71 protein-coding genes and 2 tRNA genes (1 of these 73 running past the window's edge) are annotated in these 55,589 nt (G+C 30.6%); 36 read left to right on the top strand and 37 right to left on the bottom strand.

Annotated features, from left to right (window positions below):
* The 5 genes from ACTF45_RS06885 to ACTF45_RS06865 all read left to right on the top strand — a co-directional run.
* Positions 1–515, top strand: partial view of an ATP-dependent Clp protease proteolytic subunit gene (locus ACTF45_RS06885; RefSeq protein WP_288347642.1) — the 3' portion only. 148 nt of this gene lie to the left of the window's left edge; 515 of the gene's 663 nt are visible here — the last part of the coding sequence; its start codon lies beyond the left edge, outside the window; its stop codon occupies positions 513–515.
* Between the two features lie 33 nt (positions 516–548).
* Positions 549–1,154 carry an ATP-dependent Clp protease proteolytic subunit gene (locus tag ACTF45_RS06880; RefSeq protein WP_011132948.1) on the top strand — a complete coding sequence of 202 codons (606 nt, stop codon included), beginning with the start codon at positions 549–551 and terminating at the stop codon, positions 1,152–1,154.
* Positions 1,155–1,270: 116 nt separating this feature from the next.
* The gene (gene ilvC / locus ACTF45_RS06875; protein WP_288347644.1) at positions 1,271–2,260 is read left to right on the top strand and encodes a ketol-acid reductoisomerase; all 990 of its coding nucleotides are present in this window, start codon (positions 1,271–1,273) and stop codon (positions 2,258–2,260) included.
* Entirely contained in the window at positions 2,248–3,261 is a 1,014-nt protein-coding gene (gene cbiB / locus ACTF45_RS06870; RefSeq protein WP_288347645.1) for an adenosylcobinamide-phosphate synthase CbiB, read from the top strand. Before ilvC ends, cbiB begins: the two co-directional genes overlap by 13 nt.
* A 57-nt stretch (positions 3,262–3,318) precedes the next feature.
* Positions 3,319–3,585, top strand: coding sequence for a chlorophyll a/b-binding protein (locus ACTF45_RS06865; protein ID WP_438949629.1), 267 nt, complete (start codon positions 3,319–3,321; stop codon positions 3,583–3,585).
* A 209-nt stretch (positions 3,586–3,794) separates the two neighbouring features.
* Here ACTF45_RS06865 and ACTF45_RS06860 read toward each other — a convergent pair whose 3' ends face one another.
* From ACTF45_RS06860 to ACTF45_RS06845, 4 genes are all read right to left on the bottom strand, one after another.
* Positions 3,795–4,052, bottom strand: a complete 258-nt coding sequence (locus ACTF45_RS06860; RefSeq protein WP_288347267.1) for a hypothetical protein — start codon at positions 4,050–4,052, stop codon at positions 3,795–3,797.
* A gap of 59 nt (positions 4,053–4,111) precedes the next feature.
* Complete coding sequence (locus ACTF45_RS06855; RefSeq protein WP_288347266.1) at positions 4,112–4,357, bottom strand: hypothetical protein; 246 nt, start codon at positions 4,355–4,357, stop codon at positions 4,112–4,114.
* 54 nt (positions 4,358–4,411) lie between these two features.
* Positions 4,412–4,741: a hypothetical protein gene (locus ACTF45_RS06850; protein WP_288347264.1), complete on the bottom strand. Its 330-nt coding sequence runs from the start codon at positions 4,739–4,741 to the stop codon at positions 4,412–4,414.
* Positions 4,742–4,870: 129 nt separating this feature from the next.
* On the bottom strand, positions 4,871–5,146 hold the full coding sequence (locus ACTF45_RS06845; protein WP_011132955.1) for an HU family DNA-binding protein: 276 nt from the start codon (positions 5,144–5,146) through the stop codon (positions 4,871–4,873).
* A gap of 632 nt (positions 5,147–5,778) precedes the next feature.
* Here ACTF45_RS06845 and ACTF45_RS06840 point away from each other — a divergent pair.
* Positions 5,779–7,812 carry a glycogen debranching protein gene (locus tag ACTF45_RS06840; RefSeq protein WP_288347262.1) on the top strand — a complete coding sequence of 678 codons (2,034 nt, stop codon included), beginning with the start codon at positions 5,779–5,781 and terminating at the stop codon, positions 7,810–7,812.
* Position 7,813: 1 nt separating this feature from the next.
* Here ACTF45_RS06840 and ACTF45_RS06835 read toward each other — a convergent pair.
* Positions 7,814–7,884 (bottom strand) — tRNA-Gly (locus ACTF45_RS06835).
* A 109-nt stretch (positions 7,885–7,993) separates the two neighbouring features.
* Here ACTF45_RS06835 and ACTF45_RS06830 point away from each other — a divergent pair.
* The 5 genes from ACTF45_RS06830 to plsY are packed head-to-tail and all read left to right on the top strand — an operon-like array spanning position 7,994 to position 12,164.
* A complete protein-coding gene (locus ACTF45_RS06830) occupies positions 7,994–9,343 on the top strand; it encodes an MFS transporter (RefSeq protein ID WP_288347270.1) in 1,350 nt (449 codons plus the stop codon).
* Between the two features lie 9 nt (positions 9,344–9,352).
* Positions 9,353–10,108 carry an MlaE family ABC transporter permease gene (locus tag ACTF45_RS06825; protein WP_288347261.1) on the top strand — a complete coding sequence of 252 codons (756 nt, stop codon included), beginning with the start codon at positions 9,353–9,355 and terminating at the stop codon, positions 10,106–10,108.
* 4 nt (positions 10,109–10,112) lie between these two features.
* A complete protein-coding gene (locus ACTF45_RS06820; RefSeq protein ID WP_288347259.1) occupies positions 10,113–10,517 on the top strand; it encodes a DUF3119 family protein in 405 nt (134 codons plus the stop codon).
* Between the two features lie 34 nt (positions 10,518–10,551).
* Positions 10,552–11,562, top strand: coding sequence for a DUF3086 domain-containing protein (locus tag ACTF45_RS06815; RefSeq protein WP_438949628.1), 1,011 nt, complete (start codon positions 10,552–10,554; stop codon positions 11,560–11,562).
* A gap of 5 nt (positions 11,563–11,567) precedes the next feature.
* Complete coding sequence (plsY, locus tag ACTF45_RS06810; protein ID WP_288347255.1) at positions 11,568–12,164, top strand: glycerol-3-phosphate 1-O-acyltransferase PlsY; 597 nt, start codon at positions 11,568–11,570, stop codon at positions 12,162–12,164.
* On the opposite strand, the gene pyrF is transcribed toward plsY, so the two are convergent.
* Genes pyrF through ACTF45_RS06795 form a run of 3 tightly spaced genes read right to left on the bottom strand, consistent with a single transcriptional unit; the run spans position 12,145 to position 14,463 of the window.
* Entirely contained in the window at positions 12,145–12,873 is a 729-nt protein-coding gene (gene pyrF / locus ACTF45_RS06805; protein ID WP_438949627.1) for an orotidine-5'-phosphate decarboxylase, read from the bottom strand. The genes plsY and pyrF overlap by 20 nt on opposite strands.
* Positions 12,874–12,879: 6 nt before the next feature.
* Complete coding sequence (gene tyrS / locus ACTF45_RS06800; protein ID WP_438949626.1) at positions 12,880–14,118, bottom strand: tyrosine--tRNA ligase; 1,239 nt, start codon at positions 14,116–14,118, stop codon at positions 12,880–12,882.
* Between the two features lie 21 nt (positions 14,119–14,139).
* On the bottom strand, positions 14,140–14,463 hold the full coding sequence (locus tag ACTF45_RS06795) for a DUF1825 family protein (protein WP_288347252.1): 324 nt from the start codon (positions 14,461–14,463) through the stop codon (positions 14,140–14,142).
* Between the two features lie 153 nt (positions 14,464–14,616).
* On the opposite strand from ACTF45_RS06795, the gene ACTF45_RS06790 reads away from it, so the two are divergent.
* Together ACTF45_RS06790 and ACTF45_RS06785 are read left to right on the top strand one after the other, a co-directional pair.
* Positions 14,617–15,228: a hypothetical protein gene (locus ACTF45_RS06790; RefSeq protein WP_288347251.1), complete on the top strand. Its 612-nt coding sequence runs from the start codon at positions 14,617–14,619 to the stop codon at positions 15,226–15,228.
* 22 nt (positions 15,229–15,250) lie between these two features.
* Positions 15,251–16,726 (top strand): leucyl aminopeptidase, encoded by a 1,476-nt coding sequence (locus ACTF45_RS06785; protein ID WP_438949625.1) that lies wholly within the window; start codon positions 15,251–15,253, stop codon positions 16,724–16,726.
* Positions 16,727–16,738: 12 nt separating this feature from the next.
* Here the strand turns inward: ACTF45_RS06785 and msrA are convergent, their stop codons facing one another.
* Genes msrA through purC form a run of 7 tightly spaced genes read right to left on the bottom strand, consistent with a single transcriptional unit; the run spans position 16,739 to position 23,589 of the window.
* A complete protein-coding gene (gene msrA, locus ACTF45_RS06780) occupies positions 16,739–17,341 on the bottom strand; it encodes a peptide-methionine (S)-S-oxide reductase MsrA (protein WP_288347247.1) in 603 nt (200 codons plus the stop codon).
* A 16-nt stretch (positions 17,342–17,357) separates the two neighbouring features.
* Positions 17,358–18,536 carry a lipid-A-disaccharide synthase gene (gene lpxB, locus ACTF45_RS06775; protein WP_438949624.1) on the bottom strand — a complete coding sequence of 393 codons (1,179 nt, stop codon included), beginning with the start codon at positions 18,534–18,536 and terminating at the stop codon, positions 17,358–17,360.
* Positions 18,533–19,363 (bottom strand): acyl-ACP--UDP-N-acetylglucosamine O-acyltransferase, encoded by an 831-nt coding sequence (lpxA, locus tag ACTF45_RS06770; RefSeq protein ID WP_438949623.1) that lies wholly within the window; start codon positions 19,361–19,363, stop codon positions 18,533–18,535. The genes lpxB and lpxA overlap by 4 nt, the downstream gene beginning before the upstream one ends.
* Before the next feature lie 4 nt (positions 19,364–19,367).
* Positions 19,368–19,826: a 3-hydroxyacyl-ACP dehydratase FabZ gene (gene fabZ, locus ACTF45_RS06765; RefSeq protein WP_438949622.1), complete on the bottom strand. Its 459-nt coding sequence runs from the start codon at positions 19,824–19,826 to the stop codon at positions 19,368–19,370.
* A gap of 17 nt (positions 19,827–19,843) precedes the next feature.
* Entirely contained in the window at positions 19,844–20,680 is an 837-nt protein-coding gene (gene lpxC / locus ACTF45_RS06760; protein WP_288347240.1) for a UDP-3-O-acyl-N-acetylglucosamine deacetylase, read from the bottom strand.
* On the bottom strand, positions 20,681–22,822 hold the full coding sequence (locus ACTF45_RS06755) for a BamA/TamA family outer membrane protein (protein ID WP_438949621.1): 2,142 nt from the start codon (positions 22,820–22,822) through the stop codon (positions 20,681–20,683).
* Between the two features lie 38 nt (positions 22,823–22,860).
* Positions 22,861–23,589 (bottom strand): phosphoribosylaminoimidazolesuccinocarboxamide synthase, encoded by a 729-nt coding sequence (gene purC / locus ACTF45_RS06750; RefSeq protein ID WP_438949620.1) that lies wholly within the window; start codon positions 23,587–23,589, stop codon positions 22,861–22,863.
* A 132-nt stretch (positions 23,590–23,721) separates the two neighbouring features.
* Here purC and purD point away from each other — a divergent pair, with 132 nt between their 5' ends.
* Both purD and ACTF45_RS06740 read left to right on the top strand, forming a co-directional pair.
* Positions 23,722–25,059: a phosphoribosylamine--glycine ligase gene (gene purD, locus ACTF45_RS06745; protein WP_438949619.1), complete on the top strand. Its 1,338-nt coding sequence runs from the start codon at positions 23,722–23,724 to the stop codon at positions 25,057–25,059.
* A complete protein-coding gene (locus tag ACTF45_RS06740; protein WP_438949618.1) occupies positions 25,060–27,129 on the top strand; it encodes a HAMP domain-containing sensor histidine kinase in 2,070 nt (689 codons plus the stop codon).
* Here the strand turns inward: ACTF45_RS06740 and kaiC are convergent.
* Together kaiC and kaiB are read right to left on the bottom strand one after the other, a co-directional pair.
* A complete protein-coding gene (gene kaiC, locus ACTF45_RS06735; RefSeq protein WP_011132976.1) occupies positions 27,126–28,655 on the bottom strand; it encodes a circadian clock protein KaiC in 1,530 nt (509 codons plus the stop codon). The genes ACTF45_RS06740 and kaiC overlap by 4 nt on opposite strands.
* Positions 28,656–28,717: 62 nt before the next feature.
* Positions 28,718–29,041, bottom strand: coding sequence for a circadian clock protein KaiB (gene kaiB, locus ACTF45_RS06730; protein ID WP_011132977.1), 324 nt, complete (start codon positions 29,039–29,041; stop codon positions 28,718–28,720).
* A gap of 145 nt (positions 29,042–29,186) precedes the next feature.
* Here kaiB and rplU point away from each other — a divergent pair, with 145 nt between their 5' ends.
* Both rplU and rpmA read left to right on the top strand, forming a co-directional pair.
* The gene (rplU, locus tag ACTF45_RS06725) at positions 29,187–29,627 is read left to right on the top strand and encodes a 50S ribosomal protein L21 (RefSeq protein WP_288347231.1); all 441 of its coding nucleotides are present in this window, start codon (positions 29,187–29,189) and stop codon (positions 29,625–29,627) included.
* A 9-nt stretch (positions 29,628–29,636) separates the two neighbouring features.
* Complete coding sequence (gene rpmA / locus ACTF45_RS06720) at positions 29,637–29,897, top strand: 50S ribosomal protein L27 (RefSeq protein WP_011132979.1); 261 nt, start codon at positions 29,637–29,639, stop codon at positions 29,895–29,897.
* Here rpmA and ACTF45_RS06715 read toward each other — a convergent pair.
* Entirely contained in the window at positions 29,894–30,565 is a 672-nt protein-coding gene (locus tag ACTF45_RS06715) for a class I SAM-dependent methyltransferase (RefSeq protein WP_288347269.1), read from the bottom strand. The genes rpmA and ACTF45_RS06715 overlap by 4 nt on opposite strands.
* 143 nt (positions 30,566–30,708) lie before the next feature.
* Between ACTF45_RS06715 and truB the strand changes: the two genes are divergently transcribed.
* Entirely contained in the window at positions 30,709–31,626 is a 918-nt protein-coding gene (truB, locus tag ACTF45_RS06710) for a tRNA pseudouridine(55) synthase TruB (RefSeq protein ID WP_288347229.1), read from the top strand.
* A gap of 4 nt (positions 31,627–31,630) precedes the next feature.
* Here truB and ACTF45_RS06705 read toward each other — a convergent pair whose 3' ends face one another.
* Positions 31,631–32,824: a SpoIID/LytB domain-containing protein gene (locus ACTF45_RS06705; protein WP_288347228.1), complete on the bottom strand. Its 1,194-nt coding sequence runs from the start codon at positions 32,822–32,824 to the stop codon at positions 31,631–31,633.
* Between the two features lie 87 nt (positions 32,825–32,911).
* Between ACTF45_RS06705 and rnz the strand changes: the two genes are divergently transcribed.
* Together rnz and ACTF45_RS06695 are read left to right on the top strand one after the other, a co-directional pair.
* The gene (gene rnz / locus ACTF45_RS06700; RefSeq protein ID WP_288347226.1) at positions 32,912–33,850 is read left to right on the top strand and encodes a ribonuclease Z; all 939 of its coding nucleotides are present in this window, start codon (positions 32,912–32,914) and stop codon (positions 33,848–33,850) included.
* 77 nt (positions 33,851–33,927) lie between these two features.
* On the top strand, positions 33,928–34,488 hold the full coding sequence (locus tag ACTF45_RS06695) for a pentapeptide repeat-containing protein (protein WP_288347225.1): 561 nt from the start codon (positions 33,928–33,930) through the stop codon (positions 34,486–34,488).
* A 10-nt stretch (positions 34,489–34,498) separates the two neighbouring features.
* Here ACTF45_RS06695 and ACTF45_RS06690 read toward each other — a convergent pair whose 3' ends face one another.
* From ACTF45_RS06690 to serA, 4 genes are all read right to left on the bottom strand, one after another.
* Positions 34,499–34,864: a hypothetical protein gene (locus ACTF45_RS06690; protein ID WP_011132985.1), complete on the bottom strand. Its 366-nt coding sequence runs from the start codon at positions 34,862–34,864 to the stop codon at positions 34,499–34,501.
* Between the two features lie 81 nt (positions 34,865–34,945).
* Complete coding sequence (locus tag ACTF45_RS06685; protein WP_011132986.1) at positions 34,946–35,245, bottom strand: ferredoxin; 300 nt, start codon at positions 35,243–35,245, stop codon at positions 34,946–34,948.
* 143 nt (positions 35,246–35,388) lie between these two features.
* Positions 35,389–36,291 (bottom strand): 50S ribosomal protein L11 methyltransferase, encoded by a 903-nt coding sequence (gene prmA, locus ACTF45_RS06680; RefSeq protein ID WP_438949617.1) that lies wholly within the window; start codon positions 36,289–36,291, stop codon positions 35,389–35,391.
* Positions 36,292–36,307: 16 nt separating this feature from the next.
* Positions 36,308–37,894, bottom strand: coding sequence for a phosphoglycerate dehydrogenase (gene serA, locus ACTF45_RS06675; protein WP_438949616.1), 1,587 nt, complete (start codon positions 37,892–37,894; stop codon positions 36,308–36,310).
* Between the two features lie 102 nt (positions 37,895–37,996).
* Between serA and ACTF45_RS06670 the strand changes: the two genes are divergently transcribed.
* From ACTF45_RS06670 to ACTF45_RS06645, 6 genes are all read left to right on the top strand, one after another.
* Positions 37,997–38,563, top strand: a complete 567-nt coding sequence (locus ACTF45_RS06670) for a hypothetical protein (RefSeq protein WP_438949615.1) — start codon at positions 37,997–37,999, stop codon at positions 38,561–38,563.
* Positions 38,564–39,355 (top strand): photosystem II S4 domain protein, encoded by a 792-nt coding sequence (locus ACTF45_RS06665; RefSeq protein WP_438949614.1) that lies wholly within the window; start codon positions 38,564–38,566, stop codon positions 39,353–39,355.
* A gap of 54 nt (positions 39,356–39,409) precedes the next feature.
* Positions 39,410–39,481 (top strand) — tRNA-Val (locus tag ACTF45_RS06660).
* Positions 39,482–39,546: 65 nt separating this feature from the next.
* Positions 39,547–40,170 carry a DUF1295 domain-containing protein gene (locus tag ACTF45_RS06655; protein WP_288347215.1) on the top strand — a complete coding sequence of 208 codons (624 nt, stop codon included), beginning with the start codon at positions 39,547–39,549 and terminating at the stop codon, positions 40,168–40,170.
* Positions 40,157–40,708 carry a pyridoxamine 5'-phosphate oxidase family protein gene (locus ACTF45_RS06650; RefSeq protein ID WP_288347214.1) on the top strand — a complete coding sequence of 184 codons (552 nt, stop codon included), beginning with the start codon at positions 40,157–40,159 and terminating at the stop codon, positions 40,706–40,708. Before ACTF45_RS06655 ends, ACTF45_RS06650 begins: the two co-directional genes overlap by 14 nt.
* Before the next feature lie 75 nt (positions 40,709–40,783).
* Entirely contained in the window at positions 40,784–40,951 is a 168-nt protein-coding gene (locus ACTF45_RS06645; RefSeq protein ID WP_288347213.1) for a hypothetical protein, read from the top strand.
* On the opposite strand, the gene ACTF45_RS06640 is transcribed toward ACTF45_RS06645, so the two are convergent.
* Both ACTF45_RS06640 and ACTF45_RS06635 read right to left on the bottom strand, forming a co-directional pair.
* Entirely contained in the window at positions 40,948–41,511 is a 564-nt protein-coding gene (locus tag ACTF45_RS06640; protein ID WP_438949613.1) for a DoxX family protein, read from the bottom strand. The two genes, ACTF45_RS06645 and ACTF45_RS06640, sit on opposite strands and share 4 nt — an antisense overlap.
* Before the next feature lie 156 nt (positions 41,512–41,667).
* Positions 41,668–42,807, bottom strand: coding sequence for an FAD-binding domain-containing protein (locus ACTF45_RS06635; RefSeq protein WP_288348192.1), 1,140 nt, complete (start codon positions 42,805–42,807; stop codon positions 41,668–41,670).
* A gap of 185 nt (positions 42,808–42,992) precedes the next feature.
* Between ACTF45_RS06635 and ACTF45_RS06630 the strand changes: the two genes are divergently transcribed.
* A complete protein-coding gene (locus ACTF45_RS06630; protein ID WP_288348194.1) occupies positions 42,993–43,922 on the top strand; it encodes an oxidoreductase in 930 nt (309 codons plus the stop codon).
* Here the strand turns inward: ACTF45_RS06630 and ACTF45_RS06625 are convergent.
* The 3 genes from ACTF45_RS06625 to ACTF45_RS06615 are packed head-to-tail and all read right to left on the bottom strand — an operon-like array spanning position 43,917 to position 44,705.
* On the bottom strand, positions 43,917–44,183 hold the full coding sequence (locus tag ACTF45_RS06625) for a hypothetical protein (protein WP_011132996.1): 267 nt from the start codon (positions 44,181–44,183) through the stop codon (positions 43,917–43,919). The genes ACTF45_RS06630 and ACTF45_RS06625 overlap by 6 nt on opposite strands.
* Before the next feature lie 4 nt (positions 44,184–44,187).
* Positions 44,188–44,457 carry a hypothetical protein gene (locus ACTF45_RS06620; RefSeq protein ID WP_288348196.1) on the bottom strand — a complete coding sequence of 90 codons (270 nt, stop codon included), beginning with the start codon at positions 44,455–44,457 and terminating at the stop codon, positions 44,188–44,190.
* Positions 44,457–44,705: a hypothetical protein gene (locus ACTF45_RS06615; protein ID WP_288348198.1), complete on the bottom strand. Its 249-nt coding sequence runs from the start codon at positions 44,703–44,705 to the stop codon at positions 44,457–44,459. Before ACTF45_RS06615 ends, ACTF45_RS06620 begins: the two co-directional genes overlap by 1 nt.
* A gap of 49 nt (positions 44,706–44,754) precedes the next feature.
* Between ACTF45_RS06615 and murD the strand changes: the two genes are divergently transcribed.
* Together murD and ACTF45_RS06605 are read left to right on the top strand one after the other, a co-directional pair.
* Positions 44,755–46,176 carry a UDP-N-acetylmuramoyl-L-alanine--D-glutamate ligase gene (murD, locus tag ACTF45_RS06610; RefSeq protein ID WP_438949612.1) on the top strand — a complete coding sequence of 474 codons (1,422 nt, stop codon included), beginning with the start codon at positions 44,755–44,757 and terminating at the stop codon, positions 46,174–46,176.
* 101 nt (positions 46,177–46,277) lie between these two features.
* Positions 46,278–46,592: an MATH domain-containing protein gene (locus ACTF45_RS06605; protein WP_288348202.1), complete on the top strand. Its 315-nt coding sequence runs from the start codon at positions 46,278–46,280 to the stop codon at positions 46,590–46,592.
* 3 nt (positions 46,593–46,595) lie between these two features.
* Here the strand turns inward: ACTF45_RS06605 and ACTF45_RS06600 are convergent, their stop codons facing one another.
* The 6 genes from ACTF45_RS06600 to ACTF45_RS06575 form a co-directional block, all read right to left on the bottom strand.
* Positions 46,596–47,327, bottom strand: a complete 732-nt coding sequence (locus ACTF45_RS06600) for a pirin family protein (protein ID WP_288348204.1) — start codon at positions 47,325–47,327, stop codon at positions 46,596–46,598.
* Between the two features lie 70 nt (positions 47,328–47,397).
* Complete coding sequence (locus tag ACTF45_RS06595) at positions 47,398–47,526, bottom strand: hypothetical protein (RefSeq protein ID WP_288348206.1); 129 nt, start codon at positions 47,524–47,526, stop codon at positions 47,398–47,400.
* Between the two features lie 52 nt (positions 47,527–47,578).
* Positions 47,579–48,130 carry a DUF1643 domain-containing protein gene (locus ACTF45_RS06590; protein WP_438949611.1) on the bottom strand — a complete coding sequence of 184 codons (552 nt, stop codon included), beginning with the start codon at positions 48,128–48,130 and terminating at the stop codon, positions 47,579–47,581.
* 9 nt (positions 48,131–48,139) lie between these two features.
* Positions 48,140–48,625 carry a DUF2214 family protein gene (locus ACTF45_RS06585; RefSeq protein ID WP_011133002.1) on the bottom strand — a complete coding sequence of 162 codons (486 nt, stop codon included), beginning with the start codon at positions 48,623–48,625 and terminating at the stop codon, positions 48,140–48,142.
* An 86-nt stretch (positions 48,626–48,711) separates the two neighbouring features.
* Positions 48,712–49,461, bottom strand: a complete 750-nt coding sequence (locus tag ACTF45_RS06580; protein WP_288348367.1) for a GAF domain-containing protein — start codon at positions 49,459–49,461, stop codon at positions 48,712–48,714.
* Positions 49,462–49,549: 88 nt separating this feature from the next.
* A complete protein-coding gene (locus ACTF45_RS06575) occupies positions 49,550–50,794 on the bottom strand; it encodes an NAD(P)/FAD-dependent oxidoreductase (RefSeq protein WP_288348363.1) in 1,245 nt (414 codons plus the stop codon).
* Between the two features lie 192 nt (positions 50,795–50,986).
* Here ACTF45_RS06575 and ACTF45_RS06570 point away from each other — a divergent pair, with 192 nt between their 5' ends.
* Positions 50,987–51,223 (top strand): hypothetical protein, encoded by a 237-nt coding sequence (locus ACTF45_RS06570; RefSeq protein ID WP_438949610.1) that lies wholly within the window; start codon positions 50,987–50,989, stop codon positions 51,221–51,223.
* A gap of 31 nt (positions 51,224–51,254) precedes the next feature.
* On the opposite strand, the gene ACTF45_RS06565 is transcribed toward ACTF45_RS06570, so the two are convergent.
* Complete coding sequence (locus ACTF45_RS06565; RefSeq protein WP_438949609.1) at positions 51,255–51,407, bottom strand: hypothetical protein; 153 nt, start codon at positions 51,405–51,407, stop codon at positions 51,255–51,257.
* A gap of 385 nt (positions 51,408–51,792) precedes the next feature.
* Here ACTF45_RS06565 and ACTF45_RS06560 point away from each other — a divergent pair, with 385 nt between their 5' ends.
* Positions 51,793–52,668, top strand: coding sequence for a DMT family transporter (locus tag ACTF45_RS06560; protein WP_438949608.1), 876 nt, complete (start codon positions 51,793–51,795; stop codon positions 52,666–52,668).
* A gap of 195 nt (positions 52,669–52,863) precedes the next feature.
* Here ACTF45_RS06560 and ACTF45_RS06555 read toward each other — a convergent pair whose 3' ends face one another.
* Positions 52,864–52,998, bottom strand: a complete 135-nt coding sequence (locus ACTF45_RS06555) for a hypothetical protein (protein ID WP_348659989.1) — start codon at positions 52,996–52,998, stop codon at positions 52,864–52,866.
* Between the two features lie 121 nt (positions 52,999–53,119).
* Here ACTF45_RS06555 and ACTF45_RS06550 point away from each other — a divergent pair, with 121 nt between their 5' ends.
* Both ACTF45_RS06550 and ACTF45_RS06545 read left to right on the top strand, forming a co-directional pair.
* Positions 53,120–53,398, top strand: coding sequence for a cupin domain-containing protein (locus ACTF45_RS06550; RefSeq protein ID WP_438949607.1), 279 nt, complete (start codon positions 53,120–53,122; stop codon positions 53,396–53,398).
* 88 nt (positions 53,399–53,486) lie between these two features.
* Positions 53,487–53,657: a hypothetical protein gene (locus ACTF45_RS06545; protein WP_438949606.1), complete on the top strand. Its 171-nt coding sequence runs from the start codon at positions 53,487–53,489 to the stop codon at positions 53,655–53,657.
* Between the two features lie 70 nt (positions 53,658–53,727).
* Here ACTF45_RS06545 and ACTF45_RS06540 read toward each other — a convergent pair whose 3' ends face one another.
* A complete protein-coding gene (locus tag ACTF45_RS06540) occupies positions 53,728–53,856 on the bottom strand; it encodes a hypothetical protein (protein WP_438949605.1) in 129 nt (42 codons plus the stop codon).
* A 292-nt stretch (positions 53,857–54,148) separates the two neighbouring features.
* Between ACTF45_RS06540 and ACTF45_RS06535 the strand changes: the two genes are divergently transcribed.
* The 3 genes from ACTF45_RS06535 to ACTF45_RS06525 all read left to right on the top strand — a co-directional run bounded on the left by ACTF45_RS06535 (position 54,149) and on the right by ACTF45_RS06525 (position 55,430).
* A complete protein-coding gene (locus ACTF45_RS06535) occupies positions 54,149–54,328 on the top strand; it encodes a hypothetical protein (protein ID WP_348659993.1) in 180 nt (59 codons plus the stop codon).
* Between the two features lie 515 nt (positions 54,329–54,843).
* Positions 54,844–55,008 carry a hypothetical protein gene (locus ACTF45_RS06530; protein WP_348659994.1) on the top strand — a complete coding sequence of 55 codons (165 nt, stop codon included), beginning with the start codon at positions 54,844–54,846 and terminating at the stop codon, positions 55,006–55,008.
* Between the two features lie 86 nt (positions 55,009–55,094).
* Positions 55,095–55,430: a DUF805 domain-containing protein gene (locus tag ACTF45_RS06525; protein ID WP_011133007.1), complete on the top strand. Its 336-nt coding sequence runs from the start codon at positions 55,095–55,097 to the stop codon at positions 55,428–55,430.
* The last annotated feature ends 159 nt before the right edge of the window (positions 55,431–55,589 follow it).

Here is a 55,589-nt window from a genome sequence, read left to right as displayed (position 1 = left end):
ATGTTACCGAGCTAATTATTGCTCAACTCCTTTATTTAGAATTTGATGATCCAGAGAAACCTATATATTTTTATATAAATTCAACAGGCACTAGCTGGTATACCGGTGATGCGGTTGGTTTTGAAACAGAAGCTTTCGCTATTTGCGATACCATCAACTATATTAAACCTCCTATTCATACAATTTGTATTGGACAAGCAATGGGAACAGCAGCAGTTATTTTGTCTTCAGGGACTAAAGGGCATAGAGCAGCTCTCCCACATGCCTCTATTGTTCTTCATCAACCAATTAGCGGTGCTAGAGGGCAAGCAACTGATATCCAAATAAGGGCAGAAGAGGTATTAAAAAATAAAAAATCAATGCTGGAGATCTTATCACGCAACACTGGTAAAAGTATTGAAGAGCTCTCGAAAGATTCTGACAGGATGAGTTATCTTAACCCTCAAGAAGCTTTAGATTATGGAGTGATAGATAGAATACTCACAAGTCAAAAAGATTTGCCAAATAACATTTAATCACTACTTTTAACTCACTACTTTTTTAAAATTATGCCAATAGGAACTCCAAGCGTGCCTTATAGACTCCCAGGAAGTCAATACGAAAGATGGGTAGACATTTATACAAGATTGGGAGTTGAGAGGATTTTATTTCTCGGACAAGAAGTTAATGATGGAATTGCGAACAGCTTAGTAGCTCAAATGCTCTACCTTGATTCTGATGATAATACAAAACCTATTTATCTTTACATAAATAGTCCTGGCGGATCAGTCACTGCAGGTTTGGCAATATATGACACTATCAAATACGTTAAAAGCGATGTAGTCACTATATGCGTAGGTCTTGCAGCCTCAATGGGAGCTTTTTTACTAGGAGCTGGTACTAAAGGTAAAAGGGTTGCTCTTCCTCATAGTCGAATTATGATTCATCAACCACTGGGAGGGACTTCACAACGTCAGGCTAGCGATATTGAAATAGAAGCTAGAGAAATACTGAGAATTAAAGATATGTTGAATCACTCTATGTCTGATATGACAGGACAATCCTTTGAAAAAATAGAGAAAGATACTGACAGAGATTATTTTCTAAGTGCTGAAGAAGCTAAAAACTATGGGCTAATAGATAGAGTAATTTCACATCCAAGCGAGGCCAGCTAGCTCTTATTATCTAAAATTAATATTTAAATATTAATTTTTAAATGAGCAATTATATGGTTTATTTACACCTTTAATGTCTAAAATATTAATTATCAAAAGCTTAGAAGTTACAACTAATGACACAACTCTTTTATGACACAGATGCTGACCTAAGTCTATTAAAAAATAAAACTATCGCAATAATAGGCTACGGTTCACAAGGCCATGCACATGCTTTAAATCTTAAAGACAGTGGAATGGATGTAATAGTAGGGTTATACAAAGGTAGTAATTCTGAAAGCAAAGCTATTAATGATGGATTAAAAGTATTTACAGTTTCTGAGGCTTGTGAAAAAGCAGATTGGATTATGATTCTGCTTCCAGATGAGTTCCAAAAAGATGTTTATATCAAAGAGATAGAACCAAATTTAAAAGAAGGTAAGATATTAAGTTTTGCACATGGATTCAATATAAGATTCGAACTCATTAAGCCACCTAATTTTGTCGACGTTGTAATGGTTGCACCAAAAGGGCCTGGACATACTGTTCGTTGGGAATATCAGAATGGCCAAGGAGTTCCTGCTCTATTCGCAGTTGAGCAGGACTATTCAGGCAATGCGAGATCATTAGCTATGTCTTATGCCAAGGGTATTGGAGGTACAAGAGCTGGGATTCTTGAAACAAATTTCAAAGAAGAAACCGAAACAGATCTTTTTGGAGAACAGGCAGTTTTATGTGGTGGTTTATCAGAGCTGGTTAAATCAGGATTTGAAACTCTCGTTGAGGCAGGATATCAACCAGAATTAGCATATTTTGAGTGTTTACACGAAGTAAAGTTAATTGTCGATCTTATGGTCAAGGGAGGATTATCTCAAATGAGAGATTCAATTTCAAATACTGCAGAATATGGTGATTATGTAAGTGGGAAAAGACTTATAAATAATAATACAAAGAAAGAAATGCAGAAAATTTTAAAAGATATTCAAGATGGTACTTTCGCTAAGAATTTTGTAGATGAATGTGATAACAACAAACCCTTAATGACAAAATTGAGAGAAGAAAATTCTAAACACGAGATAGAAAAAGTTGGAAAAGGTCTTCGTGCTATGTTCAGTTGGCTGAAATAAATTTATATTTTATATTTATTGGCTCCATTGGGTTTGATCTTTTAATTGGTGATCCAAGGTTTATAATCCATCCTGTTCAAATAGTTGGGATTTACATAAAACTAATAACTAATTTTTTTATCCATAATTTCAAGAAAAATAAGAGGATATTATATTGGGGAGGATTATTTATTGCACTATCCACTATCGCTTCAAGCTTTGTGATCGGTAAGATTATTGAATTAATTTTCATTCAATCAAGAAGCAATCTTATTTTTGGAATATTAATCTTCTTAGGCTTATCGAGTTGTTTAGCTTCAAAAAGTCTAATCTCGAGCGTAAAAGAAATTTCAAATCTTATTAACGACAACATAACTGATCAAAAAACTGAACAAATAGTTAAAGAAAAAGTTCAAAGAATTGTCAGTAGGGATGTAAGTACAGCTTCGTTAGAGCATCTTTTGAGATCAAGTATTGAAAGTCTTACAGAAAATTCAGTTGATGGGATTTTTGGTCCGCTTTTTTGGATATTTATTGGAACAGTTTTTATCAAATTTTCGATTTTTCTTCCAGGTCCTTTATCACTTGGCTTTTCATATAAAGCAATAAGTACTTTGGATTCAATGATCGGCTATAAATATGACCATTACAAATATCTAGGGTTTTTTAGTGCAAAAATTGAAGATTGTTCAACTTTCATTCCAAGTAGATTAGTTTTATTAACATTACCTTTGATTAGTTCTAAAATTAAAAAATATAATTCTGTCATTAAAGAAAGTTACTCTGATGGAATTAAATATGATTCTCCTAATTCTGGTATTTCAGAGGCTATTTTTGCATATATTTCTAATATCAAATTAGGAGGTGAGAACAAATACAATGATGAAATTATTGAAAAGCCAATTATCAATCCAAATGGTGATATTTGTTCCAAAGAAAAAATAAATATTATTTGTCAATTAATTTTAAGACTTCAAATACTATGGATAATTACTTTTACCATAATTTTTTTTAATATTTGAATTCCAATTCAATGAAATTTGTTTTAAGTCACTATTATTATTAAAAAGACATTTTTCATGAAAGAAGAAAATCCTCCATTAGAAAATTCGGATAATAGTCCTATTGAAAATCTAAATGAAGAAACAAATAATACATCTTCTGATAGTGAATATTCAAAGTGGGTTGATAATCAAGGTGATGAAGTAAAAAATGTTTTTGGATTTAATAGTAGTGCTGAACTTGTTAATGGCAGAGCGGCTATGATCGGTTTTTTAATGCTCTTATTAACCGAATTAGTCTTTAAAGGAAAACCTGTTACTTCCTCAATCTTTGGTATAAATTGAAAATGGAAGAAAAAAAATCTAATCCACTAAAAATTTTCCTATACATTTCAGCTTGGGTAATAATTTGGGGAACATTTGGTTCCTTTATAGATTTTCCCCTTTATAAAAATAATATCTATCAAGAGGGAAGCATATATCAATATCTTACTTTTATAATTACAGCAATCATTTCAATTTTGAGTGCCAAATTCTTTTATAAAAAAATTAAACTATAAAAACTTATACCTATATTTTTTGATAATTTTTGCTGGTTCTAAATTATCCTGAGTCTCATAAAGTATCCATTGATGAGTTTCAGTATCATGATCGCAGCCTAATCTACCTGATGGGTCAGGCAAATTAGAAAGATATGAGTGACATGATTGATCTGCCTCGAAAGCAGAGTCATAACCACTTAAAAAGTATACTAAAAATCCAATAAGTACAACTGATATAACCACTTGAAAAAATAAGCTAACTATCTTCATGAATTTCCTGTCAAAATTTAAATATATCACTTCTAAAATTCTTTCGATAAAAAATTAAGCTATCGACCAACATTAAATATAAAATCATGAAAGCCTTGATTATTAAAATACAAAATAACCAAAAGTACTAGAATTATATTTAAAACTAATACAACTGAACCAAATATATTAATCTGCTTTTTCCCTGGTAGGGTGTAAGTAAATTTTTTTCCTTTAAGAAAAGAAGCTAACCCTTTTTTCTCTTTTTCTAAATCCTTAATAGGTTTATCATTCTTAACTTCACTTTCAGAAAAACCTTTTACCATTACAACCTTTATAACAAATTAATAATATTCTAAATTTAAAATTTTTCTCAAGAATTAACAATTTTTATTCACATATGGAAGCATCATTCCATTTTTATTTTTCTTTAACTTTCTAAAGTAATAAGCTTCAATAAGTTCTGTCTGCAACCCAAGAATACTTGCCTGACATTTATAGTTTTTTTGCTCAGACTCAACTAACTGTATTTTCTCAATTTCCAATAATAAGTTACTACATACTTTATATTGCAAATCTTTGAAGCATTCATTTGCTTTTCTTAAAATTTCCGATTTAGTTAATAATTGTTCGGCAACAATAGGATTTAAGAATAAAACTAACAAAGGTAGTGAGAAACATATAAATTTCTTATAACTAAAAAGAGTCAAAAAGTAAAAACCCTCCTAATAAAATCATGTTAAAAATAATATAAAAAAAATTATCAATCCTTTTTTCTTAAAAAAAATAGATGCTCAAAAAGAGCACCTATATTAAGGACAAAATAAGCTCTTAGAATATTAGCCTTGAACTCTATCCTTAAATAGTTTTCCTGCTGAGAATGTAGGAACTCTTTTCGCGGGAATCGCAATTTTTTCCCCAGTTTTAGGGTTTAAGCCCTGTCTAGCAGAACGGTCCCTTGGTTCAAAAGAACCAAATCCCAGTATGGAGACTTTTTTGCCTTCCACTACTGAATCAACAATAGTTTCAATAGCTGCATCAACAACTAAAGATACATCTGTTTTTGTAAGCTCAGTACGAGCGGCTACAAGATTTACTAAATCAGCTTTGTTCATGAATTGTTTGTATAGCAGAGATTTGAAAGACAAGAATTTTAAAATCAAGTCTAATTACCTCGAACTTGCATATCATATGGAGCAAATACAAATACGGCAACCAAAAATGCCGGCGGCGCAAAGCTTTATACAAAATTTAATGACATTTTTAGCTATTCAACAATATTGTTAGATCTTAATTTTTTATAAGTACTTAAATTTACTTTAGGTAAAATGAAGGGCCAAAACTCTTGCAGTGACTAGTTTTCTTTAAAAAAGTTTATTTTCTAATTATTAAAAAAATTTATATTTAAAAGTAATCAATTTAAGAATTTCAAATATTTATTATTTTTTATTAAATTTCAGATATATTTTCTTCTCAGCACATGAAGAGGATATTCTTTCCATTTTAAAAGCAAAAAAATTCAGTAGCATATTACGTTTGAACCGAGTTTTTGAACTTTTTTGTGTATAAATATAAAACAAAGAAAAGAACATTTAATTAGTAGTATTAAATTTTTTAAATTTAAGAATATTGATGAGTGAAACATCAAATTTGATTCTTTTTTTTTAATTTTGCACTTATGATTCTTAAATGAATTATTTAATTAAATTAGTTCATTTATAAAAAAAATTAAAGAAATAAAGAAACAGTGAATGATATAAAGGTTGGGAAACCATTGCCTCTGGGTAGTTCAATAACCTCAGGAGGTGTCAATTTCTCTCTAATCGCTACAAATGCAGAATATATAGAAATTTTATTATTCGAGAAAGAAGATTCAGTTGCTCCAAAAACAATTTTCAAGTTAGATCATAGTCATAAGACTGGGTCTTATTGGCATGCTGAAATAAATAATCTCAAAGAGGGTTCAATCTATGCCTTTAGAGTAAAACAGAATGATAATGGACTAAATAAAAATTATTCTAAAACTGTTCTCATAGATCCTTGCTCAAGAGGCATTACTGGATGGAGTAATTACAAAAGAAAAAATGCACTCAACAATATAGATAACATGGATTGTTGTCTTAAAAGTGTTGTTTGTGATAGAAAATCTTTTAATTTTAAAGATTTCCCTAGACCTAAACACTCATGGAAAGAAACTATTATCTATGAGTTACATATCAAAGCATTTACTCAATCCTCTAATGAAGAAGAAAGTTGTTTTAAAAAATTTTTAAAAAAAATTCCATATCTTAAAAAACTTGGCATAACAAGTATTGAATTACTTCCGGTATTTTGTTTTGACCCAAATGATGCTCCTAATGGATTAGAAAATTTCTGGGGATATAGTCCTATTAACTGGTTTACTCCACATTTTCAATATCTTTCTAATAATACCGCCAAAGAAAATAGAGAGGAATTTAGAAAATTTGTGGAAGAATGCCATAAAGCAAACCTTGAAGTAATTTTAGATGTGGTTTATAACCATACCTCTGAAGGAGATTATCAAGGACCTGCTATATCTTGGAAAGGGATAGATGACAATCTTTATTATTTCATCGACAAAGATAAAAATTATCAAGATGTCTCTGGATGTGGGAACACAATAGCAGCAAATAGAGGATTAGTGAGAAAATTAATATTAGAGTCATTAAAATGCTGGGTAAATGAATTTGGCGTTGATGGTTTTAGATTTGATTTAGGTATTGCCTTGTCAAGAGGTGAAGATCTCATCCCTCTTGATAATCCACCAATTTTTGATGATATTGAATGTGATCCTGAACTTGCCGATATCAAATTTATCAGTGAACCTTGGGATTGTGGAGGATTATATAAATTAAACGATTTCCCATCTAAGAAAACGTTTACATGGAATGGGCATTTCAGAGATGACTTAAGAAGATTTTGGAAAGGGGATAAAGATACGGCTTGGAATATGAGTGACAAAATCAAAGGTAGTCCATCACATTACAAAGAAAATAATTTCTTACCAAAGTCTATAAATTTCATAACTTCTCACGATGGATTTACACTAAAAGATTTAGTTACCTTTAACAAAAAACATAATTTCGCAAATAAAGAGCAAAATAGAGATGGAGATAACCATAACAATTCATGGAATCATGGAGTGGAAGGACCTACATCAGACTTATCTATTAAAAAATTAAGAAAGCGGCAACAAAAAAATTTACTTTTGAGTTTATTCATTTCAAGAGGAGTCCCTATGTTGCTAATGGGTGATGAAATCGGAAGATCTCAAGGCGGTAATAATAATTCTTGGTGCCAAAACAATTCTTTAGCTTGGATGAATTGGGATGAAAATCAACAAGATTTAGAACTATTAAATTATCTAAAGTATTTAATAAAAATAAGAAAAAAATTTATTAATTTTTTTAATCCTATTTCTTCAACAAATAAAAAAGAAATTGACAAATTAGTCAATTACCATTGGCATGGTCCAAAGTTAGAAAGTCCAGATTGGAGTAGTTGGTCACATACAGTTGCATTAAGCATCAATAAAGGTGAAAATAATCCTTTAATTTGGGCTGGCTTAAATGCATATTCAAAAAGCATTGATTTTTATTTACCAAAATCTAAAAGTAAATGGCTCAAAATTATTGATACTAATCATTCTGAAACTACTAAGCCTATCCCCATTACCGATACTTTTATTAAAGTAGATGATAGAAGCTCTGTGTTAATTATTTCAGAAGAAGTATTTGGAACAAAAAATAATATAATCTAAAAGCGGGCGGCGGGAATCGAACCCGCATCTTCAGCTTGGAAGGCTGAGGTTTTACCACTAAACCACGCCCGCAATAAGTAATAGAATTACCTTTGCAATAATACATTACCAAACAATCAACAAAGTAAAAAGATTGGAAAATTCACACTCAAAAAATATAACCGGATCAAGAACAAGATTAATGCTCTCTTATGGACTTGGAGATGCGGGCACAGGTCTAGCCGCCACACAATTTGGCTTCTTCCTTTTTAGATTCTTTATTTGTTCGGCAGGTTTACCCGTTTTAATTGCAGGTTCATTACTAATGTTGATAAAAATATGGGATGCAATAAACGATCCATTAATAGGATGGTTAAGTGATAGGACAAAATCGAGATGGGGCCCAAGGATACCTTGGATGCTAATTGCTGCAGTGCCTCTAGGGATTTCTTTGGCAGCTATTTGGTGGATCCCCACAGGTCCTGTCATAAACAGAACGATTTACTATACTTTGATTTCAATAATAGTAATGACTGCTTATACAAGTATTAATCTTCCTTTCGCAGCTCTATCTACAGAAATCTCAGAAAAAACTTCAATAAGAACAAGGTTAAATGCCGCAAGATTTACAGGGTCAATAATAGCTGGTTTAACTGGTTTAATAATAGCTGGAGTGGTTTTAAATTCAGAAGGATTAGCTAATAACGAATATTTTGTGATGGGCAAAATTAGCGGTTTTATAGCAGTAATAACAACCTTATTATCTTGCTGGGGACTAGCCCCATATGCAAAAAAAGCTAGACGGCCATCTGGGAAAACGGAACCAATTAAACTTCAATTCAAAAGAATATTTAATAACAAAAAATTTCTTAAAGTAATTTCTCTTTATATTTTACTTTGGTGTGCCTTGCAGTTAATGCAAACAGTCGCGTTAATTTATGTAGAGGATGTTCTTAATGTGCCTTCAGAAATTGCCAACTGGGTTCCAATACCATTCCAAATAAGTGCCCTAATAGGATTACAAATATGGGCAAGAGTCTCAAATAAGTTGAACAGAATTTCAGCTTTAAACTATGGTGCAATTATTTGGATTGTTTCTTGTACAGCAGCATTATTTTTACCTTCTTTATCAAAAGTTTCTTCTATAGAAGATGGCTTTTTACTTAATTTTGATAACCTTATCCTATTCATAATTTTGATTGTCATAATCTGTTTAATTGGAATAGGAGCTTCAACCGCTTACTTAATACCTTGGTCACTACTTCCTGATGCAATAGATGAAGATCCAGAAAAACCAGCAGGTCTTTATACTGCTTGGATGGTTCTTATTCAGAAAATTGGCATTGGACTAAGTGTTCAAGTATTAGGTTTATTACTATATATATCTGGTTATCAATCATGTTTTGTGGACAATTCTACTTTAAATATTATTGAACAATCATCTTTAGCTCAATTAACCATTAGGTTATGTATTGGTTTTATACCTTCTTTGTTAGTAATAGTTGGACTATTTATAATGCGAAAGTGGGATCAAAAATTATTAACCAATTAATATAAAAACATGTACTATCCTAAGTTTTTTAAAAGACTTGTAAGCAGCCTCGTAATTGGAGGACAAGCAATTAACTATATCTTTAGAGGTAAAATTTCAAAAAACGATCTTTTTGAACAGCTTATGGAATCAGGTCCAGGAAGTTTACTGATTGTTTTAATTACAGGCATTGCAGCAGGTACAGTTTTTAATATTCAGGTAGCTTCCCAACTTACAAGCATGGGGGTTTCAAGTGAAATAGGGGGCTTACTAGCTGTAGGGATGGCAAGAGAAATGGCTCCTCTTCTAACTGCTACTTTAATGACTGGCAAAGTCGCTACTGCATATGCAGCTCAACTCGGAACGATGAAAGTTACTGAACAAATAGAAGCTATAACAATGTTAAGAACTGAACCAATTCAATATTTAGTAGTTCCAAGATTACTTTCCATGATAATTATGTCACCAATACAATGTCTTTTATTTTTATCAGTTGCTTTATGGAGTGGGCAAATCTGGAGCACAATTTTTTATAACGTTCCTCCCATTGTTTTTTGGACCTCTGTTCGTTCTGGTAATGTAAGCTTAACTAGTTCAGACTTATTATCCATGATAATTAAATCCGTAGTTTTCGGATTACTAATATCAATTATTGCCTGTGGATATGGCCTTACTACTAAGGGAGGTCCAAAAGAAGTAGGAACAAGTACAACAGGTGCTGTGGTAATGACTCTTGTTACTGTATCTTTAATGGATGTAGTTCTAACACAAATATTATTTGGATAAATCGATGTTTAATACTAAATCAAAACCAACTGAGCCAGTAACCATCTCTCCATCTTTTCAATTACCAATAATCCTAATAATTTTAAGTTTTATGCTCCTATTCTTAAATATTGGTTATTGGCCCACCATAGTATTTGCTGCATTTAGCTTTTTTTTATTGCTTCAATCATTTACTTTAAGAATAAAAATCACCAATGAAGATTTTGTAGTTTTGCAACTTGGAAAAGAAATTAGAACCTTTCCATTTAAAAATTGGATCTCTTGGAAATTCTTTTTTCCCATAATCCCCGGTATTTTTTACTTTAGAGAAAAGTCTAGCCCTCATTTATTACCTATACTATTTAATCCAGAGCAACTAAAAAACGAACTTATAAAGAAAGTTGAATCTCTGGAAATTAAAAACCCTTAAAAATAAATTTTTGATTAATTACAAATTCAATTAAATGACTAATACTAAAGTTTCTAATAATAATCCTGATAAGGAATCAATAATCAATAAATCAATTACAAAAGCAAAAGATAATGAAGTAATCAAAAATAAAACAATTCAAAATAAGAAGGTAACTTCTGTAAGCAAAAAACCTAATAAATCTGTAGATGATATTTCAAATGAACTCTTTAGCGAACTTATTTCAAAAAAAATCTCTTTAGTTAAAGAGATAAAAGATTTAGAAACAAAAAAAAATGAATTAGATAAAGATATTGAATCAAATTTCAAGGGTCAATCAGATAATATCGCAAAAAGAGTAAAGGGTTTCCAAGAATATTTAACGGGCTCTTTACAGAACCTTTCACAAAATGTAGAAAAACTAGAATTAGTTTCTCAACCTATAGTTGTTAAGCCTTCTCCTCTTGATGAAAAAAAAGAGGCTTCAAACAAAAATGAATTGCTTACCGTTCCTGCCTTATCTGAAACATTTAAACCAGATGAACAACTCATTAGAAGTTGTTTCTCAAATTTTATAGAACAGCCTGATTTTTATTCAGAACCGTGGAAATTAAGACGAAGCCTTGATTCATCAGATATTGAAGTCATGGATGATTGGTTCTTTAATATGGGTGGAAGGGGATCCCTAGAGAGCAGGGGTTCGAGGCAAAAAAATGCTTTATTATCTGCTGGGTTAATAGCTATTCTTGGTGAATTGTATGGTGACCAGTTTCAAACTCTAATATTGGCTTCTCAGCCTGAGAGATTAGGAGAGTGGAGGAGAGTTTTACAAGATTCCTTAGGTCTTACAAGAGATGATTTTGGACCAAATAGCGGCATTGTTCTTTTTGAAAGGCCAGAAGGGGTTATAGAAAGAGCTGATAGATTAGAGGCTAATGAAGAATTGCCATTTATTATTGTGGATGCAGCGGAAACATCTGTAGAAATACCAATTCTTCAATTCCCATTATGGCTTGCCTTCGCAGGCTCAAATGATGAAATTTATGATGATCTTGAACTAAATTAATTCCTATGCATATTTTAATTATTTCTATAAGTTATTTTTTGGGATCACTGCCAACAGGATTCTTATTTGGTAAATTTCTAAAAAATATTGATTTAAGACTTATAGGATCTGGATCAACAGGGGCAACAAATGTTTTAAGAAATGTTGGGAAATGGCCTGCTTTTTTTGTTTTTATTATTGATGTAGGCAAAGGTCTTATTGCCGTTAAGATTGCTCAACATTACACAAATCAAAACTTATTTGAAGTTTTAGCAGGGATTGCTGCTATTTCAGGACATATATGGCCAATATGGTTAAAAGGAAAAGGTGGTAAGGCAGTAGCCACAGGTTTAGGAATGTTTATTGCTCTTTCTTGGAAAGTAGGATTTGCATCACTGGGGATTTTTTTAATAATTCTTGCAAAATCTAAGATTGTCTCTTTATCAAGTATCTCAGCTGCAATTTTTTTACCATTTTTGATGTTTTTGGATATTGGATCTACTAATCATCCTTACTTCTTGATTAGTTTAGTTGTATCAATATTAGTTATTTGGAAGCATAGAACAAATATTAGACGATTACTTAAAGGAGAAGAATCAAAAATTAATGATAGTAACAAATAGACTCGCAGATATCCAAAAAAGCCTTATTAGGATCTTTAGCTTTTGTAATAGCTCTTCCAATAACCAATTTAGAAGCTCCATTACTTATTGCTTCAAAAGGAGTCATTATTCTATTCTGATCATCTTTTTTTTGAATATTTGTCCTAATACCAGGTGTAATTAATTCGAAATTATTTTTATACATTGATCTCAATATTTTTGCCTCCAAAGGAGAACAAACGCATCCATCCAAACCAGCATCGAAAGACAATTTTGCAAGTCTGATAACATTTTCCTCAATCGAGTTTTTTCTATCAAGATCAGTTTGGAATTCTTTAGTAGATAAGCTAGTTAAAACAGTTATCCCTATAACACAAGGAGCATTTACAGTAGCTATTTTTGCTCCTTCTAAAGATGCTTTTTTTGATGCAGTAATAGCTTTAGAACCTGCTGAAGCATGAACAGAAATAATATCAACTCCGAGTTTGGACACCTCATAACAAGCAGCGCTCATAGTATTAGGAATATCGTGAAATTTAAGATCTAAGAATATTTTTTTATTTAAATTTTTCAAAATTTTTATTACATTAGGTCCCTCCCTCATAAAAAGTTCTAAGCCAACTTTTACCCATTTAATATTGGGACATCTTTCTAGCAATACTTTTGCTTGAAATATATCTAATCCATCAATAGCTAATATTATTTTTTCTTCTGTATTAAATTTTTTCATTTAATTTTAATTCTCAAACCTTTTAATTATTTTCTTGCCAATTTGCAATATTTTGCCTGATAAATCCTCTTTTGAATCAAAAACAAGATCTGGATTTACTAATTTACAACTATCGATTTTTACACCCCCACCTTTAATAGATCTTTTTGATTCGCTACTAGATTTAAATAAGTTTAATGAGCTTAACAAATAAAAAAATCTCACAGGGAACACAATTTCTTTTAAAGAAATTATTGGAATCTCTCCAACTTTTTCTTTAAGTCCTAAAAAAAGTTTTTCACAATTAGATTGTGCTTTTAATGCTTCTTCTTTTCCATGATAAAGGGACGTGACTTCCAAGGCCATCCGTCTTTGCAAATCTCTAGGATTATTTTCTTTAAAGAGAGTTATATCTAATTCTGTAAGCAATTCAAAATAGGATGGAATAATATTATCTGGAACTTTTTCTAGTTTTGAATACATTGATAGTGAATCCTCGCTCAAGCCAACAGTATTCGATTCTGATTTACTCATTTTTTTAATTCCATCCAATCCAGTTAAAATTGGAAGCAATATTCCATATTGTGGTTCTTGTTTAAAGTGTCTTTGCAAATCTCTTCCTATTGCAATATTAAATTTCTGATCTGTGCCACCAAGTTCAATATCTGAATTCACTGCCACTGAATCATAGCCTTGCAGTAATGGGTATAAAAATTCATGCAATGCAATTGGAGTTTGAGAGTTGTATCTCTTATTAAATTCTTCCTTGGCGAGCATCTGGCTAACAGTAGCGCTTCCCATTAATTCAATAATTGAATTAAGGTCTAGATTTTTTAACCACTCACTATTGTATCTAATTTCTATCCTATCTTCTGAATCAAAATCTAAAATAGATTTATCTGAAGATTTACCCATCCCAAGTTGATTCAAATATGTTTTTGAATTTTCCTTAACTTCTTCTTTGGATAGTTGAACTCTCGTTTTGTTTTTTCCTGTTGGATCTCCTATTTGTGCAGTAAAATCTCCAATTATTAGTACCGCAACATGACCATTATCTTGAAACGCTCTGAGTTTTCTGAATAAAATACTATGACCAAGATGAATATCAGTTCCTGTTGGGTCTATACCAAGTTTTACTCTTAATTTACTTTTATTTTTATTCGCCTCATTTAATTTAGATGAAAGTGTTTGATCAAAGTTTCTGAGTGGAAATGATTCTTCTATTCCCCTGAGGAGCCATTTTGGCAATTCCAATTTATCTACCATAAAAAATTCAATTTTAGAAAGTTAAGAAGTCTTATCAAGTTCTTCCTTCATTCTTATCAAGGTTTTATTCATTTGATCGAACATTTGATCAGGAGTAATTCCAAATTGGCTTAACTGCGTCTTTAATTGTTCTACAGTCATTTTAGCTTGAAAATCTTCTGACAATTCGAATCTTTTCATAAAAACTTTATATCTATCCATAAGTGATTCCATTTTCTTTATAAACATAACTTTTCCTTCTCTATCGAATTTCCCATAATCAGAACCGAGTTTCATCAGTTCTTGATAATCTGTAAAAAGCTTTTTAGCTTCTTCTTGAACTATATCTGACTCGAAAAAGCTCATTTTTTATTTAAATTAACTTAATAGTTTACTTCCTTACCAAGATAACAAGAATCTTTTGAATTAATTGCAAGATTAATAAATTTTTAGTTTATGAATATTTATTTGAATAATAATAATTAAGAATTAATATTCTAAAACATAATAAAAATTGATTTGGAAAACTCTAATTTAGAAAATATTTCAAAGAATAATAAGCAATTTGAGTTATTTAGTTCCGCATTAGATACCTCAAGTAATCTGCCTTTCTCAAATAATCTCAAAGTTAGAAGTAAAACCTTAATGGCCTGGCGAAATAGAATTTCTGATTATCAATCTAAAATTGTGGAAGATAACCAAAATAACATTTTTCAACATTCGATTATTCCCGAGAACGATAATATTTGTCATGCAAGAATTCATCCCTTTTCATTACAAGGATTATCGTTAAATTTCTGGAGAACAAATCAATTCGTGCATAATGGTCCAGCTATGTATTTTGTAATTGATACGATAGGTAACTCTCAAATAATTCTCTATATAGGGGAAACCAATTCAGCTAATAAAAGATGGAAAGGTGAGCATGACTGCAAAAATTACCTTAGTAACTATAAAGAAGCGTTAACATATAACAATCTAACTAATCAGTTAGATATACGTTTTTTTTTAGATGTCCCCAAAGAAGCCAAATCAAGACGTAGATTAGAACAGAAACTAATATATTTATGGATGCCACCATTTAATAAAGAGACTAGAAATAGGTGGTCAACTACTTTTACAAACAATTAAAATTAACTAAATTTTTATTAAAATGCAATTTTCCACTTTCCAACAAGATCTTAATACTTGGCAAGGTTCTTCATTAATATTTGGAATTGTTGAGGAGGATCTGAAGAATCAATTACAAAAAATTGATTTCATTATTGATTCAAAGCTATTGCAAGAACAAATAAATCAAAAAAAGTTCAAGGGAGAAAAAGGAAAGATATTAAACTTTGATTTTTTTGATCAAAGGTTGCAAAATCTGAAGATTATCGGTCTTGGAGAAAGCAAAAATATAAACAGTAATGATATTAAAAATTCTCTAGCGGATGTTATAAGAAAAAGTGCTGATAAAGAGGAAAAAATTAGTATCTTGTTTCCTTGGGAATTAATAAATTCTCAAGAAGAAATTGAATCTTTTGGAGAAGCAGCAAGGTTATCAGCCTACAAAGATAATCGGTTCAATAGCAAAAGAGATGATAAAAAAGTTCTTAAAGAAATTGAATTTTTGAATTTAAATAAATTTAAAAATATAAACTTCAATGAAACGGAATATATTTGTGAAGGCGTTGAGCTAGCAAGGAGGCTTGTAGCTGCTCCCCCCAATAGTCTTACTCCGCTAGAGATGTCTAGACAAGCCTCAAAGATAGCTAAAGACCATGGTTTAGAAATTAAAATCCTTGAGAAAAATGAATGTGAAGATTTAGGTATGGGTGCATATTTAGCAGTAGCTAAAGGTTCTGATTTAGAACCTAAATTTATACATTTAACTTTAAAATCGAAAAGTCCTGCAAAAGAAAAGATTGCATTAGTAGGTAAAGGTTTAACCTTTGATTCTGGGGGATATAACCTAAAAGTTGGAGCTTCCCAAATTGAAATGATGAAATATGACATGGGTGGTAGTGCGGCAGTTCTTGGTGCCGCCAAAGCACTCGGAGCTATAAAGCCAGATGGATTAGAAATACACTTTATCGTGGCAGCTTGCGAGAATATGATAAATGGATCAGCTGTACATCCTGGAGATGTTATAAAAGCTTCAAATGGTAAGACAATTGAAATTAATAATACTGATGCTGAGGGCAGACTTACATTAGCTGATGCATTAACTTACGCATCAAATCTAAAACCCGATTCAATTATTGATCTTGCTACTTTGACTGGTGCAATTGTTGTTGCATTAGGAAATGATGTGGCCGGTTTTTGGACCAATAATAATGTGATGGCAAAGGACTTAAAAACAGCTTCATCCCAAGCTGGAGAGGAATTATGGCAAATGCCTTTACAAAAATCTTATAAAGACGGTCTGAAGTCACATATTGCCGACATGAAAAATACAGGCCCAAGGGCTGGTGGATCTATAACAGCTGCATTATTTTTAGAGGAATTTTTTGATGGAGATATAAAGTGGGCTCATATTGACATCGCTGGAACTTGTTGGACTGACAAAAATAAAGGGATTCATCCCTCAGGAGCTACAGGATATGGAGTTAAAACTTTAGTCCAATGGATTAAAAATAAAAGATGAGATGAAAAATAATTATTCAGACCAAGAATTAGTTGATCTAGCATTTTCTTTCCATAATTTGTCCAATTGCTGATCTCTTCCACAAGAGAATCTATAGAACTTATATTTCAATTCATTTCTATTAGCAAAATCCTGATGATAAGCTTCTGCTTCCCAGAACTGACTTTTTGGTTTTAGTTCAACATTAATTTTTTCTAAATTAACCCCTAATTCCTTTGAAGCCGAAAGGAGAGATTTGCTAGCTTCATTCTTATCGTCTGAATTTTCAAAAAAAATTACTGGTCTATAAGAATCTCCTCTGTCACAAAATTGACCTCCTCCATCAAGTGGATCAATATTTCTAAAATATAACCTGTATATTTCTGATAAAGTTACTACTTCTGAATCATAATTTACTAAAACCACTTCTTGATGCCCATTATGATTTTCATATGTAGGTTTTTGCAAATCGCCTCCAGAGTATCCACTTATTACTGAATTTATACCTCTTAATGATTCTAAATCATGTTCTAAACACCAAAAACATCCTCCCGCTAGTACTACTTCTTCAGCGAAAGTATTTATAGGATTTACGAGTATTGAAAATACAACAATTAATGAGAAAAGATATTTCATTTTTTAATTATAAACATCAAATTAAAGAATTTATAATTTCTTCCGCTGCTCTTTTTACTACACCTTCTTTACCTAACTCTTTTTTTAAATCCTCGTAACCTTTTGAAATTTTTTCTTTTTCTGATTTGCGTTCTAATACTCGACAGGCCTTATCATATATCTTTTTTACCTCAAAATCTTTTTGAACGAATTCAGGAATAATTAATTTTTTTACTAGTAAATTAACTGGAGAAATAAATTTAACTTTAAAATTGAGAATTTTTTTTGCAATAAAAGCTGTAACTCTACTTACTCTATATCCAACGATTTGAGGTAACCCATATAAAGCTAATTCCATATTTACCGTTCCTGATTTACATAGGGCTAATTTAGTTAAAGAATAAATATGAGTTTTTAATTCTTCGATATCTGTTTGAGATATAACTTTACCTTTAACTTTAAAATTATCTAAAGCTAATTTAAATTTAGAATCAAAAACTTCTCTACAAGATGGTATATAAACAATAAGACTTGGATATTTTTGTTGTAATTTTCTTGCTACTTGCATAAAAACAGGTAACACATATTTTAATTCTTGAGGTCTTGATGCTGGCATTATTAACAAGATATTTTCAGTTGCTCTAAGCTTTAGGATTTTTCTAGAATCTTTTTTGGTAGGAATTTTTTTTATCAAATCGATCATTGGATGTCCAATCCATAAAACATTTCCACCTCGTCTTTTATAAAAATTTGCTTCTTGTTTAAAAATTGCAAAAATCCTGTCCGAAAAACTTATCAAGTCTGTCGTCGAATTATTACCAACTCGCCAAGCCCACTCTTGAGGGGCTATGTAATAATAAATTGGGATTTTATTCTTCTCACTTTTTAATTTTCTTCCAATTTTAATATTAGGACCCATATAGTCTATTAAGACTAAGCAATTCGGTGATAAATTTTTAAGTGATTTATAAAATTTTTTTTGTATTTGAATTGTTGGGATAATGAGTGGCAAAGCCTCCCAAACACCTATGGCACTTATAGAAGTAGTATCTTGCAAAATTTTTACACCCTCTTTTCGCATTCTTTCTCCACCCAAACCACATATTTCTAAATCAATCGAACGTTTTTCAGCTTCATTAAATAATGCATTAGCTAATAAACCTCCATGTAAATCTCCTGAAACTTCTCCGGTGCTTATGAATATCTTTCTATTCATAAATTAATTGAAGGCATTGGTCCTCTTCTTTTATAAGATATTGAATCTTTTAAAAAATTACATAATTTGCTAGATGAAAAGTCTAATTTTTCTTTCATCGCTATTTCCAATGAAATAGAAATTACATCTTTAGATTTAAATAATAAATTCCAGGTATTTTGCAATAATTTCAAATCAAAATCTTTATTTCCCGTCAACCCACTTCTTTTAATTCCTACCCTATTTAAGCCTCTCAATCTACCAGGATGTCCCTCAGCCAAGCAAAAAGGAGGAACATCTCTGTCTACTCTAGTCATTCCACCTATCATTGCCAGATATCCTACATGTACAAATTGATGGATACCTAAACAGCCTCCAATAATTGCATTATCTTCAACTTTTACATGACCAGCAACCTGGACACTATTTGACAAAACAATTCCATTACCAATTTCACAATTATGACCAATATGTGTATAAGCCATTAATAAATTATTATTCCCAATAATCGTTTTTTCACCTTCATCAGTTGCCTTATTAATAGTTACACATTCTCTAAAAGTATTATTATCCCCAATAATTACCTCTGTAGATGCACCCTTATATTTAAGGTCTTGAGGTTCAAGTCCAATAAAAACATTTGGAAAAACTTTATTATTTTTACCTATTTTTGTTTTCCCTTCAATAACAGCATTAGGACCTATTTGAGTACCTGATTCTATTACGACGTTTGGCCCGATAATAGCTCCACTAGCAATAGAAACTCCATCATGTAACTCAGCACTTGAATCAACAAATGCATTTGGATGAACTATTGCACCTTTAAAATTAGTATTTTTAATCTCCATATTTTTAATCAACTAATGAAAACATTAATTCGCCTGAGCAAACCAACTTCCCATCAACATGAGCTTCACCTTTTACCTTCCCAAATCTTTGTCTTTTTATACTTAATAACTCGCAAGTAATTACTAATTGGTCTCCAGGTACTACTGGCCTTCTAAATTTGACATTATTAATACCTGCAAATACAAAAAGTCCTTTGGGAAGTTCAGGCATTTGAGTTACGATTATTCCCCCTACTTGAGCCATTGCTTCAACAATAAGCACCCCAGGCATTAAAGGTCTCTCTGGGAAATGCCCCTGAAATTGAGGCTCATTTATAGTAACATTTTTCAATGCAACAGCTTTTTTGCCTGGGACATGTTCTATCACTCTATCTATAAGAGCAAAAGGAAATCTATGAGGCAAAAGACCTAATATTTCCTCAGAAGATAGTTGATTATTTTCAGTCGATAATTGTTGTTCCAAAACTTAAGAAAATAAAGTTAATTTTTTAGTGATGAGGCTAATAAAGCATTCAAAGAATGTGATCCTTTATAGACTAAAATTTGAGCCTTAGGTAACCCTACCAAAGCCAAGTCCCCAATAAGATCTAAAATTTTATGTCTTATAGGTTCATTACTAAATCTTAATGGAGGATTAACCCATTTATCTCCATCACATACGAGGGCATTTTCTAAACTGCCCCCTTTTATTAATCCTAATTCACTTAATTCTTGAAATTGGTCCCTAAAACCAAATGTACGAGCAGGAGCAATATTTTCCACAAAACTTTTTGGGTTTAAATCTATTACATAAGTTTGATTTCCAATTGCTTTATAAGAAAAATTTATAGTTGATATAATTGTAATTTTATTAGATGGAGTTAAAGCGATAACTGAACTATCTTTATTAAATATCATTGATTTATTAACCTCTCTTATAAAGTTTTTTGGTTTAGGAACTCTTTTAATACCAACCTCTTCAAATGCCTTAACCCATTGAATTGCTGATCCATCGAGCAATGGGATTTCCTTCCCATCAACTTCAATATGAATATAACTCAATCCACAACCTGCTAATGATGATAATAAGTGTTCAATAGTATATAAATTTCTCCCCGCTAATTTGACTGCAGTACATAACATAGTGCTGCCAATTAAATTTTGATTTAACTGAAAAATATCGTCTGGCTTATCTGAGAAAGAAACATAAAAACCCTCTTTTTCAAACGGTGAAATTTTTATTCTTGTTTTTTCACCACTATGAAGTCCTACACCCTCTTTGGTGATAACACCAGAGAGGGTGTAACAGGAATCATAATTAGAAGGCCAAGAAAACACTTAAAATTTCCATCCAACTCCGAGATTATATCTCCAATCACCACTTAAGTCTTTACTAGCGACATCCAATCTTAGAGGTCCAATTGGTGTCTTAATACCGACCCCTCCTCCGAGAGAATAACCAGAACCCGATTTTTGTAATAATTTACCTGGTTTACCTGGAACCTCATCTTGGGATCCTAAATCACTTCCAAAATCAGCGAATAAAGCTCCTGATATCATTCTCCAGACGGGGAAGCGGTATTCAGCAGTTGCTTCCGCAAAACTTTTACTTACAGATAGATCACAGGAGCCCCAACCTCTCACAGAGGAAGAACCTCCCATACAAAATGCTTCATAAGGAGGTAAATCCCCAATAATTGTTCCAGCTTTAAATTCGAATCCAATAGTTTGAGGGCAATCACTATTAACAACCTCACTGGACTTACATCCTTTAGTAAGGTTTATCAATTTTGTTGGGATAAAAAATGCATAAGTAGCTCTTACTCTATTAAAAGTCGGAGAGTTATTTCCCATTGAAATAAATTGTTCACTACCAAGACTTAATTTATTTCCTGAAGTTGGATTAATTGAATTATTAAAATTATTCCTTGTGGTCGAGCCAATAAAACTAACTAATGTATTTTCAGAAGGGCATGAACCATCTTTAGGTGAATAACCAAGACAAAAAATTTCATCACCTTCAGTCGTTGGAGTTTTATCTCCATAGGGTTTCAGGTTTCCATCACTATCAATCATTTTTACTTGTTTAAAATTCATCCCTGCAAGAACTCTCCATTTTGTTTCTTTAAAAGGATCACCTCCGTTGAGAGGTCTTGAGAATGAGAATCCACCTCCTGTTTTTTCTAGAACTATTGATGAGAAAGTATCGTTACTCTCTGTTGTTGTATCGTCAACCGCATAAATTCTTCCATGATTTTCACTTTTAAATTCTTGAGGATAATCTCGACTTAAAAAAACATTTGTCCTAAAAGAAGTCTTATACTTATCACCTTTTATCCAAGGGTCAGATAAAGAAAAGTTATAAGTTGTTGAGTATTCGCCAAAATTAAGGTTGATATTTGTTGACCATGCTCTTCCTAAAGCATTAGTTTCTGACAATCCAATTTGTGCAAAGATACCAGAACCATTACTGTACCCTAAACCACCTGATAGGGAACCTGTTCTTTGCTCACTCAAATCTAAGAAAATTAAAACTTTTCCAGGATTTTTAATATCCGGGCCAAGAGAAACTTTGACATCATCAAACAGGGATGTGGCATAAAGTCTTTTTATATCGGCTTCTAATATTGTTCTATTAAATATAGAGCCTGGGATTGTCTTCAATTCTCTCTTTATGACCCAATCTTTTGTTTTACCTTTCCTAGGCTTCCCATCTACAATAGATTCTCCATCTGATCCAATAAACCTAAATTCAATATCAGAAACTATTCCTTCCTCTACATTTAAAATGATAACTCCATCATCAGATATTCTTTCAGGACCATTTATTCTTGAGAGAGAATAACCCTTTTCTATATACCATTTTTTAATCAAATTTATTCTATTTTGAAGTTCATTTAAATTCAGAGTGGTCCCATAATACTTGGTAAAAACATTGTCCACAAATTCATTAGGAATAATTGCATTTTTCGGATTAAGTTTGACTTTTTTTAGGATTGGATTAGGCACAACGCTTACTATCAGCCTTACTCCTAGTGGACCATCTTGAGACTTAATCTTTACCCCTGAGAACCAACCACTTGCATAGATTGAATTTAAATCATTATTTAATTTTTTATTATTTATAACGCTTCCAGGCTTGATAGTCATAGAATCATAGGCTGCTAACTCTAACTTTCTACCTTCAGGATGATTTTCCCATCCTTCAATAATTATTTCTGAAATGAGCACATTCTCTTCAGAATTTCTTTCACCATTATCTACAATTAACACATTATTCTTTTTCGCAAAATTAAAAGCTGATATCGGATCATTTAAGTATTGATTTGTATTTTTATTATTGATTTTAATTTTTTTAAATTCTCCTTCTTTATTAAGCAAATACCTAGCTGCTAATTCTGAATTATTTGAAATAAAAATAAAAGAGAAACAAGCCATGCTTGTAAAGGCTTTTGTAAATTTTGAAAGATTATTTTGCATAATATTTTAAAAACTAGATAGATGAAGAGTCGTTTGAATTAAATAAAATTGTTTATTCTTTTATTAATTTCACTATAGGCTTCAATAAAACCACCTAAATCATTTCTAAATCTATCTTTATCAAGGCTTACTATCATACCATTTTTTTGATTAAGATCCCATAATCGACAATTATCAGGACTGATCTCATCACCTAAAACTATTTGCCCGTTAGAGTTATAGCCAAACTCTAATTTAAAATCGACAAGATCTAGTTTGATATTGTAGAAGAATGTTTTGAGAAGTTTATTAATCTTTAATGTCATATTACTTATAAATTCTAGTTCCTCATCATCAACTATCTTCAATAAATTAATTCTATCTTTTGTTAGAAGAGGATCATTAAGAGTATCATTTTTAAGATAAAAATCAATCAAGGGGCTTTCCAAAACTGTTCCTGGCTTGATTGTAGTCTGTTTACAAAGAGATCCAAATGCGGTATTTCTAAGAACAACTTCAAGGGGGATGATTTTTATTTTTTGAGCAATCATTGAATTAGTATTTTTGAGTCCAATGTAATGCGTTGGTATATTGTTCTTTATAAGAAACTCAAATATTTTTGAACTTATAAGACAATTCAATTCCCCTTTGCCCTCAAACTTAGCTTTCTTCAATGCATTAAAAGCTGTGGCATCATCTTTGAATTCAATTATTACTTTATCTGAATCCTCATAAGCAAATATTTTTTTTGCTTTACCTTCATAAATAAACTTTAATTTACTATTCATTAAAAACCCCTTTGAGAACTAAAAATAGAATATAATTTTATTATTGGCTAGCAATAGAAATGTTTAATAGACTAAAGATCTATTTTTAATTGAAATACATTTCAAACCCTATTATATATAAAGATCCTCTTCATGAGCATTAATACAATCAACTCTAAAAGTTCTAATAAATTAGAAAATATTTTAATAATTGGTAATGGCGGTCGAGAAAACGCATTAGCATGGGCTATTCAAAAAAATGACTTAATCAAGAAAATTTATCTACTCCCAGGTAATGCTGGTTCAAAAAAAATAAATAAATCTGAGAGAATTAATTTAGATTTAAAGAATACTAAAGTATTAACCTCAAAACTAAAATTTCTAAATATTGACTTAGTAGTAATAGGACCAGAGACACCGTTGGCAGAGGGCTTAGGGGAGGTTCTTAGGAGAAATAACTTTGATGTGTTTGGTCCTGGACCAGATGGAGCCAAATTAGAATCAAGTAAATCTTGGGCAAAGGAATTTATGAAAGACGCAAATATTCCCACTGCAAATTTTTGGAAAGTTAAGTCATTAAAGGAAGCAAAAAAAATTATCTTTACATCTCCAAATCCATTAGTAGTAAAAGCTGACGGATTAGCTTCAGGGAAAGGAGTTTTCATCCCTGAATCAAAAGAAGCCTCTATAAATGCTACGGAAGAAATATTTAAGGGAAAATTTGGTAATGCTGGCGAAATAATTGTTTTGGAAGAAAAAATTGAGGGTCCAGAAGTTTCGGTTTTTGCTCTTTGCGATGGAAAGAAATATGTTTTACTTCCTACAGCTCAAGATCATAAAAGACTTAATGAGAATGATAAAGGGCCAAATACGGGAGGAATGGGGGCTTATTCTCCTACTCCAATGATGACAAAAAGTCTTCTTGAAACTATTACTAAGGAAATAATTGAGCCTACAATTGATACATTGTTGCGGAAGAATATCGACTACAAAGGGGTTCTATATTTTGGCTTAATGATCACAAAATCAGGCCCAAAAGTTATAGAATACAACTGCAGATTTGGCGATCCTGAATGCCAAACAATAATGCCTTTAATGGACAAAGACTTTGTGATTCTTCTACAAAAATGTGCCAAGGGTAGTCTTCTCGGAAACGAAAAAATTAAAATGTCGAATAAATTCAGCGGTTGTGTAATTGCAACTTCAAAAGGTTACCCTCATAATTATAAAAAAGGTTTTCCGATAACTTACGGCAATATCGACTTTGAAAATTGTCAAATCTTCGATTCTGGAACATCATTAAATTCTAAAGGTGAATTTATTACGGATGGAGGGAGAGTTCTTAGTATTGTTTGTCAAGGCGAAGATTTTAATAAAGTTTTTGAAAAGGCTTATAAGAATTTAGAAGAAATAAGTTTTGACGGTATTTATTATAGAAAAGATATTGGCTATCAAGTCAGAATTAAAAAAATTGCTGAGAGGACTAACTAAATGATAGAGAGCAATGAGCCTAATAAAATAAAACTTAATCCTTCAAAAAAATTTTTTGATGAAAATAATCCTGACCACTGGTCAAGCAGAGTTTTAACTTGGTGGAGTGGTTTTAGTTTAAGAACAAAACTATTAGCTATAGCAACTCTTGTTGTAAGTCTTTTAATGACTGGCATAACATTTTTTGCTCTTAATAGTATTCAAAGAGATGCCGGTATGAATGATACAAGATACGCACGTGATCTAGGACTTCTACTATCAGGTAATGTTACTGAACTAGTTGCAAATAATAAAAGGAAAGAGATATCGAATGTTGCAGAAAAGTTTTGGAGATCAAGTAGAAATTTACGTTATATTTTTTTTACTGATGCTGAAGATATTGTTCAACTTGGAATTCCAATTAGTGCTACCCCTACAAGTTCAGATAACCAATTTCAATTAACTAGAAGATTAAAGTTACCATCAGAATTAAAGAAGAGACCTCAATTTCCTTTAGTAAGACAGCATGCCACCCCTCAAGGACAAGTTACAGATGTATTTGTACCAATGTTATGGAAAGGTAAGTATCTTGGAACATTAGCTTTGGGAGTTACACCTAACAAAAAGGCTTTGTCGAGTGCAGCATTAACTAGAGAAGTGACAATAGCAGTTTTCATTTCTATTTGGGTTTTAGTGATACTTGGAGCAGTATTTAATGCATTAACCATTACCAGGCCTGTAAGAGAATTAGTAAAGGGTGTTAGAGAAATTTCAAAAGGCAATTTTAAATCTAGGATCTCTTTACCAATGACTGGTGATCTAGGAGAATTACTTACAGGTTTTAACCGAATGGCTTCTCAACTAGAGAATTACGATGAGGCAAATATTGAAGAACTCAAGGCTGCTCAGATAAAGCAACAGTCATTAATAGCTACAATGGCAGATGGTGCAATACTTTTGGACTCCAAAGGAAAAATAGTACTAACTAATCCAACAGCAAAAAGACTATTTCGTTGGGAAGGTAGATTCTTAGAAGGTAAATATTTTTTAAATGAAATTCCTGAAATTTTATCTAATGACTTACATACAAATATAGAATCAATTTTAAAAAGAGAAAAGGAAAATGATGATTTGAGGTGCAGCTTAGGCGAACCTGCAAGGACCCTAAGAATTGTTTTACAGTCTGTTTTGGATACAAATAAAGTTGAATTAAAAGGAATTGCAGTTACAATTCAAGATTTAACAAGAGAAGTTGAACTTAATGCAGCACAAAATAGATTTATAAGTAACGTTTCTCATGAGCTAAGAACTCCACTTTTTAATATAAAAAGTTATGTAGAGACTTTATATGATTTAAAAGATCAACTTTCTAATGAGGAGCAACTTGAATTCCTGGGTATCGCTAATTCAGAAACTGATAGATTAACAAGACTAGTTAATGATGTACTTGATTTATCAAGATTGGAATCAGGTAAAATAATTCAATTAGAGCCTATGGAAATTAAACCAGCTATTGAACAAACACTTAGAAATTATAGACTTAATGCTACTGAAAAGAATGTTTCTTTAGCACATGATATCGAGGAAAATATTCCATCAATTCTTGGAAATTTCGACTTATTATTACAAGTTTTTGATAATTTACTAGGTAATGGTTTGAAATTTAGTCCGAAAAATAGCACTCTTAAAATTAGAGCTTATACTTGGCCTGATTCATGTCCAGCCTTTCCCCCTAACAACAATAAAGATGCTCCTCAATGTGAATTAGTTTCACCTTTACCCAAAGTAAGAATTGAGATCGCTGATAATGGTTCAGGTATATCGCAACCTGACCAAGAGAAAATATTTGATCGTTTTTATAGAGTTGAAAATGCTGTTCATACCGAACAAGGAACAGGATTAGGCTTATCAATTGTTAGAGGTATAATTGAGAAACATGGTGGGCAAATTCGAATGGCGAGCGAACTAGGAATCGGCACAACATTTTGGTTTGATTTACCCCTAGAACAATCTGACAAAGATGAATTGCTCGCTCAAACAATTAGTAACGTCGAAAATCTTTCCGACTCTCAAGTAAGTGAATTATTCTAATTTTTTTCAATTCCTTTAAAAACGTTTGGAATACTCTGATCAGAAATAACTCTATGAGGTGCACCGCTAAATATTTGTTCAAAATTAGAAAATGAATCTTTTATTTCAGGGCCTTGGCCAGTAATTATATATTCTCTTATCCTTTTATCATGCCATGAGCCTCTCATTTTAAAAACATTTATGGCTCTAGCCATCTCCCCTTTAATTTCAACGTATTGCAATAATAATATCGTATCAGTGATAGTTGAAATATGAGAGTCGGTAATAGAATGACTTCCCATAAATTCTTCGGCAGTATTTGTGAAGAAACCCGCTATCTCTTCTTGTTTTGAATAACCAGTAACTCCAATTACAAATTGTCTAAAAGCATTCAAACTTACTCCTCTAGCCAATGCAGAGAGAGAGTCAATTGCCAATCTCTTAGGTTTAAATTCATTTATTTGCGATTTTATAATCTGTAAGTGATCTTCTAAACCAGTTGATTCAGGGTATGCACAAATAATTTTTAATAATCCTTCATTTTCCATCTTTTCAAAATCTATTCCCCAACTCGTAGCATTTCTATTTAGTTGAGCCCTAGATTCTTCATAGGCAAAAAGTATGGCTCTTTCTTTATTGTTGTAAGCATCTTCAATAAACTTTGATACCAGCATAGTTTTACCTGTACCAGTCGCGCCAGTTGCCAGAATTATTGAATCCTGAAAATAACCCCCTCCACACATTTCATCAAGATCTTTAACCCCTGAACTTATCCTTATATTTGAGGATCTTTGCGTTAATCTCATCGCTCCTAAGGCAAAAACAATTATGCCATCATCTCCCATTGTGAAAGGAAATTCTCCTTTCATATGTACGGTTCCTCTCAACTTTAAAACTTCTAAAGTTCTTCTTCTTTTCTCTGCCTCAAGAACATTTCTAAGTAGCACGACATTATCAGATACAAATTCCTCAACGCCATAACGAGCTATTGGGCCATAATCATCCACCCTTTCTGTCGTCATTACGGTAGTAACTCCTATTTCTTTTAATCTCGCAATAAGTCTAAAAATCTCTCTTCTAACAACATAAATAGCATCATATTGCTGAAACACAGCGGTTATTGAGTCTATCGCTACTCTCTTAGCTTTATATTTTCTTATCGCATAACTAATCCTTTCAATCAAACCTGAAAGATCAAAATTACCAGCAACATCTTGACCGTCAGGATCAGGAGAAGCATCCAAAATAAAAAGTTTATTTTGATCAATTAATTTCTGTAAATCCCAACCAAAGCTAGCTGCATTTCTAATAATATCTAAAGGTGATTCTTCAAAGGTAATAAAAATTCCTGGCTCATCAAAATTACAAATCCCATGATGTAAATATTGTAGAGAAAAAACAGTTTTACCAGTTCCAGATGTCCCACTAACAAGAGTACTTCTCGCAGCAGGCAAGCCTCCCCTACAAACATCATCAAAACCCTCAATTCCAGTAGGTATTTTCTGGACTTGCATTTTAATTGATTTACTAATTTTTTTATCTTTCATAGATTTTTGTCAGGAAAATTATTCTATAACTATTGATATATTTTTAATTATAAAAGTTTTTATTAATTTTTTGTACCTCCACTATATTCACTCTCTGATAATTCATCAAAAAGTAAATCTAATCCAATTAAAACCTTTTCTCTATCTGATAAATCACCAATTATTCTTCTAACAGGAGGAGGTAAAATCTTTGCAAGAGTTGGGGTTGCCAAAATCTTATCTTCTTCAGCAAGTTGCGGTTGTTTAAGAACATCTATTACTTTTAGAGCATAAACTCCTTTAAATTCATTCTCTAGAATTTCTTTAAGAGTATTTAAAGCTCTCATTGAATTGGGAGTATTACCTGCCACGTAAAGTTTTAAAATATATGTTTTTCTTGCCACCATATGTTAAAACCTCAAGTTAAATGAAAGAATTTAATAATAAACCTTGACTAATTACACTATAAAATAAGAAGATAAACAAACATTCAAGACTGCTAAAAAGGCTTAATCAAATTAATAAATTTGAACCTCTCGGCGTCCTCATTATATGACTTCTTCCAAAAAACCTTCTAACAGTTCTGCAAAAAATGAAAATTTGTATGCAATAGCTGAGACATCAGGCCAACAATTCTGGTTTGAAGTTGATAAATATTATGATATTGACAGGTTAAATGCTAAAGAAAAAGATAAGATTACTATTGATAAAATTCTCCTAATAAAAGATAAAGATAATATTTCACTTGGTAAGCCTTACGTAAAAAATGCAAAAATTGAACTAGAAGTGGTTTCTCATAAAAGAGATAAGAAAATAATCGTATATAAAATGCGTCCTAAAAAGAAGACACGTAGAAAAATGGGCCACAGACAAGAGCTCACAAGAGTTATGGTAAAATCTATATCAATTACAAACAGTACTCCTAAAACATCTTCAAAAACTGAAGTTAAAAAAAAGAGTATTAGCCCAAAGGCCTCAAACCCTGAAAACTAATTTTTACTAATGGCACATAAAAAAGGTACCGGATCAACCAGAAATGGAAGAGATTCAAATTCTAAAAGACTTGGAGTTAAAGCTTATGGAGGAGAAAAAGTATCAGCAGGGTCTATCATAATCCGTCAAAGAGGTACTTCTTTTTTGCCAGGAATTAATGTAGGGAAAGGAAAGGATGATACACTTTTCGCCCTAAAAGAAGGAACTGTAAGCTTTGACAGTATAAAAAGGAATTTAAGAAATAGAAAAAGAGTAAATGTAGTTCTTTAATTCTTTTTATAAGATCTTGTCGTAATAAGAATAGGATGAAAAACTTCTACAAATTTTAATTGTAGAGTCCTAAAAAATTCTTCAACAATTTGCTCATCATCAACGTGAAAGGGATATTCATTATTTTCTCCTTTATAAAAGTACCAATTAAATAATCCAATTGAGTTAGGACCCATAATTTTATGAAAGGTATCAAGATGATAAGCAGGATCAGATAAATGCTCTAATACATCAAGGCATATGATTGTATCAAATCTAGATATTTTTGTTTCCTGAATTGTTTTACAAAAAGTGAGTTTATTACCCACACCAAGTTTTTTAGACCTATATTCAACAAAATCTCTATTTGTTTTATTAATATCAACGAAAAATACATGCTCAACCTTTGTAGACATTGCATTAGCTAAAGCATGAGTACCAATCCCTCCTCCAAAATCTAAGACCAAATTTCTTGAAAATCTCTGTTGAAGTTTTAAGGTGTTAGCAATATAATCCTTACTTGAAATATGCCAGGCGGCCAAATCTGCCAAATGCTTATCTCCAACAATTTCTTTATAAAAGTCTTCAGCCTCACTTAAACTACCCCCTGGATGAAGATTGGCTAAATCCATCTTTGCGTTTTCGAGGAACCCATCCAAATCACCCTGCTCGATAGACAAAAATTCCATTAAGTGTGATTTCAAATCAAAAGCATCATCTATAAATTCTTTTATTATGAAATCATCTTTTTTCAATTTCTTACTTTAATAATTCCTTATTTAAAAATAATAAAATAGTAAGAAATAGTTCTCATAGGAATCTTAATATTAAAATGGAAATTAAAAATGGATTTATAGCAATAAATAAAGAGAAAGGATTTACCTCTCACGATTGCGTTAAACAAATAAGGAAATTATTAGGTACCAAAAAAGTTGGTCACACAGGTACTTTAGATCCCGATGTAACAGGTACTTTACCAATTGCGATAGGCAGTGCTACAAGATTTATTCAATATTTACCTCAAGGCAAAACTTATATTGGCCAAATCCAATTAGGCATAAGAACAAAAACTGATGATATGCAAGGCGAAATTCTTAACAAAAAAGATTGGCCTGTTTTAAGCCATAAGCAATTAGATAAATATTTAAATAACTTCAGAGGTATTATCCAACAAGTACCTCCCAGAGTATCTAGTGTTCACGTTAATGGAGAAAGAGCATACAAAAAAGCTTTTAAAAATGAAGAATTTGAATTAAAACCAAAAGAGGTAGAAATCGAAGAATTAGTTCTAAACAAATGGGATCAAATAAATGGAATATTAGAAATAAAAGTTTCTTGTTCCTCAGGAACTTATATAAGATCCATCGCTAGAGATTTGGGCGGGATCTTAGATTCTGAAGGTTGTCTTTTGAAACTTAAAAGGATTTCGGCTTGTGGATTCCATGAGAAAAATTCTATAAAGATATCTGATCTAAGTGATCTTAATGACAAAAACGCACCTTTTATTATTCCCACAATTTCTGCTCTTGATCATATTTCAACACTAGTTTTAGCCAATCAAGAAGAAATTAACTTTTGGCAAACAGGAAGAATAATTAAATTCGATGCTAATAATTTTGTTAAAAGCCGCTCTTTTGATTACAAAAAACCAATAAAAATTATTGACCAAAACAAAATCCTATTAGGAATGGGTTTTATTAATGAAGAAAAAACTACATTACATCCCAAATTAGTACTTAATGCAAAATAACTTTTTATAAGTAATTTTTGCTAAACGGTTTAATTCCAACACCCTTATAAAAATGTTTTAATATTCTTTCTGCTTTTTGACCTTTGGAAGCCATATATCTTGCACCCCATTGACTCATCCCTACACCATGACCAGAGCCTTGACCAAAAACTATTAAAGTTTTTTCAATAGGAATATTGGAATTATCATTATCGGAAATATATTTTTTATCTTCAATAAATTTAAACCTCATAAAAGTACTTTTCAGATTCATTCTTTTTCTAATATCAACTCCTGATATTTGATCAGAGCCATATTTTCCAAAAATTTTCACATTTTTTACTCTCCCAGTATTAGTTATATTCAAAATCTCAATTTTTTTAATTCCTCCAATTTCAGGGAATAATTTTTGTAATTCTCCGCTTGAGAATTTTTTCTTCCATTGTAGTTTTGGATTATTTCTATCAAAATCTCTAACGCTTGATAAATAAGGATATTCATTCTTCCAAACATCTTGACTATTTTCTGTCATACCTCCTGAACTACTGTGAAACAAGGCATTAATCAATTTATTTTTATATGTCAAAACTAATGATCTTGTACTTCTTACTGCCCTTGCAGTTTTATAGGTTCTTGATTCCAAGCCATTATAAACTTGGTTTTTCTGAGTAGAATCAATATCATAAATTGGATTTCCTTTTTGTTTTAAAGCATAAGTCCTTGAAGCAATAGCCTGTGCTTTTAATGCCTCTAACGGCCATTTAGCTGGCATCTCTGAGCCAACAACACTACTCAGATACTTTTCGATTCCAAGGATATTAATCACTAATATCTCAGAATCAAGAACTAATAGATTTAAAATTCCTGAATATCTTTTCTGGCCAACCCAAATACCTCTTCCATCAGAAGATTTAACTACTAATTTTACTTTATTTTTTAAATCATAGATTTTTTGTTTGTTCTTATCAAAAAATAATGATGTTCTATTATTTTCTTTTTTTACAGTCAAACCTTTAATTTTTTTATTTGAGAATTTTTGCCCTTTAATAATTAATGGAATTGATTTATCAGATCTTATCCTTAAATTTCTGTTTTTTGATATTAGAACCCTTATCAAGGGCTCTCTTGCAGCGGATAAAGACTGATTTTGGAAAACACAAAAAATTATTATAAATATTAAATAAAATTTATAAAAATTTTTTGTAATTTTAAAACCCACTATGTTTGAAAAACAAATTTTGTATTTGCCTAAGTTTGACTAAAAGTCTAGATTTAATCTAGAAATAAAACAAAAATAACATTTAAAGTGAACATCACTTTCTTGGGAACAAGCTCTGGGGTGCCAACCTTAACAAGAAATGTCTCATCATTAGCACTTAAATTATCTCAAACAGCTGAAGTATGGCTTTTTGACTGCGGAGAAGGAACTCAACATCAGCTAATGAAGAGTAATATAAAATCTTCACAAATTAAGAAGATATTTATTACTCATATGCATGGTGATCATATATATGGTCTACCAGGGCTTTTAGCTACCTTAGGTTTATCGGGGAATAGTAATGGTATTGAAATTTATGGTCCTTCAGAGTTAAAAAGTTTTGTAACTTCTGCACTTGAAAGCAGCTTTTGCAAGTTGTCATTTCCTTTACGTTTTCGAGAAGTTGAAGATTTCGCCTCATTAAATAAAATTTTATTTGAAAACGATAAGTTAAAAGTTCATTGTGCCTGCCTTAAGCATAGGCTCCCTGCTTATGGTTATCGTGTTAGCGAAAAAGATAAGCCAGGAGTATTCGATATCAAAAAAGCAGAAGATTCAAATATTCCTCCCGGGCCTATATATTCAGAATTACAAGCAGGTAAAACAGTTCAATTGAAAGATGGGAGATCTTTTAATGGGCAAGATTTTTGTGGTCCTCCCAGAAAAGGTGAAAGTTTTGTTTACTGTACTGATACAGTTTTTAGCGAATCGGCAGTTAACTTATCTAAAAATGCTGATTTACTAGTTCATGAATCTACATTTTCAAAAGCAGATGAAAAAATGGCTTACGAAAAATTACATTCAACAACAATAATGGCAGCAAAAACTGCACTATTGTCTAACGTAAAGAAATTAATTATCACACATTTAAGCCCAAGATATACTCAAAGAAGTCCAATCAAGCCAAGCGATTTGCTAAAAGAAGCTCAAAAAATCTTCCCTAATACTTATCTTGCTAAAGATTTTTTAACCGCAGAAATTAAATAAACTGCAACAGTTCGTGAGCAGTAGGGTTGTAAATGACCAACCCATGAAATAATAGTCTTATGGTTTTTTTTAATTTGATGTCGATCGAAATGGTTTCTATTTTTTCATCACTAAACAAGTCTTTCAAAAGACTTCTTATTTTTCTTCCATTGATTATTGGTTTACTTCTTAATCCAATCTCTGCAAATGCACTTTATCCAAGTGATCCTTCATCAGTAGATGGATTAAAAGAAGATCTTCATGGTGCAGATCTTCAAAATAATGAATATGTAAAATATGATTTATCTAATCAAGATTTAGGCGAAGCCAACCTACAAGGTGCCTATATGAGCGTAACAACTGCCAAGAACTCTAGTTTCAAAGGTGCCAACATGAAAGATCTTATTGCATATGCTGTACGTTTTGATAATGCTGATTTATCAGATGCAAATCTTACAAATGGAGAGCTAATGAAAAGTGTTTTTAATGGGGCAACTATAGATGGAACAGACTTTACAGACGCCAATCTTGATCTTTCTGAGAGGAAATCATTATGTGAGAGAGCAACAGGTACTAATTCAAAAACTGGCGTGGATACAGTTGACAGTCTTGAATGCTCAGGTTTAAGAGGTTATATGCCTCCAAAACCAAAAGCTTAAAAAAAATACTTTAAATACTTTCTGGCAACACATTACCAGGTTCTTTTGAGCCTGGTTTTTTGCTGTACCACCATTCTTGGATTTCTGAAGAAAACTTCTTTGAGAATAGTGTTATTACCGTTTCTACAGGTTTTGATCCTGGTTCTAAAATTTGAACTGAATACGATGGACATTTCCTTGAGGCCATATCTGCGACAAATCTAGCTCCTATTCTTCTCCAACTTGGCTCTTTACTGCGCCAGGCCAGCCTAGAACAAGGCCAAGGCAACTCTTCTCTGTCATATAGCCTGCAACATGGGCCAATCACTTTATAACTGAATTGACCACCGTAACTTGATTGGATTGCATCGGTTTTAAAAAATTCAAATTTATTCATTTATCCCAAAAAAAAAGCCACCTCATATGAGAATGGCAGAAAAATTTTAATAAAACAACTAACTAAAGTTATTTTTTATAATTAATAAAGCTCTTCTTCAGCATGAGTAGTAATTGTTACATCTGAAGATGGATATGCAACACAAGTAAGGACAAAACCAGCCTCTAATTGATCATCATCTAAAAAACTTTGGTCTGATTGATCAACAGTTCCTGATGTGATTTTACCTGCACATGTAGAACAAGCTCCTGCTCTACAAGAGTATGGTAGATCGACACCCTGTTCTTCAGCAGCATCTAAAATGTACTGATCATCAGGTACTTCAATCGTAGAATTGAGACCTTCACTTTCACTGATAAGTGTAACTTTGTAAGAAGCCATTTAATTTAAAAATTGATGGTAAAAATTTACCGTTAATACTTTTTTAACATTGTTTGTAGACATTTGCGTGCAAAGGGGGTAAAAAATGAAACAATACAATGCGAAAAGCGGGTTACATTAGAAAAACTTATGTATTTTTAAGATTAAGGTATTTTTTGTGCTGTAATGCACACCCAATCTTTTTTAGAAGATACATTATTTATTCGTAAATTACTAGCTTTTAATAATTTGATAATTTCATCTTTTTGTGAATTCAAGATTCCACTTAAAATAACTTCTCCATCAATTTTAAGGCAATTACGAATGTCAGGGATTATGCCTTTTATAACTTCTGCGAGAATATTACACAAAATAAAATCAAAATTTTTCAAAGTATATTTTGAAACCAACCCATCAAATGATCCTAGATATGTTTTTAAATTATCAAGATTACCAAAATTCAGCCGATAATTAGACTCAGTAGAATTTATTGCCAGATAATCATTATCAATAGAATAAATTTTGCTAGCCCCAAAAGATCTAGCGGCAATACTTAAAATACCGCTACCTGAACCTATATCTAATATTTTCTTGCTAGATAATGAAATCTTTTCCAATTCTTCTAAGCAAAGATATGTCGTGGGATGACTTCCTGTACCAAAAGCTGCTCCAGGATCTATTTTAATAACTTTCTTATTTTTATATTGCTCTGGTAATTCAAGCCAACAAGGTAATACAAGTAAGTTATCCCCTACAAGTTCTGGTCCCCAATATTTCTTCCAGCTTGATATCCAATCTTCCTGTTCAATAAGATTCCACTCAAAACAATCGGTTTGATAATTGTTTTTATCTAAAACCTCTTTAATATTTCTCACGAGTTTAATTCTTAAACTTTCTGGCCAATTTAGATTTGGAAGCCAAATTATTACTTTTTTATTATTTTTATTATTTAATAAAATTTCAAATGCGTAACTAGATATACCTAAGTTATTTAATTTCCAAATAATAATTTCTTCTAAATTAGTTTCTATTTCAAAGGTAAGTTCATACCAATTTTTTATTTCCATTAACTACTCAAATTATTTATAAAGTTACTGGATCAGAACTAGTGATTCCCTCAACTTCAAGAATTGATTCAAGCAAATTTGTAGGAATAGGATCATCAATACTTAAAACCATAACAGCTTCTCCTCTGACAATTTTTCTACCAACTTGCATTGAGGCAATATTGACATTATGGTCCCCTAGGAGGGAACCTAACTTTCCAATAATGCCCGGCATATCTCTATGCCTAGTTATAAGCATAAATCTACTAGGAGAAACATTAACTGGATATTGATCAATGCTAATTATTCTCAATTCACCATCAGCAAAAATGCTTCCTGCAACACTATGCTCACCATTATCTCCAAATGTAGTTAATTGAAGTGAACCGCTAGCAAATTCCGGTCTAGCCTCGTCTTTACTTTCAACTACTGAAATACCTCTAGACTCTGCTTCAAGAGAAGCGTTAACATAATTTATTCGATCACCTAGAGCCTTACTTAATAGACCTTTTAAACTGGCTATGATTAAAGGCTGTGAAGGGTGTTGCACAAATTCACCTTGAAGCCTTACCTCTAACTTTTGAATTTGTCCTCCAGAAAGTTGGCTTATTAAAAGGCCCATTGTTTCAGCTAATTGCAAATGAGGTTTAAGGCTATCCATAATATCAGGACTTAAACCCGGAATATTTACTGCTGTTCGTGCAGAAAGTCCCAAAAGAACATCTCTTATTTGTTCAGCAACATCTACAGCAACATTCTCTTGAGCTTCCCTAGTTGATGCTCCTAAATGAGGTGTAAGGATTAAATTTTTATCGACTTTAAGTAGTGGTGAATTGGAGTCTAATGGCTCTTTAGCAAACACATCAATAGCGGCTCCTCCTATCAATGAATTATTAAGTGCCTCAGCTAAAGCTTCTTCATCAATTATTCCCCCACGCGCACAGTTTATTAATTTTGCATTTTTTTTCATACTTTTAAGCACCTTCATATTTACTAGGTTTTCTGTTTCTGAAGTCCTCGGCAAATGTAAAGTTAAATAATCAGATTCCTCAAACAATGTTTTTAATTCGGACAATCTGACCTGTAATTGTTGTGCTCTTTCTGAGGAAACAAATGGATCATATCCATAAACATCCATTCCAAGAGCATTGGCAACTTTTGCGACATGAGTTCCTATTTTTCCTAAACCTACAACACCTAGCTTTTTCTTAAACAACTCATTACCAACAAATTTTTTTCTTTCCCATTTACCCAAAAAAGTACTACTATTTGCAATTGGTATATTTCTTGATAATGCCAACATCATTGCAATTGTATGCTCGGCAGCAGCTATGGTATTCCCCCCCGGAGAATTAACAACGAGTACTCCCTTTTGAGTAGCCGCCTTAACATCCACATTATCTACACCAACCCCAGCTCTTCCAATTATTCTTAGTTTCTTAGAAGAGTTAATAATATCTCCTGTAACTTGAGTGCCAGAGCGTATCATAAGAGCATCATAATCATGGATAATAGATGCCAATTCAGAGTTCGAGATTCCTATCTTCTGATCAACTTGAGCGACTTGGGAAAGGATATCAATTCCCGTTTGGTCAATTGGGTCTGTAATTAAAACTTTTGTCATTTAAAGAATTGTTCTTTAATTTTTTTACTTTAACTTAATCTATAGTAGAGATATCTTGTTTTATTAATTTGAATCAACAAACCAACATTTGAGGAATGAAAATTGACTAAAAGTATAGTTATATTTAATGAGTTAGAAAAATGCCTTGATCTATTAAATGTTTTCAAGGACAAATCAATATTTCTAACAGAATGTTTATTAATTTTGCCATCTAAAGAAAAAATAACTCCTGATCAACAACAATTATTAAATTTATCTACAAATAGCTTCTTTAAATCTGAAGAAATTGAAAACATAAGAATCCTAAACCCAAAACTTGATAGAAAAATAAGACAGAAAAATATGCGTAACTGGCTAATGCCATTTGGTTTTATAGCGGGCATAGCATTTTCTAATATGACAAACTTATCCACTTTTAGCTTCCTTGGATTAAACAATATAGGAGAATCTTTCATGGGGGGTCTTTTGGGTATGGGCTCAGGATATATAGGTAGCATTGTATCTTCAGCAAGTATTAACGTTAATAGAAATAAAGAGTTAAGATCTATTATTGATCTCAATAAAGAAGGAAAATGGCTTGTTCTTCTTGAAAATCAAATAGGAACTGAGTTACCTTGGGCTTTAATAAAACAATCAGACCCTAGAGACATAATTTTTATAGAAGGCTAAATGATTGACTTGAAGGAATTATTAATAAATTCAAATTACAAAAAAGAAATAGAGGAATTAATAAATATTTCTAATTTATCTTTAAAACATTGGCAAACATATTGGACCGGGTTTAATTCAACATTTGTGTGTGAAGAAATTTTGAAAGAATTTGAAAATTTAAATGATTTTAAATTCTTTGTTTTTGGGGGATATAATTCAGCCCAAAGATCCAAGATTGCATGTTTTAGAGAAGATAATTCCCCAGAGAAAAATGAACTAATTAAAGATTTCCCTGCGAAAGGTATTCAAATGAATGGTAATTTTTTATTTGACAACGCAACTCAGGATGATTTTAGATCCTTATTAGTGGATAATGGATTGAGAGAAGAGAGAATTGGTGATATTTGGACCATAGGAGATAGAGGAGCTCAAGGAATAATCGACGATTCAAAAATTGAATTCTTAGATGAAAAGATTTTCTCCCTAAGAGATGTAAAAGTAAAAATAAAAATAGTATGTTTAGATGAATTACAAATACCTGTTGGAAGATCAAAAAAAATAATTAATACGGTAGAGGCTTCAACAAGGATAGATGCAATAGCTTCTGCAGGTTTCCGAATCTCTAGAAACAAAATTTTGGAAAGGATAGAAACTGGAATGCTTAAATTAAATGGTAAGACAGTAAAGAAAGGTACTATTAGTGTAAAAGTTGGCGACAAACTTCAACTTGATAACAAAGGGTTTATTGAAATTCTAGATTTAGAAATAACCAAAAGAGACAGATGGAAAATTAAGTTACTTAGAAAATGAATCCTTGAGCTGCTATTTTCATATAGGGAGTTCAAATATTTGATTTTTTCAAAAGGGCGATTAGCTCAGCGGTAGAGCATTACCTCGACAAGGTAGTGGTCACTGGTTCGAATCCAGTATCGCCCATTAGATTATTGTTGAATGCTAGAAGATCCACAAATAATATTTTCGTTTTTTAGATTGATTAGAAAATGAAACTTAATCAAATAATCAACCTGCATAAAGGTTTAACTGTGTTTGTTGTGGCAGCGTTAATGATGTTTTATAAAAATTATTCAATTGCTGCATGGGTTTATTTATCTTTGCATGGAACTTATGGAATACTTTGGTTGTTAAAAGAAAAAATATTTCCAGATCCATATTTTAAAGAAAAAATAAATTTCATAACTTCAATTACTGGGTTTATTTTCCTTGGTAGTTACTGGATAGCTCCATTTATTCTCATTTCCTCCCAAAAAACAGTTTCTTATCCCATAATTGCAGCTTCTATTTCAATAAATATAATTGGTGTTTTTCTTCATTTTGCAAGTGATGCTCAAAAATATTTCACTCTTAAAATCAAAAAAGAACTTATTAAAGATGGATTTTTCAAAAACATAAGAAATACAAATTACCTTGGTGAAATACTAATTTATTTATCATTTGCCATCCTTTCTGTGAGTTTTATACCTTTTGCTATTCTTGCTTTGTTTTTCTTTGGAGTCTTTCTACCAAGAATGCTAAAAAAGGACAAATCACTTACAAAATATGCTTCATTTGCGGAATATAAGCGAATTAGTGGTTTACTTTTACCCAAATTTAATGAAGGAAATTAAAATTCCAATGTGGAGGCAGGAGTTAAAAGCTGCGAGAAAAAAAGAAGGTAAATTACCCTCAAGTAGGTGGTTTCAGCTTTGTACTATTAACGGGAATAACGAACCTAGATTACGTACGGTGGTTTTTAGAGGATGGCAAACTGAAAGTTCAATCCTTATTTTTACTGATAGACGCAGCGAAAAAGTTGCTCAATTAAAATTAAACTCCAACGCAGAGGTTTTATGGCTTTTTTTTAAAAGCAAATCACAATTCAGATTTAAAGGAAAAATGAAGGAGTTAAAGGAAAACATGAAATATTGGGATTCGTTATCAGACAGATCCAAATCAACTTGGTTTTGGGAATATCCAGGAAAAGAGATTAATAAAAATATTCGCACTTCTCAAATAGTTTCTAGTGATTTGAATAAACCAGAAAGTTTTGTTGTATTAGAATTTGAAATATATTCTGTAGATCTTCTTAAATTAGTAACTCCTATCCACAAGAGGTATGTCTGGCATAAGGAAAAGAATTGGGAAAGAATAGAAATAAATCCATAAAATATTTCTAAATTGTTTACTTAGGTTGTAAAAATTATATAGATCGGTCAGTTTTATAAAAGAAATATTAACTATATGAATTTCTCAGAAATTCCTGAAAATCCCTTAATCTTGTTATCTTGGGTAACGGCTTTAGGACTATTTTTAAGTTTAACGGAAGCAACTTTAAAAATTAAATTTGAAAGATTAAATAACTTAAAAAAAAGACAGGAATTTATTGATAGTCTTTATCCAAAAATTTAATTTGAAGTGTCTGACAATAAGTTAGCCTGTAAAAATTGGAAGATACCACCTTTATTAGTTGAATCTTCTTGTATGACTGATTTATTATTATTATTAGCTTTAACTTTGATTGATTCTTGAATATCTTCATCATCTGATTCAGATCTCAATACTCTTATAATTACTTCATCAAGTGAGAAATCCCCAGGACCTGTTAATGCTATTGAAGTTGCTGAAGCGAAATAAAGTAGTAAAAGTTCTAATAAGAAAATATTAAATCCCGATGTTACTAGAGCATGATAGATAGCTACAGAGATAGTACCAACTATTGCTAAAGCACCGAATCTTGTAGCTAAACCAAGTATTAATAACCAGCTTCCACCAATTTCTGAAAATGCAGCTACATATGACAAGAATATTGGGAAAGGTAAGTGCAGAGGTCTGACAAAAGCATCAGCAAAATTTTCTATATTAGCTAGCTTTTCAAACCCATGATGAATTAAAACTGTACCAGTAATTACTCTTAGAATTAATAAAGCTGTATCTTTGCTGAATGATTTTGTAAGAATTGTTGAAAGCACTATAAAAACGTATTTCTTAAGTAAAAATAACTAGCCACATTATTCATCGTGGATTAAACCATGAAACTGATCTTTAATTAAGTATTTATACTTAGTATTTTGCATATCTCAAAATTTTTAGCTTATTAAGAATATAGTTTCTTTCGAAAATTTCCATTAATAATTTTGAAAAACATATTGATTAATTTTGGGTATATTTTCTTTGAATTTAAAGAACCCTTTTTTGGCAAACTTCCATGCAAATAAGTCTTGATCTCTTACTAAATTAAAAATCACCTTATTATTTAACTTCTTAAAACTATTTATAAAGTCGTTATTTTCACCAACACCAGGATAAATCATATCTAACTGATCAATAGCAACCAATGTCTCATTTAATTTTAAAGGATCAATCTGAGTAACATTATCAAATTGCTTGATGAATTCAAGAACTATTTGTTGTTTGAAACTCAGGACTGCTTCAGATAATTTTATTTTTCTTTGATCATTACTTAGTAGGATAATAAAAACGCTCTTGTAATTTCGTAAGATATTTTCAAGAGTTGAAACATGTAAATCGTTTTCAAATAATATAAGGGTTTCTGACTTTGGTTCCATATTGCTTTTATAAATCTCATCATCAAGTGGGATTTGATTTTTGTCTTCAAGAAAGATTTGCCTATTACTAATCTTTTCAACATTGAATCTATTATTTGAAAATTTTCTTAAATTTGCTGGGGAAAAACGATATTGCTTTCCTTTTGTTTGTAATCCTGCAACCCATCTCCAACTCAAAAGATTCGAGGCAGCATCCCCATCATAAAGATGTTTAAAGAAAAAACTTGCTCCTAATTGCCAGGGCAGACCTAAATTAAAAATCCAAGTACTAGCAAACCACATTCGAGTATGATTATGTAAGTAGTTATAGGTTTTTAACTCATTAACCCATGAATTGAAAAAACCTAATTCTGAGTTTCCATTTATTGCTTTTTCATAGGTTTCAATATCGTATTCGTAATTGTTTTCTGAAATAAAATTACACCAAACCTTTGGTCTATTTTCCATCCAACCTTGCCAATAAATTCTCCAATAAATTTCCTCAACAAATTTATTAATCTTTTGAGAATGATATTTCTTTTTAACCTCATCAAGCAATTCATATTCTAATAAAACCCTATGGGATATATAAGGTGATAATTTTGAAACGGAGCTTTTATTCGTTGGGCCATAATCAAAATTACGAAGTTTTTCGTAATTTGTGATTTTGTTCTCTAAAAAATCGTCCCACTTTTTCTGAGCATCTAAAATTAATGGCATTTTTGAATATGCTAAAAAATTTTTTTTTAAATTGTAATTACTTAATTAATGAAAATTTTTAATCAAATTACAAAACGAGTAATCATTTAAGTGCTCACGATCCTTACCATATTTATTTACGATAAAAAATATTCAGCATACTTGATTTTTAATTAAGTACCAATATCTCGTAGAAAAATTAGAAAATGTCTGCCACTATCTCCAAGAATAAAAACTCTAATTGGACCATATCAGATATTCCCAATTTAGATGGGAAAACAGCTTTTATTACTGGAGCAAACAGTGGTCTTGGATATTACACCGCTAAAGCTCTAGCAGAAAAAAATGCACATGTTTTACTTGCTTGCAGAAGTTTAGAAAAGGCTAATTCGGCTATAGATAAATTAAAGTCGCTAAATCCTAAAGGTAAGTTTACTCCTATAGAACTAGATCTATCAGATTTAAATAATGTAAGTGAAATTGGATTAAAAATATCAAGTGAGTTTGAGAACTTAGATTTGCTAATTAACAATGCAGGTATAATGCATCCGCCAAAAACATTAAGCAAACAAGGTTTTGAGATACAATTTGCGGTCAATCATTTAGCACATATGCTTTTAACACTGAAATTTCTTCCTTTAATTGAAAAGAAAGAAAACTCTAGAATAGTAACGGTAACTTCAGGGGCTCAGTTCTTTGGAAAAGTTGGGTGGAATAATCTTAAAGCAGAAAATTACTATAACAAGTGGGAATCATATGCTAACAGCAAATTAGCTAACGTAATGTTTGCTTTAGAGTTAAATGAAAAACTAGAGCAAAAAAATATTTTATCCTTGGCGGCTCATCCAGGTATTGCAAAAACAAATCTTTTTTCTGCACAGAAACCAAAACCAAGTCCAATTGAAACTTTCTCCTTAGAGCTATTTAGTCCAATTTTTCAATCGGCAGAGATGGGCGCTTTACCTCAATTACTTGCTGCTACTTCTCCTGAGGCAAAGGGAGGGGACCATTACGGGCCTAAATTCAATTTTAGAGGTCACCCAAAATTATCTCCAACTTCACCATTTGCTCTAAATAAGAAAGAAAGAAAAAATCTATGGGACAAGAGTATGGAAATACTTAGTAAGTTTTTATGAGTTTTTTAGTTTTATCAACTTCAAAAAATATTTCAGAATATGCAATTCACTTTCTGAAAGTTTCATAAATTCATTTAAAGCCTGATAATTATCTTCATCAAATTCATTGGCGATTTCCAAAAATTCTTTATGATTTTCATTTACAAATCTTTCTGCAATTTGTGATGGAGATAACCCCTTATCAATCAAATTACCCGGAGCATTTTTCTCCCAATTTTTATAGAACCAAGAGAACCATAATTCAGTAATATTTTCTTTCATTTAATTAATCTGGGTATTTAATTTTAGATCTAGGAAATAAAAATAAACCAGAAATTATTGCAAATATTGTTAATAAACCTACAACAGGTGTAAAAAGAGGTTGTAGATTTATAAAGAAAAAATTCTCTGTATGAATTTTCATAAGCCAAAAGAAATCCAATCCAAAATATTGAAATAAAGAATATAAGCTTCCACTAAGAACGGTTATTAATAATGGAATTAATGCTATAAGAGTAATACTTCTGTGAAGTTTTCTTGTTTTAGTTTTAAACATTATTTGTTTTTTCTAAGGTATTTGTGAAGATCTTTTTCACTTTCACAAGCCATCCACATTTCTTTTATTTTAAATGTTCCAGAGCAACCAAGGTCTTTAGCTTTTTCTTTAGCTTCACTTTCAGTTGAATAAGCACCTCTAAGATGAGCTTTCAATTCAATATCTATTAAATTAAATCCAAAAATAATTAAAAAGAAGTTTATTAATTTTAATTTAGATATTAGATTAGTTTTTAAAGTATTTTTCATAATTAAATAGACCATTTAATTTCTAGTCTTCAATTTAATTATAAATTTAATGCCTATTAAAAATAATTCAAAAAAGGAAGAAAAAATAAATTTTGTTATTGGGTTAGGAAGATCTGGTTTTTGGGCAGCAAAGTATTTAAGAAGTATTGGAAAGAGAGTTATTGTCTGGGAAAGTAATCAAAATAAAGAACTTTTAGAAACAAAGGAAATACTAGAAAAACTCGATATATCTGTTTCCTTAAATAAACAATTTTTATTTGATGAGTTTTCTACATGTCTTAAACAAATTGAGTCTATTGTTGTAAGCCCAGCTATACCCTTTGACCATAAAACAATAATCAAACTTAAAGAACGAGGAATCCTTGTAATAGGGGAAATAAATATCGCATGGGAAAGTTTAAAGAATATAAATTGGATTGGGATTACTGGTACTAACGGGAAAACTACAGTTACTCACTTATTAAGTCATATACTAAGAGAAAATAATTTATTAGCCCCATTTGCAGGCAATATTGGGACTCCATTATGCGAAATTGCTTACTCGACAAACAGCAAAAATATTGATTGGATAGTCGCTGAATTAAGCAGTTTTCAAATAGAAATAGCGACACATTGCATTAAACCTAAAATTGGAATTTGGACAACATTTACTCCCGACCATCTTGACCGTCACAAAACACTTGATAATTATTTCAAGATTAAAAATAGCTTACTAAAACAATCAGAATTTAGAATTTATAATTACGACGATAAATATTTAAAAGAAAATTTCAAATCACTTTTAAATGGAATATGGATAACTACTAATCCTAACGAATCTGATTCAGATCACTGTGATTATTGGATAAATAATGAAAACTTTATTGTAGAGAGAAGGGAAAAATTATTGAGTTTAAAGAATTTCAAATTGAAAGGTAATCATAACACTCAAAATCTATTACTAGCTGTAGCAGCTGCAAGGAAAATTGGATTATCCCCTGAGAGAATAAAGAATGCTTTACTTAGCTATGAACAACTTCCCCATAGAATGGAAACAATATTCCAACGTGATGAACTTGAAATAATTAATGATAGCAAGGCTACCAATTTTGACTCTTCCGTAGCAGGTATAAATGCAATTAAAGGTTCTCCCATAATAATTTCTGGGGGTAGGTTAAAAAATGGGGATTCTATTGAATGGGTAAAGATTATAAATAAAAAAGCAAAAGCTGTATTTCTTTTTGGCGAAAGCTCGCAAACCTTAAAAAAATTGATCCTTGAGGGAGGATTTAATAATGATATTTTAACTTTTAATGATCTTTCAGAAGTAATCAACTACGCATATTCTTATATAAAAAATAATCAAGCTGAAACTTTATTATTTTCTCCTTCATGTTCGAGTTTTGATCAATTTAGAGATTATGAACAAAGAGGAGATATTTTTAAAAAATTAATCTATGAAAAATTCAATATAAAGTTTATCACGCATTAAAAATTTAGTTGGACTAATTCCAGGTCGGTCATTACAACCAATACACTACTAGCAAATTTCCTCTTATTTCGTTAAATTTTAAATACAAATTCGAAAGAAACATGAGTGAATCTAACAATTTACCTCAAGCAATAAGCCATAAAAAATTAACTTATTTGATGCTGAATGCACAAAAAGATCTTAATGCCTCTGATGATAAAAAAAATACTGAAAGCTTAGAAAAACAAGAATTTGATGAATTAATAAATAATTGGGAGAACGTAACTAAAGATGTTATCAAGACAATTTCTAAGAGAAATAAAAACTTATTAAAAGATAAATCTTCTAATTCCTTAATTGCGTTGGGTGCAATGGAAGTTCATCTAAACATGGCTTTACAAGCTCTAAATGCATTCCAAAAAGACTCTTTAGAATAAATATTATAATTTTGGCATAGAGAATAAGAGCATATCGACAAAGGTATCAGATTGAATATCTATATCGTTAAAATTAGAAATTTCAAAACCCAAACCGTCACCAGCAGAAAGCTTTTTACTTGATTTATTATTTTTATCTCTTACTAACAAATCACCCTCTATTATTTGAATCCAATTAAATCTTTTTATTTCTGAAGGCAAATATTTTTTGTTTAAAAGGTTATATTTACATCGCCATATAGATATATCTTGATTTATAAAAAGCTGACATTTGTTTTTTTTTAAAGAATTAATAATAAGATTATTCCCAGAAGTATTCTTAATCGAAATTTGATTATATGACGGCGTAAGATCTTGAATATCCGGATATATCCATACCTGAAATAATTTACAGTCTGTATTTTTTTCATTTTTTTCACTATGAGTAATCCCTGTTCCTGCAGACATAACCTGCACTTCATCTTCATGAATTATTCCTAAATTATTTAATGAATCTCTATGTGTTATCTCACCTTTTATGACTATTGTGACTATCTCCATATTCGAATGAGAGTGCGTATTAAATCCTGAATTAGGAGAAATTATATCTTCATTAATTACTCTAATTTTTCCAAAATTATCCCAGATTGGATCCCTGTGTTCTGCAAAAGAAAATGAGTGTTTTGAATCAAGCCATTCTCTATTTGATTTAAATCTTTCATTAGATCTTCTTAATTTGATAATATTAAAACTCATTAAAACTAGAATTGACTATAAAAATTTTATAAAAGGATCATTCTAAATGAAAAATAATAACTATTTAAATTTATAAATTTATTTTACTTTGCGCTTTAGTAGCCTTTATCAATATAGTTCTTGCTTCTTCTCTCGTAAGGCATTTTTCTGCTTTAACATTTAAATTCTTTAGTTTTTGTAGTTGACTTTTATTACTCATTTCTTAACCTATTCTTAAAGTCATATTAGCATACTATTAAATAAATTACCTCTTAAACCTTTGTCTCAATCAAATCTTTTTCAAATGATGCAGATTGGAGAGAGGAATTATCAGAGCAATATAACGGGTGTATAGGATTTTGTTTTTTTGTTTTTTTTATAAAAAGCGGACCTAAAGGATTCACAAAATTATCTTTTTTTATTGAATAAAAATTCATTATTTTTTTAGAAATGTTGTAATTCCTATTTAGAAAGGTCCCTTTGTTGCCCCAGCCCAACCACAAATGACAATTTTTATTTTCAGACCAGTATTTTAAACTTTTATTTATAAACTTATTGTTTAAATAGCCAACAGGTTTTTTATGAGTGAATAATTTATCAGGAGTTTTGGAAATTAAAGCGAATAAATTTATTATTTTAAGATTTCCATAATTATAGTTGTTGCAGATTTTGATTATTTTCCTCGTTGTATTATCAATATAAGTTGAATCTGAAAGGGAGGGATTTAGACCGATAAAAATCATCTCTTTTTTTGATTTATTAATTTTAAAACCTAAACTCCATCTATATTCTTTATTTGTACTTATCAAACAACTTCTTTCCATAAAGGTTTTTCAACCTAGACCCACTCCTCTCGCCATTAAAGTCGCGAAAAGAGGGATCGTTGCAAAACCTACTAATTCAGTTGTGATAATAAATCTAAATCTTTTTACAAGTTTTTCTGAGATCTCAGGTAATTTATTTTTACTCAATGGTATCGCCCACAAAATATAGGTTGTTGTTGGGTATAAAGACAATAATCCAACTAAAATATAGAGAGAAACTTTAATCCAAAAAATTGGATTTTCTGTATAAAAATCACCTCCTTGTCCAAAATATTTTACCCGTAGAATTCCAGTAACTAATATTGCAACCCCAGCTAAACCGTAAATAACATCTGCAACAACCATTGAAATAGTTTGGTTTCTATTAAGATCAACTTTTAAAGTCAGCCTTTCAAATAAAAGAGATCCAAAACAAAGTATGATTCCTAGATAATGGATATAAGCAACTAATGCACTTTTAGCTATTTCACCCGTAAATAAAGTTCCTAGTAACATTTGCAAGTCTAAATTTATACAATACTAGCTATTTAAATATATATTCGTCCAAAAATGCCTTCAGTAAAAAAAGTAATTTTTAGATTTTAGGATTTTAGGAACCTTTTTTGTCCCTCCTGAAAAGAATCTTTTTTATTCCAAACCTCAACCACATCTGGGAAATGTTTTTCCATACAAACATCACAAACACCATGACTAAATCTAATATCACTTATTTTCGATAGATATTTTTCTAAATGCATCCAATCACCATCATTATTTTTGACTTCTCTACAATATGAACAGACTGATAATATACCCTCCTGTTTATGCAAATTAGATAAAGCCTCTAATAAATTGAGAGATTTCTTTCTTAACTCCAAAAAAGAAACTATTTGCTTAGATAATAATTCCATTACTTTGAATTGTTTTGGAGAAAGATTACCTGGTTTCCGATCGATAACACATAAAGTTCCAAGTTTATTACCATCTCTATTTTTAAGAGGAAACCCAGCATAAAACCTAATTTTAGGATCACCAGTTACCAAGGGATTATTGATAAATCTTTCATCCTGAAAAGCATCCTGAATAATTAATGGGCTACTTTCTTGAATAGCATGGGTACAAAAAGACCAATCCCTTTTTGTTTCATTAATTTCGAGGCCCACTTTTGACTTAAACCATTGCTTATCTTTATCAACTAAGGTCATTAAAGATATCGGAACATTACATGTAGATGCTGCTATCTTTGTAATATCGTCATAACAGGATTCTGGTTTAGTCCCCAATATTCTATATTCAGCTAATGCTTTTAATCTTCTTTCTTCTTCTTCCTTTTTAGGAATTAGATTTTGCATCATTCTTTTTGAGTTTTTCAACTTTAAAATTAATCTATGTTTAAAAAACTTTTATCGATAAATACTTAATAAAAAGAAGATAAACTTATTAATTTGTTACTTTGCCACATAACTTTGAGACTGACTGTCCTGCAAGCCATCCACTCGTCCAACAATGTTGAAAATTGAACCCCCCAGTGATTCCATCAACATCTAGAACTTCACCAGAAAAAAATAAACCTGGACATATTAAACTTTCCATACTTTTAAAATTAACTTCATTGATTGAGACACCTCCAGAGGTGACAAATTCCTCTCCAAAGGGGCCTTTACTAGAAATAATATATTTATCTTTCAATAGGCTATTTATCATTTTCTCTCTTTCATTTGCAAGAAGATCTGACCACTTCTTATCTTTATTAATTTCCATTTTATTTAATAAGAACACCCACAACCTCTTTGTTAACAAAGGTAGAGGTCTTAAATTAATTAAGTTTAATTTTCCATTATTAAATTTTAGGTTATCAATTTTTTCTTTTAACTCTTTATATTCAAGGTTTGACCATCTAATTATTAAACTAAATTTATACTTTTGGTCAAACAATTCTCTCGCAGCTATCGAAGAGAGCTTTAGGACAGCAGGGCCGCTAAATCCCCAATGAGTTATAAGTACATCTCCTCTATTTTTGAAAGATTTGTTATTTAGTTGAATTTCAATATCTATATTTTTAATAGAGACACCACTACACTCATTCAATTTTGTTTCTTTTGTGGAGAAAGTAAAAAGGGAAGGAACAGGTCTTATTATGCTGTGGCCAAAATTTTTAGCTAATTTATATCCACTAGGATGGCCTCCAGTAGAGAGAATAATATTTTTTGCAATTATCGAAATTTTTTCACTATTAAAAATAGTAAAAAGGTTATCTGAAGTTTTTAAAATTTCTTTAACAAAAAATTTAGTTGATATCTCTACCCCTTTATTTATTGCATTTTTTTTTAAGCAACTTATTACATCTAATGATGAATCAGATACTGGAAATACTCTATTATCAGCTTCAATCTTTAAATTTAATCCTCTTTTCTCAAACCAATCAAATACATCTCCAGCGGCAAAACGATTAAATGATTCCAAAAGCTTAATACCACCTCGAGGATAATTTTCTGCTAACTCACTCGGTATCCATGATGCATTAGTTACATTGCATCTACCTCCTCCACTTATTCTTACTTTCTCCATAAGTTTTGAGGAGCCTTCAAGAATTATTATTCTTTTAACACCATTTTCGGCGGCTGTTACTGCCGTCATGAAACCTGCTGCTCCACCACCAACTACTACTAAATCAAAAGGGTTCAAAAATGTAGGCTCTCAATATTTCCTTAATCTGATAATAGCAATTCAATTTTATAAAAAAAAACGTCTTTAAATAAAAAATTCAACTCTTAGACTAAATTATACTGAAATATGGAGAATAATAAATTAAATACATTTTAAAATTTTTTGGTTTATATAAACACGCAAATATCTTTTATATATTATTTTAGTTAGATGGTTAATTTATTTTCCTACGTCAAATATTCTGAAGCTAGCTTTCCAATGACGGGCCAATATGCGGCTCTTTTGTTATTAACTTCAGTTATTTGGGTACTTCTTTGGATCGGTTATAGACAAAACAAAATAAACGATGAAATAAAGAAAAAAGAGAAGGAAGAGAGAATTAACGCAAAGACCGAAAGGAGAAGAAAGTTAGAAAGTTTATATCCAAATAGGAAAACTAATTTTTAAAAATTTTTTTGAATCAAGCTTTTAAAAGCCATTAATTAGAAATTACTTTGGTTTTAGTCTCGAATTCGTTTCTAGTCCTAATAAGCTTTGAAATTTCCAGATTAAGTTCTTCTTCGGATTTAAAGCCTAATGTATCGAATGGTGCAAGACCTAGCGAAACATCATTTCTATTAATTAATTCCATTTTATAGATAATTTATTTTTATATTAGATAGTTATTAAATCAAAGTAATTGCTTGGTGATTGATTCAACATAATACTTACTGCTTTCAGATATAAATATGAAAAATATAAATTTTTTGATGAACTTCTTATGAATTTTCTTAATTTATAAATCACCTTACAAAATTTTAGTATTAAACCTTATGTTAATTTCTTAAATTATCTGCTTCTAATGACTGTATGAAGACTTTATATTATTTAAATATAAATATCAAATTTAAATATCATGGAAACTAACAAATTAAAGTCTTTAATACAGTATCTGCCGGGTTTTATTATTATTCTATACGTTTTCTTTTTAGCAATAACACAATTTATAAAGTAAAAAATTTTTAGAATTATTAGTTTTGATTGGAATTTTTTCGGCCTTCGGAGCAGCAATATCATGGACTTATGCATGCTTCATATGGCGTTCACAAACCGAAAAGTATAAATCCATAGATATTAATTTAGTAAAAAATATAATCGCATTTCTAGTTTTTCTTCCTGCATTTATCAATCTCAGTGTTTTAAATGATTTAAAATCTATTATTACTCTTTTATTTAGTGGAATTATAGGAATAGGTTTAGGAGATACTTTTTATATAAAGTCATTGCAACTAATTGGTACTAGAAGAACTTTATCTATTGAAGCATTATCTCCAATATTAGCCGCATTATCTGGTGAAATTTTTATTAATGAAAACCTAGCATTTAAGTCTTATCTAGGTATTTTAATTATATCAATTTCACTTTTCATTCTACTTAGGCAGAGAACTAATCTTATAGTTAATAATTTGACCAACATTACAGAACGAAATAATCTAAGCGTTTATATATTTCCATTTTTATCAGTTTTATGTGCTGTATTAGGGGGGCTTTTATCTCGAAAAGTATTTTTAGAAAGCAATCTATCTCCTTTCCAAACAACAGAGATCAGGTTACTTGGAGCAATAATATTTTTAATAACAATAAAAAAATTTAGAATTAATTTTTTCTTAAAGAAATTAGATTTTAATGATAAAAAAAGATTTTTACTCTCAATATTATTAGGAACAAATTTAGGCATATTGCTTCAACAAATTGTTTTCAAGACTCTTCCATTAGGCATAGGTTGGACTTTACTTAGTACCTCCCCCGTAATTTCCCTTTTTTTCGCAACTAAAGAAGAAAGACAGATAACAAAAGGTATAATATTCTTTACAACATTATTATTTTTAGGTTTATGTCTAATTATTATATGAAAGTTAAATTCATGTAATAAATACTCATGTTAATAGAAAAAACAATCAATAAAATAACCTTAGAAACGTTATTCAATATGAAAGTTCTAAAGAAAAAGACACTTGGAATCTTTGAAGTATATTTAATTTTCTTATCATGCATATATGCAGGATTTATAGGTTATAAGTCCTTATTAAATATATTATTTACCTAAATTAATTGATTTTTTGAGCCGACTTTACCAAGTGACCTCCATCTTGATCATCATCATCACTTGAAGAGAAAAATAAACAATATATCCCAAGTGAAGCTATTGATATTGAAATAGAAAGGGCTGAAAGCTCGTCCATTAATAAAAGTATTTATTAGATACTAATAGAAAAATAAATAAAAATTTGTAAATTAATTAACCTTGTTCAAATATATTTTATTTTGAAAATTTAATTATAATGTATATATTATGGTGTTTTTGTGGTGAAAGTTCTTATTAAATCGCCATGCAGCGCCAGTTTAATAATTCAGTACGGAATAAAGAATTGGCCTATTTGGGAGCGCGAACCATGTAATTTTTCTTGGATTTACAGGGAAAAAGAAATTTGTTACATAATTGAAGGTGAAGCAAAAATTAAAACTGAAGCTGGAGAAAGTTACTTAATTAAATCAGGAGACTTGGTTGAATTTCCTGAAGGACTTTCTTGCGAATGGCAAATAATTAAAAGTTTGAAAAAACACTTTAGATTAGGGGAATAGATTTAAAAAAATATTCCCATAAATTAACTAATTTTGTTCTATAAGCTAATATAAATTAGTAAATTAATTGTTAAAACATATATTTTTTATGACTTTCACGGACAATGAATATTTTGAAGTTATCAAAAAAAACGAAACTGTCAAAGAAGCCTTCGAAACGATAAAACAAACATGTATTAATTTACAAAATCAAACTAATTGCCCAGAAGAAGACATTGAGAGTTTTCTAATATTTATTTCTAAACAATGGGATAATTAATAATTGATAAATCTTTCTGAAAGATATTGATAATTAAAATAACTTTTAATATTATTCTCAATTTTGAAACTTAAACATCTTTTTTAGGATTTGTATTAATACTTGAAGTTCCTTTAGCCGCTGATACAAAGAAAACAAAACCTACTAATCCTGCAATACCAAAAATTGCAGCTAAAGGGTCAAAAGTGAAAGAGAACATAAAAAACTATAAAATCAAGATAAATAATAGTTTTTGAATCCAAATTTCACAATTATTGTTAAGTAACATTTGTCACATTAATATATCTCAAGACGTCAATATTAATTAATTAGTAGAAAATATTTAAGTAAAAAACTTATATTTAGAAATCAAATAAGGATATAATTTCCTAAGGAATTATTCTCTAAACCCTTTTCGTAACTGGTATTCATTTTTTATTTTATACAATTTCATGGAGAGAAAACAGATTAATATATCCACAATTAACTTTTTTTTTGTTTACAGTATCTTCATGACAGAAATCTATTCAGCAACTTCATCAATAAGTCCTTTCTCAGCAATCTTATGGTGTTTCTACCCTATAGCTATATTAGTTTTGGTTGAGTTGTTTCTAGGTGGGGGATTTGACGATGATAATGATGACCAAGATGGTGGAATGATGATCCCTGCATATTCAGGAGCTAAGAATTAAATTTAATTTTTAAATTCATAATTTTAAAATCTTAAAATTCAAGTTTATTATTGTAATTTAAATTGACTTATTCATTAATAGTATTAGCCACTTTAATTCTTGTATTTCTTTATTGGTTAGTAACTAAAACACTTAAAGAAGGTAAGGAGGCTCTTAAGGAGATCAGTAAAAATACTAAATAAACATTTTTATTTCCCCTATTTAGTAAAGTAAATTTTATAAATTAGAAGAAACAAAACTATAATTACAATAAAAATTTATTTTAAGTTAAATAGAAATTACCTATTAATTTAGATTAATTTTTTATTTTGATAAATTTCTGACGAAAACTCAAGATGCATCTTAATTCTCTACTTTATATTTTTTCTATTTCTTTATTTATTTATGTCATGGCTTTATTTTGGAGAGATCTTCCAAATCAAAAAAAGAAGTAAAAGATAATTATTATTAATTTTGTTGCCTATTCAAATAAATTTAGTTATTAATTTAATGATGTTTCTATTAATTTTATATATATGCAAATTGAATCTTCAAATAATTCAAAAGATGATGCTTTTCCCCAGTCATTGAAAATTGAAAAAGAAAATATTATTTGTAAAGACGGCTTTTGTACATTACCAAATCAAAATCAAAATCAAAACATAATTAAAAACAACGTGAATTTATTCGATCCTATTTAAAATAAAGGAATACATAAATTAATTCTCTTAAGCGAATACTCTTTGAATAGTGATGTTTAATTAATAAATGATTAAATTTAGAGCTTATGTATAATAATTTTTTGAATGCCTATCAAGAATTTTGGCTTAAAGCTACAAACTTTAATAGCAAAACAACAAGATCTGATTGGTGGCGAGTTCAATTAGTAAACATTATTATCTCTATTTTTACTATTCCAATATTTCTAAGAACATTTGGTTTTAATATTTATGGATTAGTTTGTATAGTCCCTCAGATTGCTATTGATGTTCGAAGGTTAAGAGACTTTGGAAAGAACTGGGAGTGGATATTTATAAATTTGATACCAGTGTTTGGCTGGATAGTATGGTTTATATGGCTTGGTTTTGGTAAATCTGGAAATGGGAAGTCAAAATTTATTTAAATTTTGACTATCAACCTAGGGAGTCTAAATCCCTCCTGTAATGAACTAAATTTTCCTTATTGTTCAAACTAGTTTCTTTAAAGTTTTTATTCAAATTCTTTTTAAAATTAAGAACAGAGAAGGAGCTAATCAAGTTTTTCATAATGTCTATTAATTATT

Origin of the sequence: Prochlorococcus sp. (assembly GCF_965655815.1) — a bacterium.
Lineage (GTDB): Bacteria > Cyanobacteriota > Cyanobacteriia > PCC-6307 > Cyanobiaceae > Prochlorococcus_A > Prochlorococcus_A pastoris.
The sequence above is the reverse complement of the archived record's forward strand: the minus strand, read 5'-3'. Positions and strand labels throughout refer to the sequence as shown.

Bases quoted from the DNA above. Each gene is read 5' to 3' on its own strand.
- ACTF45_RS06535 (WP_348659993.1), top strand. From the start codon at position 54,149: ATGACAGAAATCTATTCAGCAACTTCATCAATAAGTCCTTTCTCAGCA.
- ACTF45_RS06860 (WP_288347267.1), bottom strand. From the start codon at position 4,052: ATGAAGATAGTTAGCTTATTTTTTCAAGTGGTTATATCAGTTGTACTT.
- ACTF45_RS06605 (WP_288348202.1), top strand. From the start codon at position 46,278: ATGAGTGAATCTAACAATTTACCTCAAGCAATAAGCCATAAAAAATTA.
- ACTF45_RS06630 (WP_288348194.1), top strand. From the start codon at position 42,993: ATGTCTGCCACTATCTCCAAGAATAAAAACTCTAATTGGACCATATCA.
- tyrS (WP_438949626.1), bottom strand. From the start codon at position 14,118: ATGGTAGATAAATTGGAATTGCCAAAATGGCTCCTCAGGGGAATAGAA.
- ACTF45_RS06580 (WP_288348367.1), bottom strand. From the start codon at position 49,461: ATGCAAAATCTAATTCCTAAAAAGGAAGAAGAAGAAAGAAGATTAAAA.
- ACTF45_RS06545 (WP_438949606.1), top strand. From the start codon at position 53,487: ATGACTTTCACGGACAATGAATATTTTGAAGTTATCAAAAAAAACGAA.
- ACTF45_RS06685 (WP_011132986.1), bottom strand. From the start codon at position 35,245: ATGGCTTCTTACAAAGTTACACTTATCAGTGAAAGTGAAGGTCTCAAT.
- ACTF45_RS06645 (WP_288347213.1), top strand. From the start codon at position 40,784: ATGAATTTCTCAGAAATTCCTGAAAATCCCTTAATCTTGTTATCTTGG.
- prmA (WP_438949617.1), bottom strand. From the start codon at position 36,291: ATGGAAATAAAAAATTGGTATGAACTTACCTTTGAAATAGAAACTAAT.
- plsY (WP_288347255.1), top strand. From the start codon at position 11,568: ATGCATATTTTAATTATTTCTATAAGTTATTTTTTGGGATCACTGCCA.
- ACTF45_RS06845 (WP_011132955.1), bottom strand. From the start codon at position 5,146: ATGAACAAAGCTGATTTAGTAAATCTTGTAGCCGCTCGTACTGAGCTT.
- serA (WP_438949616.1), bottom strand. From the start codon at position 37,894: ATGACAAAAGTTTTAATTACAGACCCAATTGACCAAACGGGAATTGAT.
- kaiC (WP_011132976.1), bottom strand. From the start codon at position 28,655: ATGAAAGATAAAAAAATTAGTAAATCAATTAAAATGCAAGTCCAGAAA.
- ACTF45_RS06655 (WP_288347215.1), top strand. From the start codon at position 39,547: ATGAAACTTAATCAAATAATCAACCTGCATAAAGGTTTAACTGTGTTT.
- ACTF45_RS06665 (WP_438949614.1), top strand. From the start codon at position 38,564: ATGATTGACTTGAAGGAATTATTAATAAATTCAAATTACAAAAAAGAA.
- ACTF45_RS06540 (WP_438949605.1), bottom strand. From the start codon at position 53,856: ATGTTCTCTTTCACTTTTGACCCTTTAGCTGCAATTTTTGGTATTGCA.
- ACTF45_RS06740 (WP_438949618.1), top strand. From the start codon at position 25,060: ATGATAGAGAGCAATGAGCCTAATAAAATAAAACTTAATCCTTCAAAA.
- lpxB (WP_438949624.1), bottom strand. From the start codon at position 18,536: ATGAATAGAAAGATATTCATAAGCACCGGAGAAGTTTCAGGAGATTTA.
- pyrF (WP_438949627.1), bottom strand. From the start codon at position 12,873: ATGAAAAAATTTAATACAGAAGAAAAAATAATATTAGCTATTGATGGA.
- rpmA (WP_011132979.1), top strand. From the start codon at position 29,637: ATGGCACATAAAAAAGGTACCGGATCAACCAGAAATGGAAGAGATTCA.
- ACTF45_RS06865 (WP_438949629.1), top strand. From the start codon at position 3,319: ATGAAAGAAGAAAATCCTCCATTAGAAAATTCGGATAATAGTCCTATT.
- ACTF45_RS06795 (WP_288347252.1), bottom strand. From the start codon at position 14,463: ATGAGCTTTTTCGAGTCAGATATAGTTCAAGAAGAAGCTAAAAAGCTT.
- ACTF45_RS06755 (WP_438949621.1), bottom strand. From the start codon at position 22,822: ATGCAAAATAATCTTTCAAAATTTACAAAAGCCTTTACAAGCATGGCT.
- murD (WP_438949612.1), top strand. From the start codon at position 44,755: ATGCCTATTAAAAATAATTCAAAAAAGGAAGAAAAAATAAATTTTGTT.
- ACTF45_RS06530 (WP_348659994.1), top strand. From the start codon at position 54,844: ATGCAAATTGAATCTTCAAATAATTCAAAAGATGATGCTTTTCCCCAG.
- ilvC (WP_288347644.1), top strand. From the start codon at position 1,271: ATGACACAACTCTTTTATGACACAGATGCTGACCTAAGTCTATTAAAA.
- ACTF45_RS06615 (WP_288348198.1), bottom strand. From the start codon at position 44,705: ATGAAAAATACTTTAAAAACTAATCTAATATCTAAATTAAAATTAATA.
- msrA (WP_288347247.1), bottom strand. From the start codon at position 17,341: ATGAAATATCTTTTCTCATTAATTGTTGTATTTTCAATACTCGTAAAT.
- ACTF45_RS06585 (WP_011133002.1), bottom strand. From the start codon at position 48,625: ATGTTACTAGGAACTTTATTTACGGGTGAAATAGCTAAAAGTGCATTA.
- purC (WP_438949620.1), bottom strand. From the start codon at position 23,589: ATGAATAGTAAATTAAAGTTTATTTATGAAGGTAAAGCAAAAAAAATA.
- ACTF45_RS06690 (WP_011132985.1), bottom strand. From the start codon at position 34,864: ATGAATAAATTTGAATTTTTTAAAACCGATGCAATCCAATCAAGTTAC.
- ACTF45_RS06785 (WP_438949625.1), top strand. From the start codon at position 15,251: ATGCAATTTTCCACTTTCCAACAAGATCTTAATACTTGGCAAGGTTCT.
- ACTF45_RS06570 (WP_438949610.1), top strand. From the start codon at position 50,987: ATGGTTAATTTATTTTCCTACGTCAAATATTCTGAAGCTAGCTTTCCA.
- ACTF45_RS06590 (WP_438949611.1), bottom strand. From the start codon at position 48,130: ATGGAAAGAAGTTGTTTGATAAGTACAAATAAAGAATATAGATGGAGT.
- ACTF45_RS06565 (WP_438949609.1), bottom strand. From the start codon at position 51,407: ATGGAATTAATTAATAGAAATGATGTTTCGCTAGGTCTTGCACCATTC.
- lpxA (WP_438949623.1), bottom strand. From the start codon at position 19,363: ATGGAGATTAAAAATACTAATTTTAAAGGTGCAATAGTTCATCCAAAT.
- ACTF45_RS06855 (WP_288347266.1), bottom strand. From the start codon at position 4,357: ATGGTAAAAGGTTTTTCTGAAAGTGAAGTTAAGAATGATAAACCTATT.
- truB (WP_288347229.1), top strand. From the start codon at position 30,709: ATGGAAATTAAAAATGGATTTATAGCAATAAATAAAGAGAAAGGATTT.
- ACTF45_RS06600 (WP_288348204.1), bottom strand. From the start codon at position 47,327: ATGAGTTTTAATATTATCAAATTAAGAAGATCTAATGAAAGATTTAAA.
- kaiB (WP_011132977.1), bottom strand. From the start codon at position 29,041: ATGGTGGCAAGAAAAACATATATTTTAAAACTTTACGTGGCAGGTAAT.
- ACTF45_RS06825 (WP_288347261.1), top strand. From the start codon at position 9,353: ATGTACTATCCTAAGTTTTTTAAAAGACTTGTAAGCAGCCTCGTAATT.
- ACTF45_RS06555 (WP_348659989.1), bottom strand. From the start codon at position 52,998: ATGGACGAGCTTTCAGCCCTTTCTATTTCAATATCAATAGCTTCACTT.
- ACTF45_RS06820 (WP_288347259.1), top strand. From the start codon at position 10,113: ATGTTTAATACTAAATCAAAACCAACTGAGCCAGTAACCATCTCTCCA.
- ACTF45_RS06525 (WP_011133007.1), top strand. From the start codon at position 55,095: ATGTATAATAATTTTTTGAATGCCTATCAAGAATTTTGGCTTAAAGCT.
- ACTF45_RS06625 (WP_011132996.1), bottom strand. From the start codon at position 44,183: ATGAAAGAAAATATTACTGAATTATGGTTCTCTTGGTTCTATAAAAAT.
- ACTF45_RS06620 (WP_288348196.1), bottom strand. From the start codon at position 44,457: ATGTTTAAAACTAAAACAAGAAAACTTCACAGAAGTATTACTCTTATA.
- ACTF45_RS06695 (WP_288347225.1), top strand. From the start codon at position 33,928: ATGTCGATCGAAATGGTTTCTATTTTTTCATCACTAAACAAGTCTTTC.
- ACTF45_RS06650 (WP_288347214.1), top strand. From the start codon at position 40,157: ATGAAGGAAATTAAAATTCCAATGTGGAGGCAGGAGTTAAAAGCTGCG.
- ACTF45_RS06595 (WP_288348206.1), bottom strand. From the start codon at position 47,526: ATGAGTAATAAAAGTCAACTACAAAAACTAAAGAATTTAAATGTTAAA.
- ACTF45_RS06815 (WP_438949628.1), top strand. From the start codon at position 10,552: ATGACTAATACTAAAGTTTCTAATAATAATCCTGATAAGGAATCAATA.
- ACTF45_RS06880 (WP_011132948.1), top strand. From the start codon at position 549: ATGCCAATAGGAACTCCAAGCGTGCCTTATAGACTCCCAGGAAGTCAA.
- ACTF45_RS06635 (WP_288348192.1), bottom strand. From the start codon at position 42,807: ATGCCATTAATTTTAGATGCTCAGAAAAAGTGGGACGATTTTTTAGAG.
- purD (WP_438949619.1), top strand. From the start codon at position 23,722: ATGAGCATTAATACAATCAACTCTAAAAGTTCTAATAAATTAGAAAAT.
- ACTF45_RS06715 (WP_288347269.1), bottom strand. From the start codon at position 30,565: ATGGAATTTTTGTCTATCGAGCAGGGTGATTTGGATGGGTTCCTCGAA.
- rplU (WP_288347231.1), top strand. From the start codon at position 29,187: ATGACTTCTTCCAAAAAACCTTCTAACAGTTCTGCAAAAAATGAAAAT.
- ACTF45_RS06830 (WP_288347270.1), top strand. From the start codon at position 7,994: ATGCTCTCTTATGGACTTGGAGATGCGGGCACAGGTCTAGCCGCCACA.